We start from the raw sequence: 57,671 nt of genomic DNA, 5'->3' as shown, positions 1-57,671 counted from the left end.
AGCAGTAAATTGGGTGGTACCACGTTGATAAAAAACGTCCCATAGTCTTTTAGGTGAAGGCTATGGGACGTTTTAATTTTAAGGAGGCTTTTCGTATGTTAAATCCAAAGTTTGTTCGTAATAACCCAGAACTTGTTAAGACTAAGCTCCAGACTCGGAAGGTTGATCCGGCTGAGGTTGATGAATACTTACAGTTAGACCAACAAAACCGGGATGCAATTACCAAGGTTGAAGGATTGAAGAAACAGAAAAACCAGTTGACGGAACAAATTGGGCAAAGTGATCCGCAATCGGAAGCGGGCCAAGCCCTCATTCAACAAGTCAAACAGCTGAATGGTGATATTAAGAGTACGGAAGCGGCCCAAACGGAAGTAAACGATCGGCTTCATTACTTAGCGATTCGCTTCCCGAATTTACCTGCCGATGATGTACCAGTCGGTCCTGACGAAGATAGCAATGTTGAGATGCGTAAGCACGGCGATATTCCAACGTTTGATTTTAAACCTAAGGCGCACTGGGAATTGGGCGAAAGCTTAGGAATCTTGGATTTTGACCGGGCAGCAAAAGTCGCGGGCGCGCGCTTTGTTTATTATAAGGATGCGGGTGCACTCTTAGAACGGGCGGTTTACAGCTTTATGCTAGATCTGCACACACAAAAGCAAGGGTACCATGAAATTATTCCGCCATACTTGGTGAACGCTCAGACAATGTATGGAACTGGGCAATTTCCGAAGTTCAAAGAAGACGTCTACACGGTTGAATCTTCAGGAATGACGTTGATCCCGACGGCTGAAGTACCGCTGACCAATTACTATGCGAATGAAATCTTATCTGAAGATCAATTGCCAACGTACTTCACGGCGATGACGCCTTGTTATCGCTCCGAAGCTGGGAGTGCGGGGCGTGATACCCGGGGCTTGATTCGTATGCACCAATTTCACAAAGTCGAGATGGTCAAGTACTGTAAACCTGAGAATTCATACGATGAGCTCGAAAAATTAACGGATAATGCCGAAGAAGTGTTGCGCGAATTAGGGCTTGCATACCATGTTATTAAGCTTTCAACGGGGGATACTGGTTTCTCATCAGCCAAGACCTATGATGTGGAAGTATGGATGCCAGAACAAGGCGTTTATCGGGAAATCAGTTCATGCTCTAACTGCTTGGACTTCCAAGCACGGCGGGCGATGATTCGTTACCGGAAAGCTGATGGGACGGTCGATTACGTCCACACGTTGAATGGTTCTGGACTTGCTGTTGGCCGGACGGTAGCTGCGATTTTGGAAAATTATCAACAAGCCGATGGCACGGTTAAGATTCCTAAGGTGCTCCAACCTTACATGCATGGTATGACAGAGATAAAATAAAATTATTATGAGAATAAATTATTATTCAAATAATTCATTTGAATGTTAAACTTAATATCACTAGGATTGAGATGGATACAGGCTAGGACTGTTATGGTAATCTCAGTCCTTTTTAATTTGGTGTTAAAAATGCTTAATTTTTATAATTGAAATCACATGAACGGTAATTGTCACCATGATAATATTTTATCATGAAGAAAAGGTTTTCACGGCACTAAAGTGATGTTTATCACAAAGTGGCGTTTTACAACGAGTCGAGACGTTAAATCTAATGGGAGGGTTATTCATGCAGGTTATGTTAGCACATTCTCTGGTGTGACCAGAACAACGTTATAAAAAGGAGATTTAAAAATGACAAATATATTTAAGGGTTGGAGAAAAAATGATACTTTTTGGATGCTAAGTTTGTTCGGAACCGCGATTGGGGCCGGCGTGCTATTCTTACCGATTGGAGTTGGCACGGCAGGTATTCTTGGTATCATCATGATACTTATTTTGGCTTTGCCAACCACATTTTTTGCTCACAGGGGCCTGAGTAGGTTTGTCTTGTCGGCTAAAAATGATGGTGATGACATTACTGATGTTGTTGAACAACATTTTGGCTTTAAGATTGGATTGCTTTTTACCATTATTTATTTCTTCTCCATTTATCCAATCTTATTAGTTTATTCTGTTTCTATTACGAATACTGTATCGAAATTTATTACCGACCAAATGCACATGCAAACACCACCTCGTTGGCTGTTGTCGCTAGTACTTGTTGGGATTCTCATTGGAATTGCTCGCTTTGGTACCTCTTTGATTACCAAAGTTATGAGTGGCCTGGCCTTTCCATTTATTATTGTAATCGTTCTGTTTTCCTTTTATCTTATTCCACATTGGAACGGCGCAATCCTCTCAACATTTTCCAGTTCCGTATCTGGGGGACATTTGGTTGGCACTTTAGGAAACTTGTGGTTACTTATTCCCGTTATGATCTTTTCGTTTAACCATTCTCCGATTATCTCTTCATTTTCCGTTGCCGAACGTAAAGAATATAGTGGAGAAGGTAAGGACAAAGTCGATAAAAAGATTTCGACAATTCTATTGTCGGCCGAAACGTTGATGGTCATTGTCGCAATGTTCTTTGTTATTAGTTGTACATTGGCGTTGACTCCAGACCAAATCCTTGAAGCTAAAAATGAAAATGTTTCAATCCTTGATTACGTTGCGACTGCTTTCAATAATCCAATTATTAAATATGTTTCTCCCGTAATTGCTTTTATTGCAATCGCCAAGTCCTTTTTAGGACATTATCTAGGAACGAGTGAAGGCTTACGTGGGATTATTCGTAAGATGGAAGAAAAATCTAACAAGACGCTTTCAAGTCGAACTGTTTCGACAATTGTTGATCTTGTTCTGCTACTAAGTGCCTGGATAGTTGCCTGGGTCAATCCTTCCATTATGGGAATGATTGAAACCATCATTGGACCAATCATTGCGTTTATCTTGTTCTTGATGCCAATGTATGCCATTCATAAAAGTCCTAAGTTACAGCAATATGCCGGCAAACACAGCAATGTCTTTGTTGTGGTAATTGGATTAATCGCAGTTAGTGGTATCCTGTTCAATATCATCAAATTGTTTATTTAGTAATCTGACTAAAATACGAGATGAATTCACATTGGTTAATATTATTGAAGCCAATTTTTGTCATAAATCTCGTTGCTAGTGTTATTGACGAGATTCGCATGACGGTGTTGGGGTTCGTGAGGGTCGCGAATCGAATGACCATACTGGAGGCTGGATTAATCACAACGGCGGAATTAATTCAGAAATGAAAGCTTTGATGCAACGGCTTTATGTTTTCTGATCAGTACAACTGTGGTGCTTGCTTGTGCCGTAACTTCAAGATTCATAAAGTTTCGAAACGATGTACTGACGATGAATGCGCAAAGAAGCGCTAGTTGCCCGTACCAAAGCTTAATTTAACGTGATGATTCAAATAGGAGGATGACTAAAATGACGGTGAATTACAAGAGTGTTTTTGATATTATTGGCCCGATTATGATTGGACCTTCCAGTTCCCATACTGCGGGGGCGTGTGCGATTGGTCGAGCAGCGAATAGCATTTTTCAGGAGAAACCGACAGATATTGTCATTCATTACTATGAATCATTTGCGCAAACCCACAAGGGCCACGGAACGGACTATGCGATTATCAGTGGCATTCTTGGTTTTGATCCTGATGATAGCCGGGTTCCATATGCCATTGGTTTGGCCCGAGATCAGGGGATAAATATTACCTTTATCGAAGAGCCTGGTGATAGCCCAATCAACCACCCGAACACTGCCATCATTGACTTAAAAAATGATGATAAGCAAGTGACGGTCGCTGGATGTTCAATCGGGGGTGGAACCATCGAAATTCGTGAAATCAAGATGGATGGTTTTGATGTTAAACCCAAAGGGCCACTTCCTATCTTGTTAGTTCAAGGTGGTGAGAATGACCATCAGCACGTAACCAAACAGTTGGCTGATCTGACTAAAGTAAACGACCAGCAGCAGTACAAGACGGCTCGGGGCAATTTATATGAATATGATTTGGATCGCCGCCTCAAACAGGATGAAATCAAAAAATTAGCGCAGGGACACGCAAATTTAGTTTACTTATAATCAGGGAGGTCAGTTATGATGTACATGAGCGTAGCAGAACTGGTAACAGCGGCCAAGGAGACCAAGAAGCCGATCTACGAATTAATGATTGAACAAGAGATGGAAACATCGCAAACGAGTCGTGAAGAAATCTGGCACACGATGGGCCGGAATCTAGACGTCATGGAAGCAGCTGTTAATAAAGGGGCTGCAGGCGACGGGGTCTATTCAACAACTGGTTTAACTGGTGGTGAAGCTGTTCTCTTGAAAAAGTATCGTCAAAAAGGGCACACTTTATCCGGCGATACGATGATGCAAGCTGTTCAGAACGCAATCTCAACCAATGAAGTTAATGCTTCGATGGGAGTCGTTTGTGCGACACCAACGGCTGGATCGACGGGGACACTACCTGGTGTGATTTTCACGCTGAAGGACCGAATGAACCTCAACCGTGACCAGATGATCCAATTTCTATTTACCGCTGGCGCTTTTGGGATGGTCATAGCTAATAATGCTGGGATTGCTGGTGCGACTGGCGGTTGCCAAGCTGAAGTTGGTAGCGCTTCTGCGATGGGCGCTGCGGCCGCGGTTGAAGTTGCTGGTGGGACGCCTGAACAAAGTGCTGAGGCTTTGGCGATGGCAATCAGTAACTTGATGGGATTAGTGTGTGATCCCGTTGCTGGGTTAGTTGAACTACCGTGTGTTAAACGGAATGCGATTGGGGTCGGTAATGCGTTGATTGCGGCTGACATGGCTTTGGCTGGCTGCACGAACAAGATTCCAGCGGATGAAGTCATTGCAGCGATGGATAAAGTCGGTAAGGGCTTGCCAAAGGCACTTCGGGAAACTGGACTGGGTGGCTTAGCGGCGACGCCAACCGGTATTCGGATGAAGGAAAAGATTTTTGGACGATCGACTAATTCACAAGTTCATGCATAAAAAATGTCGCAGAAAGATGATGAGCTGACTAAAGGCGGTATCATCTTTTTTAATTAGATGTTTATATCGTTACATGTATTAACATTTTATCAGTGTGATAAAATAATATTAAGTCATAACGTTGTAAAAAAATAGTGAGGTGAGTGCCGTTATGCAAAAACCATTAACAGCTGAGCAAGAATACGTGCGCGAGTTTATTCCGTTTGTTGATTTTTTAGCAGATATCTTAGGCCCCAGTAGTGAAGTTGTCCTGAACGACTTGTTGGATTTAAACCACTCCGTTGTGGCAATTCGTAATTCCCACATATCACATCGACAAGTTGGCGATCCTGCAACTGACTTAGCGTTGCGAACGATGAAGGCCGGTAAAACTGAAAAGCGTGATTATCTAGCCAACTACAAGGGTGTTTCGCAAGGGAAGCACTCACTACGATCATCAACTTATTTTTTGCGATTAGATGGTGAAATCGTCGGGATGATTTGTATTAATACGGATGATAGTGCCCTAGACGATCTGCAGGAACAAGTGTTGAAGGTAATGGCGAGTTACAAACATTTGAACTCACCAACGATTCATCAACTCAAAGGAACACCAGCTAACGAGAAGGCCCATGACACGCCGGTCGCGCCGGAACATCTAACCACTTCTATCACTGATTTAGCTCGGGAAGTGACCCAGGCTGTCTGTGCTAAGTATGGCGTCTCTGTTGAATATTTAAAGCAAAATGAAAAATTAGAAATCGTTCGTAGCTTATACCACCAAGGTTACTTCCTATTGAAGGATTCAGTTAGTGAAGCCGCCAAAGTGCTCAAAGTCTCTGATCCGAGTGTTTATCGTTATTTGCAGACCGTCAAAGATGAGGATCTCCAGCAGGATTAAACGATGTAATTGTAAGCGATTAACGTCATGAAACCCTGTCAAAATTTAGTGCAGCCATAGTGGCGAAACTGTGAGGAAGCTACTCTGAGTTCCCGGACAGGTAAGAATCATGGTCACCACCGTAAAAATGCGGCAGCCAACACAACAAGTTTGTGTAAGGGCTGCCGCATTTTAAGTTTTAAACTGAGCAATCAAATATCCCGTTGTTCAGTGATGGCCGGTCGCAATTATTGTGGATGTTAGTGCCAGGGTAGCGTGTGTTTTTATGGGATTCGGGTTGGAACGCAGCCGATTTTTATGATAATTTGTTTAGAATGATATTATTGAGGATGACAGCGGGGATTTTCTATGTCTTATCAAAACGGGGGTATTAATGATTTTATTAATTTAGTTATCAACTGATTATCATCATGATAAATCTCATGCAATTCTCATTAGCTGACATCAAGCTAAAAGGCTGATGTAGCAGGGGGTAATTGCTATTATTATCAATTATCAAAGATTATCAAATCGTATCATAGACCGTTGATCATTATATTATATGGTATTATGGTGAATAATAAATGGAGGTGATGCCAATGTTGACACCAAACGAAATTCGACGTCGGTTACGACGCGATTTGGTTACTATTGCCGAAGCTTATCAAATTGGTTTTGAGAGCCGTCTATACACAGAAGCTGAGTATGAAAACTTAAAGCAGACGTTATTGCAGTTGCGTGAACTTAATATGAACCCCCAACATATGGAACAGCTACTTGCGATTAACGGGTAACGGAATGTTACTAAATTAAATAAGGAAGTGATTAGTCATGAATGCTGATAGTCCATCAGGTTCAATTCAGTCCAGAGAGTGCTAATGCCAGTGAAATTTATCACGCGCATTAGCACTCTTCTATTTTTCTAGCGGGCGGTGTGTTAATAATCATTTAGGACTTGAGTAGGATTAAAATAGGTCGCTTAGTTGAATTATTATTCGGTATCACGTCGCTCCCAATCATCGTATGGAGTACATAGTATGACAGTAGTAAAATCGGTGGACAATCGTGGCGTTAATTACGTGACAATGTTAACTGTTGATGTCAGAATGAATTGTACAGCATCGCACGTCTTGGTGGCACCTTAAATTACGCAGATTTAGCTTAATTATCTTACAAAATCGTTCATGAAAGCGTTTGAATTAGTCGAGTTAATGATTTTATTGCGTAAAAAGATTACAGTTTCCTGATATTGGTTGTATTTTTGACGGACATTCTTTATTATGGTTAATGATTGTATGATACAGTGTGACACTTATTTAGCGAGGAAAGTTATGTTATGAAAAAAATGATAATCCATGGCGGAAAACGACTTTCTGGGGAATTAACGATCGGTGGCGCAAAAAATAGTACCGTCGCACTGATTCCTGCTGCGATTCTTGCAGACACTCCGGTCCAATTCGATACGGTTCCGCACATCTTAGACGTTCACAACTTACGGCTCATCTTAGAGTCGATGAACGTCCATTCCACTTTTGAAAACGATGTTCTAACAATTGATCCAACAAATATTGAAGAATCTGAATTACCAAGTCATGCCATTAAAAGCTTGCGAGCTTCTTACTACTTTATGGGGGCCTTACTCGGTCGTTTTAACCGTGCAACGGTGACTTTCCCTGGTGGTGATAATATTGGTCCACGACCAATTGATCAGCATATCAAGGGTTTTAAGGCGCTCGGCGCTAACGTCGTTGAAGAGAATGACTCTGTCTTTATCTCAACGGGCACAGAGGGCCTTCACGGAGCGCGCATCTTTTTAGACGTGGTTTCCGTTGGGGCGACGATCAACATTATTTTGGCTGCCGTCAAAGCTCATGGTACGACCACGATTGAAAATGCGGCTAAAGAGCCTGAAATCATTGATTTAGCGACTTTTTTGAATAATATGGGCGCTAAAATTCGGGGTGCTGGTACCGACGTAATTCGAATCGAAGGCGTTCCGGCACTGCATTCGCGGGCAACCCATACGATTATTCCTGATCGGATTGAGACGGGAACGTATCTATCCCTGGCTGCTTCGATTGGGGACGGTATTTTGCTAAAGAATGTGATCCCTGAACATATGGAGTCATTCACGGCAAAACTAGTCGAAATGGGTGTCGATTTACAGATTAATGAAGATAGTATTTACGTCCCACGGTCCAATGATTTGGACCCAATTCGGGTTAAAACAATGACTTACCCAGGCTTTGCCACTGATTTGCAACAACCAATCACCCCATTATTATTGCGTGCTAACGGTAGTAGCGTGGTGATTGATACGATTTATCCGCAACGCACGCAACACGTTGAACAGTTACGTAAGATGGGGGCGGACATTCGCGTTCAAGATAACTTGATTGTCGTGGGTCATTCTTCCCACTTACAAGGTGCACATGTCGAGGCCGGTGAGATTCGGTCTGGGGCGGCACTAATGATTGCTGGTCTCGCGGCTAGTGGCGTTACGGAAATTAGTCGCGCTGACAATATTCTACGTGGCTATGATCGGGTCATCGATAAATTGCATACACTTGGTGCGGATGTGGAAATTGCAGCCGACGAAGAAGTTCCCGAAAACTAACGATGTACAGCTAAGAAAGAACAGTGGTTATGGAAAAAATTTTAACAATGCACGATCTCGAGCAGAAAACGTTAAAAGAAATTTATAACTATGCTCGTGAGTATAAAATTTCTTATTATTCGCAAATGAATAAAAAGGAACTCTCATTAGCCGTTCTCCGTGAGCAGGATAAAAAGCGGGGCTTTGTACAAATGGAAGGCGTCTTGGAAATTATTAGCCAAGAGGGCTATGGCTTTTTGCGGCCAATTAATTATGGGCCTTCGCAGGAAGATATTTATATTTCTCAGTCGCAGATTCATCGCTTTGGTCTTCGTAACGGAGACTATGTGGCTGGTCAAGCCCGGCCACCGCGACCTAACGAACGGTATTACGGTTTAATGCGGGTAGGGACGGTTAACGGTAAGGATCCTAATGAGGCCAAGCAACGGCCCCATTTTCCAGCGTTAACACCACTTTATCCACAAAAACAAATTAAGTTATCGACAACGGCCGCCGTTTTAGCGACCCGTTTGATTGATACTTTTGTCCCGATTGGCTTCGGTCAACGGGGCTTAATTGTCGCACCTCCTAAAGCCGGTAAGACGACGCTGTTAAAGAATATTGCAAATGGCATCGTCGCCAATTATCCAGACGCTAAGCTGATTATGTTACTGATTGATGAACGGCCCGAAGAAGTGACTGATTTAGAGCGGTCAATCAAGGGAGAAGTGGTGAGTTCGACTTTTGATCAACAACCACAAAATCACGTGCGTGTTGCGGAATTGGTGCTTGAACGTGCGCGGCGCCTAGTTGAAGACAAACAGGATGTGATTATCTTATTGGATTCGATTACCCGGCTTACGCGGGCATATAATTTGGTCATCCCGTCTAGCGGGCGGACGTTGTCTGGTGGGGTCGATCCCACGGCGTTTTACAAGCCCAAGCGATTCTTCGGTTCCGCGCGCAATATCGAGGAAGGTGGTAGCCTAACGATTTTAGGCACCGCGTTAGTCGATACGGGTAGCCGGATGGACGACATGATTTATGAAGAATTCAAAGGAACTGGCAACTCAGAATTACAGCTATCCCGCGAGTTAGCTGAACGGCGGGTCTTCCCGGCGCTAGACTTGAAGCAATCTAGTACGCGTAAAGAGGAATTGTTGGTTAGTCGTAAGAATTTGGAGCCAGTCTGGCAGATTCGGCGATCAATGACTGGCAACGCGTTAGAGTACACCGAACAGCTTTTACAATTTTTAAAACACACGAAGACCAACACTGAGTTTGTTCGTGATCTAGCTAGCTTAAAGTTCACTGGTCAATCAACCCGGCGGTCGCGTCGTTAATACTGGCAGGCAGGCTACTTTGTAGGTTGACGGGAAGCTGTGATTCGTGATAACATGTTTATCGTTGGTTAAAACTATGATAATCTCTGTTTCAGCAAATGATTCAGGGCAAAGGAGCGAAATACAATGCAAAAAGGAATTCATCCAGATTACCATTTAGTTGTGTTCCAAGACTCAACTACTGGTTTTAAGTTCATCTCTGGTTCAACAGCAACTTCAGCAGAAACTGTTGAATGGGAAGATGGTAATACTTACCCATTGATCCGTGTTGAAATTACGTCAGATTCACATCCATTCTACACTGGTAAGCAAAAGTTTACCAAGGCCGATGGTGCGGTCGATCGTTTCAACAAGAAATACGGTCTCAAATAAGCAGACAATTAAACGGCGTTCCGGCTTCGGCTGGGGCGTCTTTTTTGTATGTGCAAATCATCGACACTCACAAACAAAGCCGCACCAGTTCGAGTAATGAACTGATGCGGCTTTGTCTCACTTACGATATGATTAGTAGCGCATAATCGCGAGAGCAGCGGTTTCTACGGGCATCCGGTCTGCGGGGATGATTCGGATTTGCCCGTTCATGGCAATCACGACATCGACCAGGTCGTCAATTAAATTATCAGGAGCAGCAATTGGATCATTTAATTGAACATCGGCCGCTGGTAAGGAGCCGGCAACATTCGCGTCTGCGGCGACAATCAAGGTGTCGATCCGCCCACTTAGTGCTGGCTTGATCATGTCAAAAGGATCGGCCAATGCTAACTGGCGGGACTTAGCCTGATCATAACGTTCTAGTAAAATGTCGGCTAATTGGGTATGCCACATCGTCTGAACGGGTTCTGTGGCTGTTTGCATTGCGCCCACCGTTAAGTTTTTCGGTGACTTATTGATCATGAGGTGTTGTGACAAGTACGGATTCTTGTTGACGGCACGGAAGACTGCCTGGTTATGTGGTAGTCCCATTAAGATCAATGGCCGTCGCGTCTTTTGTGAATGGGCCTGAACGTACTGCGCCACTTGTTGGTAATAATTTCGTTGGTCAATATCGCGTTCTTCGGCCTTCGCATTATGACCATGATAGTTGGCACCGTGAACGGGGCTGGCGTTGAAATTCAGGTCACCGCCACGTTTTTCAGTGCCCAATGCTTCTGTCAGGGTGCGGGGGGCCTCAGCTGGCAAATCAAGTTCGACGAAACTGCCATCACGTTGGGCGTAGAGCGCCATGCTATCTTCATTGAGTGCTAGCAAGTCGAAGTCGAATTGATGCTGGCGGTCGGCTAGTACTGGGCGAATAGCTGGCATGCTATTGACGCTGACATGGTTGTCAGTGGGATATTGTAAGTCGAAAATGTGTAGGTCACGACTGTTAGTGATGATGCCTGTCTGAGGGCCAGTGTGCTGTAACCAGAAGGCGTTGTCATTAATTAATTGCTCTAGTTGCGTCGCGTATGGCGCAAATTCGGTTTTCGGAAAGTGGTGGGCCATCTGGGTTTCAGCTTCATTAACTAATTGTTTGAATTGTAAGCGGCGGCGATTGAGGTCGTTGAGCACAACGGCCGTGTTGAGGTAAATTGCAATGTATGGGCCATCCTCACGTTGTTGCATTAGTTGATTGAGATCGTTTTTTACCATCGTTTCCATAGGTCCAACCTGCTTTCTGTTTTTGATACAATTAGCATAACAAGAATCTGATTACGGACGCAAATATAATGATTATGATAAGCTATAGATAATTCTAACGAACTAAACGAATTCGGGGCTTTATTATGCGAACTAATTAAGGTATATTTACCGTAGAACCTTTGATAAAGGGCGTAAACAAATTAGGAGGCGGGATTAATGAAGTCCAAGCAACATCCCGGGTTAAAGTGGTTAGGTCGGGGCGTTTTTGTCCTGCTGGTGCTAGTATCATTGGCATTAATTTTCAATGAACAGATCAAGAGCTGGTTAGTGAGTTCATACTCGCCGACCGTTACGGCTAAGACGGTTAAGCAGAATACGAAGAAGAAGAGCGATTTTAACTTCTCAAAGGTCAAGTCACTTGACTTTCAGACCGTTGCCAAGGCCCGCATGAATAAGAATGCAATCAACGTGATTGGCTCGATTGCGATTCCGTCCGTTGATTTGTACCTGCCAATCGGTAATGGTGTCAGCAATGAAACGTTAGCATTGGCGGCTGGCACGATGAAAGCTAATCAGAAGATGGGGCAGGGTAACTACGCGTTGGCTGGTCACCATATGATCAAGCATGGCGCACTATTCAGTCCGTTGTACTATAAGAGCAAGGTTGGCCAAATGATTTATGTGAGTGATGCCAAAAAGATTTATGCGTATAAGACGAGTCAGCGAACATTCATTAAAGCAACTGATGTCCAAGTAATTGATGATGTTCCTGGTCAGAAGCTGATTACCCTAATTACCTGTGATAAGACCGGGGCGGGTCGCTTAATGATTCGCGGTAAGTACGAACAGCAATGGTCGTTTAAGTCGGCGCCAACTCAGGTTCAGAAGGCCTTTACAAGTCATTTTAATAACAAATATTAACAATTATTACATTCTAGGGGTATCGATATCTTCTAACGGAATTTCACGGTACAATATAACTTAAGGTCACATGTCTCAGATAAGACATAATTTAGAGGGGGTCTATTGATGATAGCTTTAATTATCGTTGCGGTCGTATTGGTTTTGATCGCAATTTACGTGGTAATTTATAACGGTTTAGTTAAGTCACGGATGTATACGCAGGAAGCGTGGAGCCAAATCGATGTTCAGCTAAAACGGCGGACTGATTTGATTCCTAATCTGGTCAATACGGTCAAAGGTTACGCGAAACATGAAAAGAGTACCTTAGCGGAAGTGATTTCATTACGGAATCAATTAACGCAAGTGCCGAGCGGTGATCACCAACAGGCTATGGCAGTTTCTGATCAATTGACAAATTCGTTGAAGAGCATTTTTGCGTTAGCTGAAAGCTACCCTGATTTGAAGGCTAATCAAGAATTCGGTAAGCTGATGGAAGAGTTGACCAATACAGAAAACAAGATTGCTTATTCACGGCAACTGTTCAACTCTAGCGCTGCCAGCTATAACATGAAGTTACAACAATTCCCGTCAAATATTATTGCTGGCATTCATCACTTCAAGAACGTTGAATTCTTAACTGTTCCTGAAGCAGAAAAAGCAGCACCCACGGTTTCATTTGAAGATTAGAGGTTATGCCCATGTTATTTGAGCAAATTGCCCGCAACAAGCGGCACACGTTATACGTGATGGCCGCTTTTGTCATATTACTTGCAGTGATTGGTTTAGCAGTTGGCTACGTGTTTTTTAATAGTGCGATTGCAGGGTTACTAGTAGCCTTGATTGCAGCGGTATTTTATATGGTATTAATGATTAGTCAGTCGACTGACATTGTCATGAGCATGAATCATGGACGTGAGCTGCATCAAGCTGACGATGATCCAGAGCTCTGGCACATTGTGGAAGACATGGCGTTGGTTGCTAAAGTACCGATGCCACGTGTCTTTATTATTGATGATGAGAGCCCCAATGCGTTTGCGACAGGAAATGACCCTGAGCATGCGGCAGTTGCAGTGACAACTGGTATTCAGGCACGATTAACGCGTGAAGAGATGGAAGGCGTCATTGGTCACGAGATGAGTCATGTGCGTAACTATGATATTCGGTTACAGACCATTGCCTTGGCTCTGACAGCGGCCATCAGTTTGTTAGTCAATTGGGGTATGAACGCCTTTTGGTGGGGCGGTGGCCGGCGCAGTCGGGATAATGATCGTGACGGCAACGGTGCCCAGGTCTTACTAATGATCCTAGCGATTGTTGTCATTATTTTAGCGCCGCTAGCAGCTAGTTTAGTGCAGATGGCGCTATCTCGTAATCGCGAATACTTAGCGGATGCCGGCAGTGTGGAACTGACTCGTAATCCGTTGGGCTTAATCAGTGCCCTTGAAAAAATCGATGACAGCCAACCCATGCAAGCGGCGGATCCTAGTAGCGCGGCCCTCTATATTTCTGATCCGTTTAAGGCGAAGAAATCATGGACGCACTTATTCGATACCCACCCACCGATGGCTGATCGCATCACTCGTTTAAAAAACATGTAATAAAAAAATGCGTTTAGGTTAATAACGGATTATAATGAAAACAAATAGAAAGTTGAAAGAGTGAGACGGTTGCAACGCAAATATATTTACGCCAATTTGGAAAAACTGGATAACCTTGTCTTTGCTTACGGGATCGACCAGAGCGACTTTGTGCATGGTATCAAACGCTTGCCAGCTAACTTGGTCTCGTTAGTCGGTGTTGATGATAACGAGCATGCGGTAAATGCTCACACGGGTCTGAACGTCATTAATGATGAAAATGAAATTCGGCGATATTTGTTACAGAGTCACGCGTTACCCGTTAAGTGGCTTGATTATGATGAAGTTGGCGATTTGGATTTTCTAACCGCGACTGAGATTGCCGAGCTATTGTATCTCGGACATATGGATCGTCCAATTCGATCACCGTTTAATTACAAACTGCGCAACCACTACGTTTTCTTGGAACAACGCAATGGTGGTATCAAAGTGTACTTCTATTATATTTCCGCATTTAGCCATATTTTAAGTGCTGCCATTGTGCGGCACACTTTGGCAGCTTACCGTGGCCGGCGTATGTTTATGCGTTCACTGAGTGTTCCACGAGTACCTGAAGCGATTCTCAAGCAACTCGTTCAATTGATGCCAGATGGTTTGTTCATTTACTTTGATCAGTCAATGGTTCGGCAACGCCAATTATTGGTGCCGGTGCACACGGAGACGACAGGCAATGAAATCGAAGTTTTTGATCCCGCTCGTGGTGGAGAGAATCGGCGAACCCACCATGTCGCGACCCTTACTTTTAACTTGAATTCAGGCGTGTGGGACTTGCAAGTGCAGGACCAGGCTGCGTTCGAAGAACATTTATAGTATTATCATCTTAACGCTTGGCTGATCATTCAGCGGGCGTTTTTAAGTCGTTTGGGGCGGGATTTAGGGGCTAAATTGGTCTAGCCATAGAGTCCCTGGGGTCAAAGTGGTATAATTTTTATGCGCGTAGCTTGAATTGGGCTACGATTCGAGAAAGTGGAACCTTAGTCAGAACTTGGCTGACCGACAAGTGGTCGCCATGAATGGAGAGTTTAATCGATATGAAGATGCAAGTTGCCGAAATTGCTAAGGCCGTTCAAGCGGTCAATGCCGAACAGGCGTGGCCCGATGTTAATGTAACGGGTGTGGCGTTTGATAGCCGAAAGCTCCAAGCAGGGGATCTATTTATTCCGCTGATGGGCGCTAATGATGGTCATCAATATATTCAAAGTGCAATCGAGCACGGGGCAGTTGCTACCTTATGGGCCAGCGACCATGCCGACGACGTTCCAGAAGACTTACCTGTCATTATGGTTGCTGATACATTGACGGCACTACAGCAGCTGGGGCAATACTATTTACAAAAAATTAATCCGAAAGTCGTGGCTGTTACGGGTAGTAATGGTAAAACAACGACGAAGGATATGATTGCGAGTGTTTTGGGCACTCAGTTTAACGTGACAAAGACGCACGCCAACTTTAACAATCAGATTGGTGTGCCAGTGACGTTACTCAGTATGGAACCGAATACAGAAGTGGTCGTCGTTGAAATGGGGATGGACCATTTTGGCGAGTTGGATTTCTTGAGCCGTCTCGTTCAGCCGGACGTTGCGGTGATTACCATGATTGGGGAAGCCCACATTGAGTTCTTTGGTACACGGGATCGAATTGCCGATGCCAAAATGGAAATTGTCCACGGCTTAAAAGAAGATGGCACGTTCATTTTTAATGGTGATGAACCACTGCTACAAGAACGTGCTAAGGAAGTCAGTCAGCATCAACGGACGTTTGGGTTGGATGATACGAACACCTTAGCAGGCAGTGATATCACGACTAGTCGGGCTCAAACGCAATTTAAGACGAGTCTGTGGCCGGACAACACGTACACAATTCCGATGATGGGTGCGTACAATGTCAATAATGCATTGGCGGCGCTCTTGGTAGCTGATACTTTTCACATTCGACCAGCCGCTGCGCAACAAGCAATCGCCAGTTTTGTGCCGACGGAGAACCGGACAGAATGGTTAACTGGTTACCGTGGAGAAGCCATCTTAAGTGATGTTTATAACTCTAATCCAACGGCAGCTCGACGGGTCCTAGCCGCTTTTGCGGCGGTACCTACTAAGGGTCAGCGAATCGCTGTACTCGGTGATATGCTTGAGTTGGGTGACCAGTCGGATGCACTACACATGAGTTTAGCCAGTGAATTGGATCCAGCCACGATTGCCAGCGTCTATTTGAATGGTGAACATATGCGAGCGTTGGCAGAAGTGCTACAAGAAAAGTACCCAGCCGGTGCAGTCCACTATTATCAAACGGATCAACAACCCCAATTGATTGCCGACTTAACGGCGACGGTTAGTGCGGATGATCAGGTCTTATTGAAGGGGAGTCACGGGATTCACCTTGAAAAGGTTCTGACGGCGCTGGAAGCTGCTCCTGAAAAATAAAATTTAAGTGATTCGATTAAGCAGGCCCCTCGCAATGACTGGGTAATGGTGACGCTAACATTAGACTGATAATGTTGTTTCCCTTCCGGTATTGCTAGGGGCTTTGCTTGCTTATTTAGAATAACCGGTGTATGATAATTCAGTTGTACCATATGAAAGTCAGACCGTTGGCTTACATGACAGCGTCTTACGGGAAACGGATTTTTTCCTAGCTGGCAGTAATCCCATGGTGTCATCCTTAGGAGGAAACATATTTGAAGTTTACAGAACTAGGCTTATCCGATAGCCTACTTAAAGCAGTTAATCGGGCCGGATACGAAGAAGCGACCCCGATTCAAGCCGAAACCATTCCAATGGTTCTAGAAGGCAAAGATGTGATTGGTCAAGCACAAACCGGTACTGGGAAGACCGCCGCGTTTGCATTACCAATCTTACAACGCTTGGATTTTGACAACCATAACATTCAAGCATTAGTTGTTTCACCAACGCGTGAATTAGCAATCCAAACTCAGGAAGAAATCTTCCGCTTAGGTAAAGACGAACGGGCGAAAGTCCAAGTCGTTTACGGTGGTGCTGATATTCGGCGCCAAATCAGAAATCTGAAGCAAAACCCACAAGTAATCGTCGGAACTCCTGGCCGGTTGCTTGACCACATTCGCCGGGGCACGGTCAAGTTAGACCACGTCAAGATGTTAGTTCTTGATGAAGCTGACGAAATGTTAAACATGGGTTTCTTGGAAGATATCGAATCAATTATCAAACAAGTGCCGGATGAACGCCAAACTATGTTGTTCTCCGCAACGATGCCACCTGAAATCAAACGCATTGGTGTGCAGTTCATGAAGGAACCGCATCACGTTAAGATCAAATCAAAAGAAATGACTGCTGATACGGTCGATCAATATTACGTTAAAGCCAAAGAATTTGAAAAGTTCGATATTATGACCCGGTTGTTTGATGTTCAGGCACCTGAACTCACAATCGTGTTTGGTCGAACGAAACGTCGAGTTGACGAATTATCAAAGGGTCTCGAAGCACGTGGTTATAATGCCGCTGGGATTCATGGTGATTTGAGCCAACAACGTCGGACGCAAATCATGCGTCAATTCAAGGCTGGTAAATTGGATATTCTGGTTGCAACCGATGTGGCTGCTCGGGGACTTGATGTTTCTGGTGTGACCCACGTTTACAATTACGATATTCCACAGGATCCGGACAGTTATGTTCACCGGATTGGCCGTACTGGCCGTGCCGGACACAAGGGTGTTTCATTAACTTTTGTAACACCAAACGAAATGGAATATTTGCGGGTCATCGAAAAGTTGACCAAGAAGCGGATGTTACCATTGAAGCCACCAACTGAATCTGAAGCTTTTGCTGGCCAATTAGCTGCTGCAGAAGCGAATGTTGATTCGTTAGTTGTTAAGACTTCGACTGAAAAGTATGCTGATCAAGCTGCTGAATTATTACAAAAATACGATGCTACTGATCTAGTTGCTGCCTTGTTAAATGACTTAACTAAGGACGACGCCTCAGCCGTACCCGTTAAGATTACGCCAGAACGCCCATTACCTCGTCACAAAGGTGGCGGCGGTAACAACCGGCGTGGCGGATATCGTGGCGGTAATCGCAACCGCAATAACAGTCATGGCAATGGTCGTGGCGGTTATTCTCACAATGGTCGCAATCGCGACCGTGATCGTAACGGTGGCCGTGGCGATCGGAAGAGCAATGGTTATAAAGGTCGCAGTCGCGATGATAACCGGAGCAGCAACCGCAACCATGATGAAGGTCGCAAGCAAAGCAGCAAGCGGAGCTATACGATCCGCACCAATGATTAAAGTCAACGCACAAATTAAGTTGAATTAAATTAACTTTGCACAAAAGCCGAGCGCATGCTCGGCTTTTTTTATGCCCTACAATGTTAGAATACAAGTAGTCGGCAGATGTTCGTATGAATTATTGTTAAAACGTTCCAATTTAATTGGTTTGTTGTTCGTCAGCACTTGTGCGTCCTATGTCGACCTCCGGGGCTGGGTGCCAATTGCTGGAACGTAGCCGACGTCGATTTGAGCTAACGCCCAACCCGCGTCATCTCAAATACGAGTCTTATTCTAAGCCGGAAGCAACCCACTTCCGCCTAAGAATAACTTGGCTACTGAGCATTGTCACCCAGCCCCTCCAGTCTCAAGCCTGTGAGGGGCCACGGGTTGAAGCCGAGCATTGCCTAGCCAACGGATTAATACGGCTTTGGCATTAGTCCGTTGGCGTAGCAAGCACAGGCTTTAGCGGTACCGAACACGTTTCAGGAACCCGCTCGAATGGCAGATGAACGGCCACTTAACTCGGCACAATTGGTCGCTGACTATTTTGACACCGGAACCTTAAACGAAACGTTAGGGTGACATTAACCGCCTTGTTGAGACGTTCGATTATTATAGTGATTCGGGAATAGTGAGCTATCACAATGTCATTTTCTGCCTGACAGTTGATTGACAAAATTATGGTTTATGAAAAACAATGACGAATTTACTAAAAGTTGGGTACACACATGTCCGCCATTCGAACACTGTCCCGACTGGAAGGCGTTTCGGCCAATGCTCAGCGGTGAAATTCCACTTAGCAAGCGTCCTTTGCTTGGTTAGTGGAAGACCAGTATTTAAGACGTGGTCTTCGGCTTAAATCTGTGTCCACCGCGTTCCAGCAATTGGCCGAAATGCCTGGAGGTCGGTGTTAGGACGCACTAACCAAACATATTTACGCTCACTCGACTTTTTTCCAGCGGCCTAAGCTGGCCGACTTTGACTTGACGCGTTTGGAACGTTTTAACAATAATTCATGCTGACATGAAAAGATTGCGTGTATGGGCCCTTTTATCGCGGCGGTAGCTGTGGTAAATTGGAAACATCAGCCTAAGTTGACGTGATAATAATGAGATAGAGGGGGTCACAGCGTGATTTATGGTACCGGCATTGATTTAACTGAGCTTAGTCGGATTGAAGCGATTCTAGCGAAGGGACTGAGATTGCCTGAAAAGATCTTAACACCGGCTGAGTTGGCGGTGTTTTCACGTTACCCGGTTAAACGCCAGATCGAGTTTATGGCAGGGCGTTTTTCAGCTAAGGAAGCATATAGTAAGGCATATGGCACGGGAATTGGTGCGGCAGTTGGATTTCAAGATATCGAAATTTTAGACAACGCCCAGGGTAAACCGGAAGTTACGCGCCACCCGTTTGATGGTCCAGCGTGGATTTCAATTTCACACACGGATACGTTAGTAATGACACAAGTTATATTGGAAAGAGGCAATTTGTGATGGTTGTAATTGGGGAGCACCGCCACACACAAGTCACAGTCGACTTGCAGGCAATTAAGACAAATATTAGTAATGAAATGGCGCAAAAGGATGAGTTGACCGAGTTATGGGCAGTCGTTAAAGCGAATGGTTATGGACATGGAATTATCCAAGTTGCTCAGGCTGCCAAAGAAGCCGGGGCGACCGGCTTTTGTGTTGCAATCCTGGATGAGGCATTAGCGTTGCGGGCCGCTGGCTTTGCGGAACCCATCCTAGTACTTGGAATTACGGAACCGGAATACGCCCCGCTGGTAGCTGAAAAGGATATTTCACTAGCTGTTGGAACGCAAGATTGGCTGACTACGGCCGCAGCAATTTTAGCGGCTAACCAAGTGACGACACCACTTCACGTTCATCTTGCATTAGATACGGGTATGGGACGAATCGGGTTTCAGACGCCCGAAGAATTGGTAACGGCGGTTACGACTTTGCGTCAACCGCAGTCACCATTTGACTTTGAAGGGATTTTTACGCATTTTGCAACGGCTGACCAGGCAGATGATACGTATTTTACTCATCAATTAAATAATTGGAAACACTTGATTGCAGTGGTGGATGAGCTACCACGCTATGTCCACGTGTCCAATTCGGCCACCAGTCTCTGGCATCAAGCTTGCAATGGCAACATGGTGCGCTTTGGGGTTGCACTCTATGGTCTAAATCCTTCTGGTCGCGAACTCAGCGCACCATACCCCTTGCAACCCGCGTTGTCGCTAACGGCACGCTTGACGTTTGTTAAACGCTTGGCTCGGGGCAAATCGGTCAGCTATGGTGCCACGTATACGGCCGCACAGGATGAATGGATTGGCACGGTGCCGATTGGGTATGCGGACGGCTATGAACGCCGATTACAAGGCTTCCATGTACTTGTTGATGGTGAGTTTTGCGAAATCGTCGGACGGGTCTGCATGGACCAGCTGATGGTTCGTCTGCCACATGAAGTACCGGTTGGAGCTAAGGTAACTTTGGTTGGCACGGACGGTGCTCGTACCATTTCGTTGCAAGATATTGCTGACTATTGTGGGACAATTCATTATGAGATTGCTTGTGGGTTAGCACCACGAGTGCCGAGAGTTTATATAGATTAAGTTTTATCAGACGATAGGTTTGCGAAGATTGTCTCGTACAGGCTATGGTTACATGGTTGGTTATTGAGATTAAGCCAATAAAATGAGTGCCAGAGAAATTCTGGCGCTCATTTTTTAGAGTCTCCTATTTTATTGATGAGGGCTGTTAAGTTTATTTCAGTGATTCGAGTGATTTATCGGCATCTAATTATAAGTTCGTTTATTTTTAAACATTGATGAAATCATCATTGGGCAGTCTTAATTAATCGGTCTGAAGTATTAGTTTTAACGGTGCTTAGCGATTAGTTCTTTGGATTAAATTGGTAAACGGTTGCTAAAAGTGAATGGTTCATGCTATTATGAGTAGCAAGATGGTTATATTGGGGTACTATCAGATACATTGGGTATCGAATAAAGGGAGATGAGGCGATGGCCGCAGCTGACATTAAGCGTGGTGACATCTTTTATGCAGATTTATCACCAGTCGTAGGCTCCGAACAAGGAGGCATGCGTCCAGTACTAATCGTGCAAAATAATGTCGGTAACCATTACAGTCCCACAGTGATTGTCGCGGCAATCACTGCTAAGGTTCAAAAAGCGAAGATGCCAACACATGTTAACATCAACGCTGCCCATACGGGGATTGAAAAAAATTCGGTTGTGTTGTTGGAGCAGATACGAACGATTGATAAGCAACGGCTTAAAGATCGCGTCACTCATTTGGATGATCAGACGATGCGCCGAGTTGATAATGCGTTACAGATTAGTATTGGGTTAGCTGATCGAACACGACGTCGGACACAACGCACGTTTCAATCATAGTCAATCGATGGGGATTAATTATTTACATAATTGAACTATTTCGGTGCGATGACCGAGTATGGATAATCAGCGGGTTTCAATTCAGTTAATGACTGGATTGAAACCCGCTTTTAGTTTCTAAATTGGCTACCGGTAAATGTTACAGGGCCTGTTGGAGCATTTAGTGATGAGCTAACGTTATTGTGCATTATGATTGCCTTTCTGATGACGATTAGGTAAGCTAGTTGAACCCATTATAACGAGGGACGATTGGCTGTAACTCGTGAATATCGGTGAAAGGATGGGGGCATAATGAGTAAACAGGCTCAGTTCAATAAGCATCGGGTGGCAGGATTGTTAGTCGCGATGGGCGTTGTATATGGTGATATTGGAACCAGTCCGTTATACGTGATGAAGGCCATCATTACCGGTCAAGGTGGGATGCAGGCCGTTGATGAGAAGTTTATGTTGGGGGCCGTCTCGCTAGTTTTTTGGACAATGACGTTGCTCACGACCGTTAAGTACGTTCTGATTGCGTTAAACGCGGATAATCGTGGCGAAGGCGGTATCTTTTCATTATTCGCATTGGTGCGTCATCGTGCTCGCTGGTTAGTCATTCCGGCCATGATTGGTGGGGCTGCGTTACTGGCGGATGGGGCGCTAACTCCCGCAGTGACAGTTACGACTGCCATCGAAGGCTTACGCGATGTACCAGCATACGTTCAACTGTTTGGTGCCAGCCAAAATACGATTATACTGATTACACTTGGAATTATCACCCTATTATTTATGCTGCAACGTTTTGGAACGAACACGATTGGCAAGTTATTTGGCCCCATCATGTTGGGCTGGTTCACGTTTTTGGGAGTCAGTGGCTTCGTTAATCTGGTGCAGGATTGGACGATCCTACGTGCACTGAATCCCTATTATGCGTGGTTACTCTTGATCAGCCCGGCGAACAAAGTGGGAATTTTGATTCTAGGGAGCGTCTTTCTGGCAACGACCGGTGCTGAGGCTCTATACAGTGACCTGGGGCACGTCGGCAAAACGAATATTCGGTTGAGCTGGCCGTATGTCAAAGCTTGCCTACTACTCAGCTATTTCGGTCAGGCCGCATGGATTTTAGGTCCCGGCCAAGCGATTCAGGGCCATGTGAATCCCTTTTTTGCAATGTTACCTGCTAGCCTGACGATGGCGGCAGTGATTTTTGCGACGCTCGCGGCCATTATCGCGTCACAGTCGCTGATCAGTGGGTCGTTTACGTTAGTTAGTGAAGCGATTCGACTGAAACTGTTCCCCCGATTACTGACTACTTACCCCGGTAAAGCAGTGGGCCAAATGTATTTACCGGTCGTTAACTGGGGGCTGTGGGGCGTGACGAGTATGCTGGTGATTTTCTTTCAAACTAGTGAAAGAATGGAAGCTGCATACGGGTTAGCCATCACACTGACAATGCTGATGACGACCACTTTGATCTACGCGTTTTTACGGCAAAAGCGCTTACCATTAATCGGTGCGGGACTACTGACCGGTTTCTTCGCGACCATCGAAGTAATTTTCCTGATTGCCAGCGCAGCCAAGTTCTGGCACGGCGGCTACGTAGCGGTCGGACTTGCTTTACTAATTTTCCTAGTGATGGCTGTGTGGTATCGTGGCGAACAAATTGTCAGACAACATAACCTCCCGCTTAGTTTACGACAATATCAGGACCAGCTTGCTAAGTTACGTAACGATCAGACGGTGGACAAGTTCCAGACGAACGTGGTCTTCCTAACAAGCCGAATGGATGGCGACCAAGTGGAGCGAAAGGTATTATATTCGATTTTAGACAAGTGGCCGAAACGTGCCGACGTCTACTGGTTTGTTAATGTGACAATCACGGATGAACCGTATACCGCGGAGTATACTGTCGACACGTTAGCAACGGACTATTTGGTAACTGTTAAGTTATACCTGGGCTTTCGTGTCCGCCAAGATATTAACCGCTATTTACGGACGATTGTCCGCGACTTAATGGCTACTGGACGTTTAGCGGCGCAAAAGCAGACATATTCAGTCACTTCTGGCCGCGATGTCGGTGACTTCCGCTTCGTTATCATCGAGGAGAAGTTAGAAAATGGTAGTCGGTTATCCCGCTTGGATCGATTAGTGATCGAGACGAAATTAATGATTAAAAAATACGCGACAACGCCTGCCAAATGGTTCGGCCTAGAATTCTCCGAGGTGACTCTTGAAACCGTTCCAATTCTATTCAACGAGATCCCGGCGTTACCGATCACTGAAAGACAGTAATGCCATGCAGATTTCTGGGGGTCAGAATCAGCCAGCTTAGATTTGCTTGAAAAAGTTCAGCGTAGTGTAAACACGCTCTACGACATCTAATTGTAAGGCGCTTCACGTCGGCTACGTTCCAGCAATTGGCAACTAGCCCCGAAATCCGGAATAGGACGAACAAGTGCTGAAAAATAGAAAACTAACTGTCGGCTTGCTTAACAACTCATCTAATTTTAATTTTTGCTTGAGCAACTGATAACTCAAAACTAATTTCAATAGCTGATAATGGACGCAAAACGTTGATTTGACAACGATAAAAGAACGACTGAATTCAAATCAAAAATTAGAAACATTAAATTTTGTGTTGACAAGTGTGAACTTAGAACTATAATCTAATTATATTCTAATTATTCAAATGCGGTGATGAGATAAGTAAATCAATCGTGGGTTTTTCAGAGAGCCGGGTCAGGTGCAAGCCGGTATTCCCGCATGGTTGAAAATGGTCTTGGAGCATTCAGTGCCGAATGATTAAGCGCTGACGGTGGTCCCCGATAAACGGACAAAGGTATCTCAATTCAGTGAGATTGACGTACCTGCTGAGGACTATTTTGCGAAAAATAGTCGAATTAAAGGTGGTAACACGAGTCATCGTCCTTCTGTCATAACGACAGTGGGGCGATTTTTTATTATATATTTTTGGGGAGGCTTCGCGTATGCGAAAAAAGGAAATTATTTTTGGGTTATTAAGTTTTATTGCACTGGGAACAGTATTAGCTGGCTGCGGCAGTAGCAGTGCTAGTAGTAAGGATACATCTAAAACCTATAAGTATGGTGAAGTAACGATACCAGCTAAGGACGGTTCTATTTGTAATGCGCCAAATTATATCGCGTATGAGAAGGGGTTCTTTAAGAAAAATGGTATCAAGGCCAAACTAGTAGCGAACCCGCGGGATATCAGTGACCTAGAAGCGGGTTTTGCTAGTGGCAAATATGACGCGCAAAATGGTGATTTTCAATACTTACCTGCGATTCAAAACGGGGCGCAAATCAAAGCTGTTGGTGGAATCCACCAAGGCTGTATCAAGTTGCTGGTTCCGAAAAACTCAAGCATTAAGAGTGTTAAGGACTTAAAAGGCAAGACGATTGGAATTCCGGCTCAGGGTTCAACACCACAATACGTGACGTCCATTGCACTTCAACATGCGGGTATTGATCCGAAGACGGGAGTAACGTGGAAGGTTTACAGCACTGATCTATTGGCAAAGGCGGCTGAAAAGGGGCAGGTCGATGCAATTGGGACGGTCGATCCGTATGCTTACCAAGCACAAAAGGAATCTGGGTTTAAGACCATTATTGATAATAATAACAATAGTGGCAATGCTAAGATGGCTGCAATGGGAATGAAATCAAAGGGTGCTTGCTGTTACTTGTACGTTTCGAGCAAGTTAGTCAAAGAGAATCCAGCGAAGGCTAAGGCCATTGTCCGTTCATACAAACAAGCCGCTGCTTGGATCAATAACCATCCTGAAGAGACAGCAAAGATTGAATTAAATAAGGGGTATGTCTCCAAGACGAAGTTTATCAATGTGAAGAATGTGACCCAGATCTTGAAAGATGAACATTTTGAACTAAATCTTAAGACAGGTAAAGAAGATTTAAGTTATTATATCAAGCAATTGAAGCAAGCAGGATATTTGAAGAAGAATACGAATAACAAGCAATTGTTGAAGCAAGCTTATTGGTATCCAGATTTATCTAAGAACTAAGTTCAAGGAGGTAGAATAGTATGCAAATAACAGCAGTCCAATTGAGTCGAAAAAAAGTTGTGCAGGCAGCTAAGACAACTGGCCGTTATTGGAAGCCCTGGCACTTGACCTGGAACATTGTTAGTTTAGTCGTATTAGCAATTGCGTATTTTGAAAACCAATTGGTTGTATCACAGGAAACCGTTAATAATCAGACGTATCATTGGTTTTTAGGTGGGTACTTTGCTTATTTATTGATTGTTACGCTGATTGGCGCAGTTACAAATGGTCGAATTCGCCGGTATAATGGACATTTTGCCCAGTTGAACGTTTCGTTAGTTGGCTTGCTGATCGTGCAGGATCTTCTGACCGAAAAGTTTGCCGTTCTAGAACAGCCTTTCTTCGTGAGCTTTGCACAAATCTTGGACCAGATGCGCGAAAATGCCGGCTTGCTCTGGGCTTCGACGTTGTCATCATTAGCGCTTTGGTTGATTAGTTTTGTGATTGGGACCATTCTTGGAATCTTACTTGGTTTGGGCATGGGACGCTATCGTGAGTTTAACTACTGGGCATTCCCCTACTTGAAGGTCATCGGGATTATCCCTGCGGCTGCATGGATGCCGCTGACGATGGTCATCTTTCCGACTAGTTACATGGCCGAAGTCTTCTTGATTGCCTTCTCGGTTTGGTTTCCAGTGGCCTTCATGACGATTGGTGGCGTTCAAGGGATTAGCAAGGAATACTTCGAATCAGCAAAGACCTTAGGATTTAGTGAGTGGCAGATTATCCGCAAAATCGTCCTTCCCGGAGCGTTGCCAAGTATCTTTACTGGCGTTTATACGGCAATGGGATTGTCGTTTACAATGCTGGTAATTTCCGAGATGATTGGTGCTAAGGTCGGACTGGGCTGGTTTATCAACTGGGCAAAGGGTACCGGGAATTATACACAAGTCTATGCGGCAATTGTGATTATGGCGATTCTGTTTTCAGTGTTATTTGCGGTGTTTACCAAAGTTCAAGATTACTGCCTACGTTGGCGCGATGGTGCTCACTAGAAAGGAGCTTATAAGATGGGATTACTTGCAGTTCAACATGTTAATCAGCGGCTTCAAGACAATGATGGTCATCAGATCGACGTGCTAGATGATATTGATTTCACCGTCAATCCGGGTGAGTTCGTAGCAATCATTGGGCCGTCTGGTTGTGGTAAGACCACGTTACTACGCCTGATTTCTGGATTAGACCATCCCGCTAGCGGTCAGCTAACGATCGATAATCAGCAGATTAAGCGACCAGATAATTCTCGCGGTTATGTTTTCCAACATGGCAGCCTTTTTCCATGGTCAACAATCAAGGAGAATATTAGTGTCGGCCTGAAAGTGACGCGTGGTCGGCATTATGACCACCAATTGGTCGACCATTATATTGAATTGATGGGGCTAAAAGGCTTTGAAAATGCTTATCCGCATCAGGTTTCTGGTGGGATGGCCCAACGAGCTGCCCTCGCGCGGTCAATTATCATGAACCCGCAGCTCCTACTTTTGGATGAGCCGATGGGGGCTCTTGATGCGTTTACACGTGCGGATATTCAGAATGTCATCGAACAGGTTTGGCAGCAGACACAGACGACGATGATTTTAGTTACTCATGATATCGATGAGGCAGTCTACTTGAGTGACCGAATTATTGTGATGACGCCTCGTCCTGGGAGAATCAAAGAAATTGTGACAAATCCATTACCACATCCACGGTCACGGTTGAGTGTCGATTTTGCTGAATTTCGGCATCGGATTCAAGATAAATTAAACTTTGGCGCTCATGATGGACAGGTTGCTGGGTGATGACTAAAAAATGCTTATCAAGATGATTGGCGAGATACCAGTCTTGATAAGCATTTTTGCTGTGAAAAAACAGGATCGCATGGTGGTGAGCTTGATATGGCCATCCAGGGGACTTCGTTAGTTGGACTAAGTACGAAGAAGCAGGCTTATTCGCTTACCATCGTTGTCGTACTGGCCAATAGGGTCTTAAGCGTATCAATCGCCGTAATCAATGGTTGTCCATGATTCAATGCAGCGATAGCCACGGGATTATCAGGTTGGTCATTAAGCGTGAAACCCACTGCTTTAGTCTTTGCAGGCCAATCAGTCGTGTTAGCGATTGTTGTGACGGTGAGGTGGTTAGCCGCGAACAGTTCCTGGACCGCGGGTTGCGCCACAGTGGCAATATCGGTGATGAGACCATCCACGGTTTGCCAAGTCTCTAAGTGATAACTATCAGCCATGGCGGCATGCCAAGCGGTCGTGAAAGTCGGGCCGATACCAAGAGTCTCACCAGTTGATTTCATCTCAGGACTTAAAACGACTGGTGATTGTGGCAATTTATTGAAAGAGAAGACTGGGGCCTTTATAGCAATTTGTTGTGGAGCGGGTGTCAAGAGTCCGGGGACTAGGCCAAGGGTTGCTAAACTTTGACCGAGAATTAGCCGGGTTGCCAATTGTGCCAGTGGCAAGTGAGTAACCTTGCTCATGTAAGGAACTGTTCGACTTGCCCGCGGATTAACGTCGATTACGTAGACATCATCGGTGACGACGAACTGAATGTTCATCATACCGACACAGTGGAGGTGTTGTGCTAATTTGGTGGCAATGGTGACGATCTTATCTTGAACAGCAGGGCTGAGGTGCTGTGGTGGATAGACTGTAATGGAATCGCCAGAATGAACGCCAGCACCTTCAATATGTTCCATGATTCCTGGAATGAAGCACGACGTTCCGTCGGAGAGAACGTCAACTTCACACTCGGTTCCCGCCAAGTATTGGTCCATTAAGATAGGCGCACCATGGCCAGCTGCCACCGCTGATTTAATAACTGGCGTGAGCTCATGATCGTTATGAACGATTGCCATGGCCCGGCCGCCGAGTACAAAGCTTGGCCGTACGAGTAAGGGGTAACCGATTGCGTGAGCTGCTTGACGGGCACCGGATAACTCAGTTACGGTCGTTCCAGCGGCTTGGGCAATCTTTAGTAGACGTAAACAGTCCGCAAAAGATTGCCGGTCTTCGGTCAAATCGGTAGCGGACACACTGGTTCCTAGGACGGTGACTCCTAATTTAGTTAGCTGATGGGCAAGGTTGATCGCAGTTTGGCCCCCAAATTGAACGATGACGCCCGCGGGTTGCTCCAACGCAATGATTGGCATCAAACGTTCGATTGTTAGTGGCTCGAAATAAAGCTTATCCGAGGTAGAAAAGTCGGTGGAGACCGTCTCGGGGTTGTTATTGACGACGATTGCATGGTAGCCAGCTTGTTGAATGGCCTTGACACAGTGAACGGTGGTGTAGTCGAATTCGATGCCTTGTCCGATTCGAATGGGGCCTGATCCGAGTACTAAAATACTGTGTCCTAGTGGGTGACTCTCGTTAGTTTGTCCAAAAGCAGTGCTGTAAAAATATGGTGTAACACTGGCAAATTCACCAGCACACGTATCGACCATTTTATAAACGAAGGGTAAATCAGCAGTCATGGCAGCAATGGTCGCTACCGAAGTTTGGGCATAATGCGCCATGGTCGCCAGACTCACACCGTACTTTTTCGCCGATAAGAGGTGTTGGGACGTCGGCACTTGCTTGATATTCCGGATGAGTTGGGCGATGTGCTGTAACTTACTCAAGAAAAATGGCGTGATTTGCGTTAGCGTCGCTAATTTTGCTAACGGCCAACCCGCTTGCAGCGCCGCCAATAGATAGAAGAGCCGCTGATCTGTCGGGTGGGTCAATTGGTCGATATATTCAGTCGTGGTGACGTGGTGGTCAGGGGTCAAGGACGCTTGGGTCTTGGGATCGATTTCAAGCGAAGCAATCGCCTTGAGCGTGGCTTCCTCCAAGGTTGACCCAATCGCCATGACCTCCCCCGTGGCTTTCATCTGTGTTCCCAAGTGAGCGTCGGCCGTTGGAAACTTGTCAAACGCAAACCGGGGGATTTTGGCAACCACATAGTCTAAAGCTGGTTCAAAGGCCGCGTAGGTTGTCTGCGTGACTGGATTCTTGATCTCAGATAAATTTAGACCAATTGCGATATCGGCTGCAATTTTGGCAATTGGATATCCCGTCGCTTTAGAAGCTAGCGCCGATGAACGACTGACCCGCGGGTTCACTTCGATGACGTAGTACTGACGACTATTCGGGTCTTGAGCGAGTTGAACGTTGCACCCACCTCTAATGTCGAGGGCTTCCACAATCGTCAAAGCCGCCGTTCGTAGCTGCTGATATTCAGTGTCAGTCAAAGTCTGAACGGGGGCATACACGATAGAATCGCCAGTGTGAATACCGACCGGATCGAAGTTTTCCATGGAACAGACGATGATCTTGGTACCCTGATTATCACGCATGACTTCGAATTCAATTTCTTTGAAGCCGGCGATACTTTGTTCAATCAAGCACTCGGTGACGGGGGACATGGTCAACCCCCGCTGTAACGTTTGGGTCAATTCGGCGGCATTATTGGCAATGCCGCCACCTGAACCCCCGAGTGTAAAGGCTGGACGAACAATGACCGGATAACCGATTTTTTCAGCAAACGACAATGCACTGGTCACGTGGTGAACAGTGGTACTTGCTGGAATCGGTTGATGGAGCCGCTTCATAAGTGTTTTAAATGCTGCCCGGTCTTCAGCTTGATTGATGGTGGCTAGGGAAGTTCCTAGCAGTTGGATCTTCAACTCATTAAGAACGCCAGCCTGATCTAACGCCATCGCTAGGTTCAATCCGGTTTGTCCACCAAGTGTCGGGAGCAAAGCATCAGGGTGGGCGGCCCGCAGAATTTTAGTGACACTGGTCAAAGTCAGAGGTTCTAAGTAGACTTCGTCGGCGGTGGCCGTGTCAGTCATGATGGTTGCTGGGTTTGAATTGATCAAAATGACATGATAGCCGGCCGCTTTAAGGCTTAGACAAGCCTGAGTACCGGCATAGTCGAACTCAGCGGCTTGACCGATTTTGATTGGACCAGAACCGATGACAGCAATCGAATGAATGGCATTGTTTTTAGGCATTAACAACCGCCTCCTTTTGAATTGTTAGTAAGAAATCATCGAAAAATTGCCCAGCTTCCTGGGGTCCCGGGTGTGCTTCGGGATGGAATTGCACCGACATTACGGCCTGGTGCGGTAGGCGCAAGCCTTCAATGCTGCCGTCATTTAATTCAGTGTGCGTGACGATCAGCGGGGTGCCCTTGATCGATGCCGGATCGACGGAGTAATCATGATTTTGCGAAGTCATGATAATACGACCGTCAGCGCAGGCTTGTACCGGATGGTTTAGCCCGTGGTGACCAAAGGAAAGCTGGTAAGTCCGAGCACCATAGGCGAGTGCAATCAACTGATGACCAAGGCAAATGCCAGCCAGCGGATAACGTTGTGCGAGTTGGCGAATGGTCGCTAAGTAAGTGTGATAGTCAGTCGGATCACCGGGACCGTTGGATAACAAAATTCCGTCAGGGTGATACGCGGCCACGGCCTTGAGACTAGCTGTAGGTGGAAGGACAACAACGTCCGCGCCCCGGGCTTGCAATTCAGCGGTGATAGCTGCTTTTTCACCAAAGTTGAGAATCGCGACGCGTGGACGGATGGTGGTCGTCGCTACTGGGAGGGGGGTAGCCGTTAGTACTTGGGGTGCGAATGTGGCGAGTTGCGCTTCAAAATCAGTGATGGGATGATTGCTCAAGATTGCCATCTGGGCTCCCGTTTGGCGAATGTGAATCGTTAGGTCACGAGTATCGACGCCTTCAATGCCGGCTACATGGTGGATTGTCAGAAAACTTGCCAGTGATTGGCGACTAGTATAGTGATCATTAAAAGTGGCCAGCTCGTGAACGATGATGGCTTGTGCGCCAATTGTTGGTGCCTGGGCCACGGTCGGATCGATACCATAATTACCAATTAATGGGTAAGTGAAGGCAATCATTTGATTTAGGTAGGATGGATCAGTCAATGTTTCCTGATAACCCGTCATTCCCGTATTGAAGACGATGCGCCCCGCAGCCTCTAGCTGGCAATCCCCAATTGCCGTTCCAATCCACTGTGTGCCGTCTGCTAAAGTTAAGTATTTGTTCATCCCAATCGCACCCTTTCTGATAATTTGGTTAAAATTTCATTTTGGTTAATGGGATAAGTAAACATCATTTTATTGTGGATGTCAATTAAAAATACATATTAAATGCATAAATCACTGAATAAAGCTAAAAATATGCAATTAATAGAATAAAAATGAATATTTTTTCAATAAAGCTTGCAATTTAAAAGCGATGAGAATATAGTGTGAATCATACTTTCTGCATGAACATGCAGCTAATACACTATTTTTGAATATTTGAGGTGATTATATGCAAGTCGCGCTAGTTGGCGTTACGGGGTACAGTGGCACGGTGTTGTACCGGCTCTTGAAACAACATCCCGAGATTGATCGCATCCAATTATACGGGCACGTGGGAGCAACTACGGTGGCATTAAAGACGGTGGCAGCCATGTACCAGAAAGAAACGGCGGTTATTCGACCATTCGATGCGACGGCAATCATGCGCGATAACGCGATTGTGTTCTTTGCGACATCAGCGGGTATCACGCGACAATTGGCATTACCATTCATCGCTGCTCATTTTCCAGTCATCGATTTATCTGGTGACTTCCGCTTGCATGATCCAGAGCAATATCAGCGGTGGTACCAACGTGATCCAGCATCGGCGACCGCTTTGGCGCAGGCTAGCTACGGCTTAGCTGATATGCCGGCGCCGTTGTCCACCTACATTGCGAATCCCGGCTGCTATGCGACTGCTACGTTATTAGGACTAGCGCCACTTGCTCAGCAGCAGTTGGTCGAACCGACTTCGATTGTTGTGGATGCTAAGTCCGGCTTATCTGGTGCTGGCAAACGAGCGACAGCTGCGAGTCATTACGTCGCTGTGAATGATAATTTGAGTTTATATAAGTTGAATCAACATCAACATATCCCTGAAATGATGCAACAGTTACAGCAGTGGTGGTCCGCGATTTCTGCGATTGAATTTACTACCACTTTGATTCCAGTAACGCGTGGGATTATGACGACTATTTATGCCAAAGCGAAGTCAGCATTGACAACGACGCAGGTCCGCGCTGCTTTTACCGCGACCTATCATGAGCAGCCGTTCGTGCAAGTGCTACCAACGGGGATGCCGACGCTCAAGGACGTTGTTGGGTCTAATAACTGTGCGTTAGGCGTTGATTATAATCCGGTCACGAACACCATCGTGGTTGTGAGCGTCATTGACAATTTGATGAAAGGTGCTGCGGGGCAGGCCGTTCAGAATTTTAATCGCTATTTTGATTTCGCGGTTACGGCCGGATTACCGACGTTACCTGTATTTCCCTGATAAGGTGCAATAAGAGAGGAAGTTATGCAGATGCAAGTTTTAACGAATACGAAGTTTGAAACGGTTGCCTTTCAGTGGCCGGCAGGTTTTTACAGTGATGGCATTCATATTGGTCTTCGTCGTCATAAAAAAGATTTTGGTTGGCTATTTTCAAAAGTGCCTGCCAGTGCGGCTGGAACTTATACGACGAATCAGTTTCAGGCAGCACCAACTAAGTTAACTAAACAGATGATCGACCAGGGCCACCAATTACAGGGACTGCTGCTGAATAGTGCAATCGCCAATTCTTGTACTGGCGAGCAGGGGTGGCGGAATGCGCTGCAAGAACAAGCCTGGTTAGCGAATAAACTAAACGTGGCGCCGAACTTGATTGGCGTTGCTTCAACTGGGCTGATTGGTGCTCAGTTACCCATGGATAAAATCAAAAACGGCTTGCCGCAATTGACACCAACGAAGAGTGACGCGGTGACCTACGCCGTGTTAACGACAGACCAGCATCCAAAAACCGTCTGTGTGCAGTGTGAACTCAGCGGCCAGTTAGTTACCTTGACCGGTTTTGCCAAAGGTTCTGGAATGATTCATCCCAAGATGGCAACCATGCTTGGTTTTGTCACCACCGATGCCCAAATAGACGGGCCAGTTTTACAGGACATGCTAAGTACTAACGTTGATCAGACATTCAATCAAATTACTGTTGACGGTGACACGTCTACTAATGACATGGTGGTCACGTTGGCGAATGGTCTGGCAGATAATCCGAGTTTACAAGCGGGTACCACCGACTATGATATTTTTAATCAGGCGTTGCACTATGTCTTAGGCCAACTTGCCAAGCAAATTGCCGCTGACGGTGAGGGTGCGACCAAGTTAGTCGAATGTAATGTGGTCCACGCCGCTACAACGTTTGATGGTCAGCAAATCGCCAAAGCAATTGTTGGCTCTAACCTCGTTAAGGCGGCCATTTTCGGTGAAGACCCGAATTGGGGGCGAATCATTAGCACGATTGGCGCCACTGATGCAGACATCGATGTGGCGACGGTCGATATTGAAATGAACGGCGTTTTACTTGTTCAACAAAGTCTGGCCGTTGACTTTGATATGGCAGCGGTGCAGGCGACCTTACGTGATAACCAGATTATGATCGATGTTGATTTACATCACGGTACAGCAAGTGGTCAGGCTTGGGGTTGTGACTTGACTTACAACTACGTCAAAATTAACGCGAGCTATCATACTTAAACGGAGGTGGTGAAAATGACAAAATTAATTGTAATTAAGATTGGGGGCCAGGCGATTAGCCAATTGAGCACCACTTTCTTTGACCAAATCGCACAGTGGTACCAACAGCATTATCAGATTCTGATCGTACACGGTGGGGGGCCAATGATCAATCGACTGACGACTCAGCTTGCTTTGCCCGTGCATAAGGTGAACGGGTTGCGGGTGACGGATGCGGCGACCTTAGTGCTCACCAAGTTGGCCCTGCTAGGAGATGCACAACCAGCCTTACTTGCAAAATTAACGCAACATCACCTACCTGTGTTGGGGCTCAATGCGGCGGATAATCAGTTACTAACTGGTGAATTGATTGATTATCGACAGCTAGGGTATGTCGGCCGGCTCACCGCTGTCAATCAAGTGCAATTAATGCAATTGTTGGCTCATCATATCGGTATTTTGGCCCCTTTAGCCTTAACCGAGACGGGACAATGGCTCAATGTCAATGCGGATATGGCAGCGACCGTGCTAGCCCAACAACTACATGCTGAAAAATTGGTTTTGCTAACCGATGTCCCGGGAATTATACATCACGGTAATGTGATGACATCACTATCGCCACAACAAGCTCAGCAATTGATTCGAACAGCTGTGATCACCGCGGGAATGCAACCCAAAGTTCAAGCTGCAATTGCCGCGATTCAGACGGGAGTCAAGCAGGCTATTATTACGAATGCAATCGATCAACCAGGAACCGCAATTATTCAGGAGGTGGCCGTATGACCATGCAACACGTGTTTCCAACCTATCAACGTTTTCCATTTGCCATTACGGATGGTCAGGGCGTTCATCTGACTGATAATCATGGCAAGACGTATTTAGATTTTACAGCGGGAATCGGGGTCTGCAACTTTGGGTATCACCAACCACAAATTCAGGCAGCCGTCACCCAGCAGTTGACGCATATCTGGCATACGTCGAATTTATACGAAAATGAATTACAAGATGCCGTTGCCGGCCTGTTAGCGAATGGTGAAGAGCGACTCGTATACTTTGCAAATTCCGGAACCGAAGCTAATGAAGCTGCATTAAAACTCGCACGGAAGTACACAGGTAAAACCGGCATCTTAGCTTTTCAGCATTCATTTCACGGTCGAACCTATGGCGCTATGTCGATGACGGGCAATCCTCATATTCAGGCTGGCTATGCGCCATTAGTGCCTGGCATCACGTTTGCAACCTATAATGACGACGCGGCTTTGGACAAAATCACACCAGAGTTGGCGGCCGTTATTTTAGAAGTCGTTCAAGGTGAAGGCGGCGTCTTTGCGGGACAAACAGCTTGGTTACAAGCGGTTAATGCGAAATGCCAAGCAACGGGTGTTTTGTTGATTATTGATGAGGTGCAGACGGGAATCGGTCGGACTGGTTACCGGATGGCCTATGAAGGTTACGGCCTGGATCCTGATATCTACACGGTCGCCAAGGGCTTAGCGAATGGCTTGCCAGTGGGGGCAATGGTTGGTCGGCGGCAATTAGCCACTGCCTTTGGTCCGGGCAGCCATGGCTCGACGTTCGCCGGTAATACTGTTGCTATGGCGGCGGCAAAACGTGTCTTGACCCAATTAACACCGGCGCTGTTAACGACGGTTCGGGCCCATGCCGAACTTGTCTGGCAAGCCCTAGCGACTCAAGTCGAACCGATACCGGTAGTTAAACAAATCACGGGGAAGGGCCTAATGATTGGAATCCACTTAGATGAACAAATCCCGGTTAATCAAGTCATTACCCGGCTACAAGTAGAAGGCTTATTGACGTTATCAGCTGGCGATAATACGTTACGTTTGTTACCCCCAATTGTGATGCAACCGGCCGATTTATTAGCTGGGATTGCCTTGATTGCAAAGGTACTGACAACTTTGACAACGGAGGTCACGACGAATGAATAATCAATTTGAAGGTCGGTCATTCTTGAAGGAAATCGACTATACACCAACAGAATTAGCTTACTTAATTGACTTTGCTAGTCACTTGAAGACCCTTAAAGCACACCATATCCCACACCCTTATTTACAAGGAAAAAATATTGCGTTGCTGTTTGAAAAAACGTCAACACGGACACGTTCTGCGTTTACTGTGGCGGCTAATGATCTGGGCGCGAATCCAGAGTTTTTGGGTAAGGACGACATCCAATTCGGGACGAAGGAGTCAGTTGTTGATACGGCGAAAGTACTGGGGTCCATGTATGATGGTATTGAATTTCGGGGCTTTAAACAAAGCACGGTCGAAGACTTAGCGACCTATAGTGGTGTGCCAGTCTGGAACGGATTGACCGATGAGTGGCACCCGACGCAGATTTTAGCGGATTTTTTAACATTAAAGGAACATTTTGGTCATTTAAAAGGGTTGACGTTAGCGTACGTTGGTGATGGTCGCAATAATATGGCTAATAGTTTACTTGTGGCGGGAGCGATGCTCGGCATCAATATCGCTATCGGGGCCCCGGTAGCGTTACAGCCAGCCCCAGCAGTGGTCGCGTTGGCCCAACAGTATGCGCAGGCAGCTGGGAGCACGGTCGTGATTACGGCTGATCCGCAACAAGCCGTTACTCAGGCTGATGCGCTTTATACGGATGTCTGGGTCTCAATGGGCGAGCAGGTCGACTATGGTGAGCGGATCAAGCAACTATTGCCGTTTCAAATTAATACTGCGTTACTCGCAGCTACTGGCAAGTCATCGACGATTGTCATGCATTGCTTACCAGCACTACACGATCTAAAGACGCAGCTGGGAGCCAAATTAGGCGAACAGTACGGAATGACGGCGTTTGAAATTACGGATGATGTCTTCCAGAGTAAGCAGGCGGTCGTCTTTGAAGAGGCCGGCAACCGGATGCCAGCAATTAAGGCGGTAATGGCGGCTACATTAGGTAACTTATTTATTCCTACCAGCATTTTCAATTAGCAAGCTTGCGGGAACTACTAGAGCGTGCTACGATTATATTCGCTTTGTTTCAATCAATACGTGGTTCGTAACCATCCCACGTTAAAAAAACTAGGAGGAATTAAGCGAATGACACAATCAAAAATTCGACCATGGATTATCAACGCCCTAGTCGCTGCAATGTATGTTGTATTATGCCTAGGCCCCGCAGCTTTTAGCTTGGCATCGGGCGCAATTCAATTCCGCGTTTCTGAAGGGTTGAACCACTTAGCCGTGTTCAATCGCAAGTATATTTGGGGAATTGTTGCTGGCGTTATTTTGTTTGACGCTTTTGGTCCCGGTGCGAGTCTCCTCAACGTTCTCTTTGGTGGCGGCCAATCATTATTAGCCCTGCTGGTATTGACGTGGTTGGCCCCTAAGTTGAAGACGGTTTGGCAACGGATGTTACTGAATATCGCGCTATTCACCGTTTCGATGTTTATGATCGCACTGATGATTACCATGATGAGTAGTGGTGTCGCTTTTTGGCCGACGTATCTAACAACTGCTTTATCAGAGTTGATTATCATGAGTATCACTGCGCCAATTATGTACAGCTTGGATCGGGTCTTGCACTTTAGTGACCGGATTCAGTAGGGTGTGACTGAATTTAATATTAAGAACGACCGGCGTAGTATGTGAAGATGGTTTTTCGCATATTACGCCGGTCTCTTATTTATTCATTTAATGAAATGTGGTTAATTTGATTTTTGGTTGATTATTTTGAAATGGTCAACGCGTTTTGGATTGTTAACTGCTCGGTAGCAATGATCGTCCTAATTCGAACTGTTTTCAGCAGTCTTAAGCTGGTCGCTTTTGAACTGAAAATTCATCTCATAAAAAAAGCCCCAAGGTAACCTCGGGGCAACTGTGATTATTCAGCTTGTAAATCTTCCACTTCGATGACTTTAAATTGTTTGCGATTCAAGTTGTCGATAATTCGTTTGAGCTTTTCACTGTCGACATTTTCTGGCAAGGTAAAGAGCGTCCGATAACCGAGTGTCCCGTTTTGGACGTCTAAGGTCAGGCAGCCGGCGATTGAAGTATATTTCGTGATAATCTTAGCCATGGCTGCAAGGTCGCCGCGTTCACCAACGGAGACAACTGTTAAAACATAGCTACCAACATTAACGTTCCAAGATTGTGAGAGCATGTCGAGCAGACGCGTATGAGTGAGAATGCCATAGAAATAGCCGTGTTCATCGAGCACCGCAATGTATGGCAAATCTTTGATGGAGAAGAAGATGTTGTAGAAGGCGGAGTCGACTTGAATCGTTTTCGTGGCATTTTTAAGCAGGGTCGTCACGGGAAGCGACATGTCGCCGCCCCGTGACTTGTGCCGATAGATGTGCATCTTATAGATGTTGCCGCGGAAGATATGACCGGTTTCATCTAAGATTGGAATACAGCGGAAGCCGGAATCCTCCAAGACTTTTAAGGCGTCCTCTAAGGTCGCGTCCGCCGTAATGGTGACGAGGCGTTCTTTAGGCTTTACGAGTGTTTTTAATAGCATAGCAGTTGGTCCCCCAGATTTATTAGTTTGTTTTAATAAATAATACCATAAAACGACCGCTTACACGTATCATTATGACATCAAACGACGGCTAAAAGGGATGAAAAAGCCGGCCTGATAACATTCAGACCGGCTTGGTTAAATTAGATTTAAATTAGAAAACAATGACTGGTGTTCCGACTGGCACGGCAGCAAAAACTTTTTTCATGACAGAAGGTGGGGTGTTCACACAACCATGCGAGCCGTGCTTCTTGTACCAAGTACCACCATATTGAGTTTGCCATGAAGAATCGTGAATTCCTTCGCCAGTGTCATCGAACGGCATCCAATAAGAAACTGGTTGGGAATAACTTGAGCCATCGTCATTATCACCTTTAAGGGTCGCGTTCTTTTCCTTATTCCAGATGTACCAAACACCCGTTGTTGTAGCGTGTTTACCGGGCTTTCCAGTAACGATGTCCGTTGAAACTTTGAGCTTCCCATCAACGTAGACGTACATATGCTGATTTTCTTTATCAACTTCGACGTAGGTGTTGCCGATGTCGGTGCCCTTGTTGTTATATCCGGAACCACTGGTGATTGGTGAGCGGGTAAAGTCCTTGCCTTTCAAAATTTCAGTAGCAAGGGCTTTGGCCTCTGCTTCGGTCTTAATGGTCCAGCCATAAAACCCACCGCTGACGGATACGGTCCCACGCGCCGTACTCTTGAACTGACGCGTCGTATGATAGGTATGATACTTATCATTCAATTGCTTCACGTAAGTCAGAACAGCGTTTTGGTCTAAACTCACTTTGCCTTGCTTATCGACTTTAATCCAACTGAGAATTAGGTCGTGAGGAATCGTGAATTTATGACCGTTGATATTATAGGTGGCCTTTTCGGTAGCGTATTTCGCTGATTTTACTTTGGCCGTCTTTAAACTAGCACTCGTGCTGGTAACGGTCGGAGTGACGTAGGCGTCTTTAAGGGTGATATGACTGTCACCATTACTAATTGCTTTGGTGACGACCGTCTTAAGTTTAGCTTGATCTAATTCGGTTCCTTGAACTTCTTTCTTAATCTCAACTTGGTTATGTTGATAAACTAACTTGGCGTTTTCAGTTTTTGTTCGTTTGGTTTGATTGGCAGTCGTGGTGATTTTTTGTAGTAGGGTTTTCAAATCAGTGTGATTGATGGTTAGTTGTCCAACCGCTGAGCTATCATCAGCCTGAGCCGATTGCAATAGTGCAAGGGGCCAACGCCAGTAGTTTTGTTTGGTCACTAATTTGGTTAAATCTTTTTTAGTATTGATTGTAATACCGGCTGATTTGCTGGTAAATGAGTACTTTGTTTGGCCGTTTTCAATAATTCGATAAGTGCGATGTTCTAAAGCGCGATTAACTTTCGGTGCTGCTTGAGCGGCGGTTTTACCACTGACGTCAACACCAGCGACCGACGTATTACTGAGGAACGTTTGTTGATGTTGCCAGATTAAGCTCGTGGCAACATATCCGATGACGAGGAGACCGAGGATACTGCCCCCAATCATAAGTCCACGTTTATGTTTCATAATTAAGTTGGTCCTCCATATATTCGTAATATTCTCACCTTATAACAGAAGTGAGATGAGTGCAAACTTCAAGGCCGGTAATCGTGATAAGAAAGTTTTAAAAATAGCCTTTAGTGCGTGTTGCGCTTTAATGAATCGCTAAGGTACCCTCAAGCAAACAAAAAAACGCCCGTCTGCTATAGACGAGCGTTCATCATACATTTAATCGTATGAAATGATTATTTATTTTCTAATTCAGCTAAACCGTCGTTAAGCACTTTTTTCAAAGTTGCGGCGGAATCTTGCATCTTCTTGAGTTCGTCAGCTGAAAGTGGTGATTCGATGATTTGTTTCAAACCAGTTCCACCAATCACAGCCGGAGTCCCGATATAAATGTCGTTTAAGCCGTATTGGCCGTCCATGTAGGCACCTACTGGTAAAACGGCATTTTCATCACGTAAAATGGCTTTGGAAATCCGCATTAAAGCAGTCCCGATACCGTAGAACGTGGCACCCTTCAAGTTGATGATGTCGTAAGCTTTGTTACGAACACCATCTTCTAACTTGGCTAAATCTTCGTCAGAAACGCCTTGTTCCTTAGCGACATCGCGAACTGGACGTGTCCCGATGGTTGCAGTTGAGTAAGCAGCAAATTCAGAATCACCGTGTTCACCCATGATGTAAGCATCAACGGAACGAGGATCAACATTGAATTGTTTGCCTAACGCAACGCGTAAACGTGAAGAGTCTAAGGAAGTCCCTGAACCAATGACACGATCCTTTGGGAAACCTGAGAATTTCCAAGTAGCGTAAGTTAAGATGTCAACAGGGTTAGCAGCAACTAAGAAGATGCCGTCAAAGCCGGAGTCAACAACTGGTTTGACAATGGATGATAGGATATTTAAATTCTTGTTAACTAAGTCTAAACGTGATTCACCAGGCTTTTGAGGCGCACCGGCTGTAATAACAACTAAGTCAGCGTCCTTACAATCTGAATATTCGCCTGAGTAAATCTTCTTGGGAGCGGTGAATGCTTGGGCGTCTTCAAGATCAAGGGCGTCACCCTTTGTCCGATCTTTAACAACATCGACAATTACAAATTCTTCAGCAATTCCTTGTTGTGCCATGGCAAAAGCGTAACTAGAACCAACAGCGCCGTCGCCGACTAACACAACTTTTTGATGATTTGGCATGCTTGACAAAATAAGTCATCCTCTCGTAGTGAAAATTTAGTTTTTACGGTTAAAGTATACCATGTTTGTGCAAAATAAGTGTTAGATTGAGCATGCTTTTAATACAATTATTAACAATGTCCGCAAAACCCTTTGGCGGGCGTCAATAAGCCCTTTGTGGTATACTTATCGCACTTAATAAACGCTAACTTTTGAACACTTGACTGGCGGGCGCGTCGGTCACGGTGTGAGTAGTGGTGCCAATACGACTTAGGTGGTATCGTTACTCAGAGTTGCCGAATCGGGTCGATTACCGGTTCGGCCTGTTTTGGTATGCAAAGTAATAGGAGAAGATAAAATTATGAAAATGATCGTTGGGTTAGGCAACATTGGGCGGCAATATGCCCAGACACGTCATAATGTTGGTTTTATGATTGTGGACGAATTAGCTAGCAAACTAAACGTTACGTTTCAAACGAGTAAATTTGAAGCACAGGTGGCAACGGCTTTTCAAGACGGTAAGAAGATTTTACTGGTGAAACCCGCCACTTATATGAATGATTCTGGACGAGCGGTGGGACCGTTGATGAGCTATTACAATGTTGATCCTGCTGATTTGCTCGTTATACATGATGATTTAGATTTACCATTAGGAAAAGTACGCCTCAAGCAAAAGGGATCGGCGGGTGGTCATAATGGCATCAAGAGCATTATTAGTCATGTTGGTGATCAGCACTTCAAGCGCGTTAAAGTTGGTATTGACCATCCTCAGAAGATGAGTGTTGTTGATTACGTGTTGGGGAAATTTACGCCAGCCGAAGTGGCAAAGTTTGACGATGCTAAGATTACGGCGCTAGCGGCGGTCGAAGCTTGGTTAGCAAATGATGATTTTGCGGCAGTTATGAATCAATATAACTAGCCCGGGAGGAAACGACAGAATGGATATTGAAACGATTGTTGAGCAAACGCCCGACTTTCAAACAATTTTAGCAGGTATCAGCCCGCGTAGTCGGCAACTAATCACCGGATTGAACGGTTCGGCACGAACGGTTTATTTAAGCGCGCTATTTCACCAATTAACGCATTCATTACTGATCGTGACCGATAACGGTTTTCACGCGAGTCAGCTAGTGGATGATTTAACGAGTCTCTTAGATGAAGACCAAGTTTTTTTATTCCCAGCTGAAGAAATGATTGCGACGGAGGTTGCGACAAGTTCACCAGAGTCACGAGCGCAACGGGTCCAGGCTTTAAACGCCTTATTGCGTGACAGTCCGGCAGTGGTCGTGACCTCGGTTGCAGGTGCCCGGCGGTTCTTGCCGCCCGTCGCACAATTTCAAGCAGCCACGTTACCGGTAGCCGTTGGTCAAGATATTGATTTGGAAGACTTGCAGCGGCAACTACACGACATGGGTTACGTTAAGGAAAAGTTAGTCGCACGCCCAGGAGATTTTGCGGTACGGGGCTCAATCGTGGATATTTACCCGTTAGATGCGGACTACCCTTTACGACTGGACTTCTTTGATACTGAAGTTGATACACTGAAGTATTTTGACCCGGAAACGCAACGTTCGGTGGAAAACTTGGATGAGTATACGATTTTACCAGCTACCGACTTTATCCTAACATCAGCTATGCTGCAGGCCGGGGCACAGCGTCTTAAAACGGCGATTGCGGCTGAAAATAAGAAACTCAAGCCAGCCGAACGCCAGACTTTGGCCGATAATTTAGCACAACCTTTAGCTGACATGGAAAAAGGAATTATCGGAAACGATTTATTATTATATGGCGATTATTTATACGACCGGAAAACGAGTATTTTTGACTATGTGGCCGCTGACGGGCTCGTTATCTTCGAAGAATATTCGCGTTTGCTTGATAGTGAGCAGCAGTTATTAACGCAAGAAGCTGACTGGGTTACGGACCAATTGGCACATCACCGGGTGCTGGCAACTGCGAGTTACGGCAATGATATTCGGGATTTGCTCCGGGATGACCAACATGCACAACTCTTGATTTCGCTGTTTCAAAAGGGCATCGGCAACGTCAAACTAGCGCAAGTAACTAACGTGCGCACACGCCCGATGCAGGAATTTTTTGGGCAGCTCCCAGCGTTGAAGACCGAACTGGATCGGTGGCATAAGCTTAAACAGACGGTGGTCTTGATGGTATCAGAGGCTGAGCGTCTGACAAAGGTCAGTGATACGCTTGATGATTTTGAAATCGAAGCGGTTATGACTAAGGCCACTAATTTACAACCGGGTGCGGTTCAAATCGTGCAAGGTAGCTTGCAAAATGGATTTGAGTTTCCGGATGGTAAATTAGTCATCGTAACCGAGCAAGAAATGTTCAAGAAGGTGGCTAAGAAGCGTCCACGTCGTCAGACCTTGGCTAATGCCGAACGGTTGAAGAGTTATACGGATCTCAAACCCGGCGATTACGTCGTGCACGTCAATCACGGGATCGGAAAGTACGTTGGTATGGAGACGCTGGAAGTTGATGGTGTCCATCAAGACTACATTACGATTGCGTATCAAAATAATGCGAAGATCTTTATTCCCGTGACCCAGTTAAACCTAGTTCAAAAGTACGTTTCGTCAGAATCAAAGACGCCACGCATCAATAAGTTGGGTGGTACCGAATGGACGAAAGCGAAGCGCAAAGTCGCGGCGAAAATTGAAGATATCGCGGATGAACTAGTCGACCTGTATGCCAAGCGAGAGGCAGAGAAAGGTTACGCCTTTCCACCGGACGATAGTTATCAAGATGATTTCGATAACGATTTTCCGTACCCAGAGACGCCGGATCAAATTCGTAGTATTAATGAAATCAAGCATGATATGGAACGACCGAAACCGATGGACCGCCTATTGGTCGGCGATGTTGGTTATGGGAAGACGGAAGTCGCGTTACGGGCCGCGTTTAAGGCGATTGAGGCCGGCAAACAAGTGGCCTTTCTAGTGCCAACGACCATTTTAGCTCAGCAACATTATGAAACGATGCTGAATCGGTTTGAAGGCTACCCGATTAACGTTGGCATGCTGTCACGATTCAGAACAACTAAGGAAATGAAAGAGACGGTCCAACAGTTAAAGAGTGGTGAAATTGACATCGTGGTTGGTACGCACCGCTTACTGTCTAAGGACGTCGCGTTTGCTGATCTGGGCCTGCTCATTATTGATGAGGAACAACGGTTTGGGGTCAAGCATAAGGAACGACTGAAGGCCTTGAAGGCTAGTGTGGATGTCTTGACGTTAACGGCAACGCCGATTCCGCGAACATTACACATGTCGATGCTCGGTGTACGGGACTTATCAGTGATTGAGACGCCGCCAACGAACCGTTATCCGATCCAAACGTACGTCATGGAACAGAATTTTGGCGTCATTAAAGAGGGAATTGAACGAGAAATGCAACGTAATGGGCAGGTTTTTTATTTGCATAACCGGGTTCATGATATTGATAAAGTCGTTGCACAGATCAAAGACTTGGTTCCTGACGCGGCGGTGGCCCATATTGATGGTCAGATGCCTGAGTCACAACTCGAAGGGATTCTCTACGATTTCATTCGGGGTGAGTACGATGTGTTAGTGACAACGACGATCATTGAGACCGGGGTTGATATTCCAAACGTCAACACCTTATTTGTGGAAAATGCTGACCGGATGGGACTGTCACAGCTATACCAGTTGCGTGGCCGGATTGGTCGGAGTAGTCGGGTCGCCTATGCTTACTTTACTTATCAGCAAAATAAAGTTTTGACAGAAGTTGGTGAGAAACGGTTACAGGCCATCAAGGACTTTACGGAACTTGGATCTGGCTTTAAAATCGCGATGCGCGACTTGTCGATTCGGGGTGCTGGTAACTTGTTAGGTAAGCAACAGCACGGCTTTATTGACTCAGTTGGTTATGACCTCTATACCCAGATGTTGTCAGAAGCAGTGGCGAAGAAGCGTGGTCAGGCGGCTAAAGTTAAGACCGATGCCACGGTCGAACTTGGAATCGAAGCCTACTTGCCGACCAGCTATATTGAAGATGAACGGCAAAAGATCGAAATTTATAAACGGATTCGCCAGCTGGAGAATAATGATCAGTACATGGAAGTTCAGGATGATTTAATGGATCGGTTTGGTGATTATCCGGTAGAAGTCGCTGGACTATTAGCAGTAGGTAAGCTGAAGTTACTGGCGGATGACGCGCTGATTGAGAAGATTCAGCGTGACGATAGTGAGCTACACCTAACGTTATCCAAACAAGGGACGGCTAAGCTAGATACTAAAGATATTTTTAAGGCCTTGGCAAAAACAAAATTAAAAGCGACAGTTGGAATTGATGATGATAAAATGAAGGTTAAATTAGTCATTCAGCCAAAGATGCAACAGGATGAGTGGCTGGCGCAATTAACACAGTTTGTCGAACAACTGAGTTTGATCTTAGCCGAAGACGATGTCGCTAGTGCGTCTTAGCTCGGTAGTTGTTGTTATGAAGCATGGTTGCACGGGGTGGGTTAAGCGCTATCGAGTGGAACCAATGGCAAATAGCAGGAATTATCGTCTGATGGGGCGTTGTCCTGGCTAGTCAGGGCGCGGCTCAAATGAATTAGTATGAGACACCGAGTTGCTCGGTAGAAGGGATTTGTTATGCCAAAGGATCACTTGAACACCGTGTTCAAAGGTGCGTTAATTTTATCGATATCATCATTAGTCGCTAAGATTTTAAGCGCGGTATACCGGATTCCTTTACAGAACATGGTTGGTAATACGGGATTTTACGTTTATCAGCAGATTTATCCGCTGTACGGCATTGGCATGACCTTTGCATTAAATGGATTTCCAAATTTTATTTCTAAGTTAGTGGCAGAACAGCCAGACGAAACGAGTAAGTCGCTGATTGCACGGCGGGCGTTTCATATCTTATCCGGATTATCGTTGGTCGTCTTTTTCGGCTTGCAGCTTGGTGCAACGTGGATTGCGGCCCACATGGGTGACGTTAATCTAGCACCAATCATTAGTGCCGTGGCTTGGATGTTTGTCTTTATGCCATGGTTAGCAACCGGCCGTGGTTACTATCAAGGAAAATTTTTGATGGGACCGACCGCAGTGTCCCAACTGATCGAACAGGTCGTACGGGTCGCAATTATCATCATGGCTGCATATTTCAGTGTCCGTCTCGGTTGGGATAATTATCGGATGGGAACGTGGGCAATGAGTTCAGCGCCACTAGCTGCAATCTGTTCATCACTGATTTTTACTGCTTTTGGTCTACGCTATTTATTGGCGCCCGCACCCGCACCGACCCACCCGTTACCTAGTTATCGCAAATTAACCAAAAGATTTGTAATTGAAGGTGGGACGCTGTGTCTTGTCGCCGCTGTCGTTATCTTACTGCAATTAGTGGATTCATTTACGGTTATGCGGGGCTTGGTGCATCAAGGTCAGTTACCAGAAGTAGCCAAGGCACTAAAAGGGGTCTACGATCGTGGTCAACCTTTGGTTCAGTTAGGGTTGGTGGTGGCGACGGCCTTTTCAGCAACGTTATTGCCTGCTTTGACGGATGCGTTAGCCAAGCGTCAACCGATTGAATTCAAGCGCCAGACACAGGCGATGGTTCACGTTAGTTTAGCATTATCAATGGCAGCGACGGTCGGTCTAGTTGCGTTGATGCCACAAATCAATCGCTTGTTATTTGGTTCATTAGAAGGAACAACGGCATTGCGAATCTATATTATTAGTATTTTATTTGCAGCGTTGATTACGACGTATACAAGTGTGTTACAGAGTTTGAACGAATATACGGCAATGATCATTGGCATCATTGCTGGATTAGCAACAAAAGTGCTGGCTAATTACATCTTCGTGGTCCACTATGGCATCAACGGTGCCAGTGCGGTGACCGTATTGAGCTTGGCCGTGATGTTTGCGGTCATGTGGTTAGGTTCGCCGGAAGACTTGCAGCAGGTGCTATTAGAGAGTGGTTATTTGATAAAATTGCTCGCATTAAGTGCCGTAATGGGTATCGTGGTGATCCTTAGTTGTCATCAAATCACCGCCTTAGTAGGTCCGATACTAGCGAATACGCGTGGAATGGCTGGAATTATAACGGTGATTGGGGTGCTAATCGGTGTGCTGGTGTTTGTTGCCGGGGCCGTCTATGCCCGATTATTCACGATTCGCGAGTGGTTAGTGTTGCCATATGGAAAGCGGCTAATTAAGGCCGTTGCAAAAGGAAAGGAACATCATTCATGAGTATGCGTTTAGATAAGTTTTTAAAGGTTTCACGAATCATCAAGCGGCGCTCTGTTGCTAAAGAAATCGCCGATAAGGGGCGGATTCAAATTAACGGTAAGGTAGCGAAATCTTCCAGTAATGTTAGCGTTGATGATGAACTAATTATTAGTTTTGGAAATAAGACATTAACAGTCAAAGTGACGCAGTTATTGGAAACAACTAAGAAAAATGATGCCGAGCTGATGTATGACATCATCAGCGAAGACTACAAAACGGATTATCGCCAACCATTTAGTGATTAGGTCGGTGTATCCGTTCATCGAAATGGTCGTAAACGTTGACTTAATCAGCATGATGTCGTTTACACCGGCCGATGAAGTTGTTATAATTTAGGCAACCCAATTTGAAAGGACTGGACCAACATGACGAACGGGTCACGTAACAAAATCAAGCAGTTAGATAATGATTATATTCGTCAAGTTGCCACCGACGAGCATGGGCAAGCCCAGCGTGTTGCACAAGTACGGCGGCGACGGTTTATTTTGATTGTTGCGGTGTTCGGAGCATTGATACTATTCTTTGGTTTTCAGTTGATTAATACGCGGTCCAATCTGCACCAGGTAAACCGTCAAGTTGCGACCAGTCAAGTTAAATTAAAAAAGGTGCAGCAAAAAAATAATCAACTTGAGAGTCAGATCAAACAGTTGAATAATAAGGATTACTTACAAAAGTTATTACGTTCAAAGTATGATTATACGAAGAGTGGCGAAACGGTCTACAGCTTACCAAATGATAATGCTGCCGATGTAACTGCCAACTAATCGGGGTTGTGGTCTGCTTTATATGAGTAGACCACTTTTTATTAATTGCTTAAATGTATAACTCAACGTTTCACAAAGTATGCTATACTAAAACCATTATTTCATAGGAGGAACAACTTTTTTTATGGCAATTGAAGTAGGTACAAAAGTCACTGGTAAGGTATCTGGGATTACTAATTTTGGTGCATTTGTAAACTTGGGTAATAATCAAACGGGGCTAGTACACATCAGTGAGGTTTCCGATGGCTTTGTAAAGGACATTCATGATGTCTTGAGCGTGGGCGACGATGTTACAGTCAAAGTGTTATCCGTTGGTGATGACGGTAAGATTGGCTTGTCAATTCGTAAAGCGGTTGACAAGCCTCAAGGTGAACATGAACATCATGGCAACCATCAGGGTGGCAACCGGCCAAACAATCATCAAGGTAACAACCATGGTCATGGTGAACGTCAAAGCAATGGCAATCATCACGATCGGTCAAATAATTTCCATAGTCGTGGGGGAAATGGCGGCGGTCGTTACCAATCACGACAACATGAACCTAAGAAGCAGGACTTTGATTCATTGATGTCTGGCTTCTTAAAAGATAGCGAGGATCGGCTAGCAACCTTAAAGCGTAATACTGAAGGTAAGCGTGGTGGCCGTGGTGGTCGTCGTAGCTAAACTTAGTGACTTGCCATTAATCTAGTTAAATTTTGAAGCACGGTGCGGCTATTTAGAGTCACGACCGTGCTTTTTTTATTGAAAATTGCCGATTGTTCAAGGTCAGTCAGTGAGACACGTTGGAAACAGTGTGAGTTACCGTAAACTTGCTTGGCTAGTTCATCTTATGCTATCCAGTCGGAATAATGTTCAAATAGGTGACAAACGACCAGCCAACTAATCGGCAAGTTTTAACAATAAATAAATCCAATGTATTTATAATGAAGTTAGATGGGAGGTTAAGATGACACCAATTCAAAAGTTCAATCGGCAATTAGCTGCAGCCAAACTGTTATCACCACAGCAAACAGTGGTGGTAGCGGTGTCGACTGGGGTCGATTCAATGGTATTGTTGCATTTGTTGCAACGATTGCCAGCAGCGGAACGGCCACGGGTAGTGGTGGCTCATGTTAATCATCATTTACGCGAACAAAGTCAAATGGAAGCGGACTACTTGCGACAATATTGCCAGCAGCAAAACTTGCAGCTAGTCATGGCCGATTGGCTACCCACGGCACATCCCAAGAGTGGTATTGAAGCAGCTGGGCGTCAGTTTCGGTACCATGTTTTTGCTAAGGTGATGCGGGAAAATCGTGCAACGGCAGTTTTGACTGCGCACCACGCCAATGATCAAGTCGAAACGTATCTGATGAAGCTTGCGCGTGGTGGCGACATCTCACAATTGACAGGAATCGCAACTAGTCGGCCCTTTGCAACGGGCCGATTAATTCGGCCGTTGTTGACGTGGTCGAAAGATCAGCTACGAAACTATGCTGCCGAGCAGCATGTCGTTTATTTTGAAGACGTTACTAATCAAGATGTGGCCTTGACCCGTAATCGGATTCGGCACCGTGTCGTGCCAGAACTTATGACGGTTAATCCCCAGTTATTAAAGCATGTGGCCGATTACCAGCAACAGTTGACAACGCTGTTGACGGCTAAAAAGCAAATGGTCACGGTACTACTGTCGCAGGTCGTAACGGCCACAGGGGCGTTGGTTGTTGATCAGTGGGGCGCACTCCCGAGCCAGTGGCAGTTAGCCGTTTTTGCGACGTGGCTCGAGCAGCAGACGCAACAACTATTCACCGAATCGAAGTTACAACCGCTGGTCTCGTGGGGACAACGGACGCGGCCTGCCACGAGTAGATTAACGGTAAACGCGGCCTGGGAGTTGTACCGTAACGCTGGTATCATTGAAGCTTTGCCAATAAAAAAAAGGGGTAAAAAGTTAATGCCCCGTGAAAAAATTATGGTAGACTTAAACCAATGGCAGAAAATTACTGCAACCCAAACGGTGGGAATCTTTACGCGGGTGCCAAATGTTGTCAGTCAGCCATTTTGGTTAACAGAAGCCGATTGGCCGCTAGTGTGGCGGCCGTGGCAAGCTGGTGATCGAATCGTTCTCAAGGGCGGTGGTCATCAGCTGGTACGTCGACTGCTGATTGATCGAAAAGTTCCGGCTGAACGGCGTGAACAGGTGCAAGTGTTAGTGAATGCTCAAGGGAACGTTCTGTGGGTGGTCGGTCATAAGTTTAGCTATCGTACGACTGGTACCCAGACAGTATTTTTAGCCTTAAAACACGAGAGTTGAAAGGAGTACATCTGAAACGATGAACAACGACATTGAACGAGTACTTTATAGTCGCGAGGATATCCATCAGGTTGCACAAAAATTAGGAAAAGAACTCACAACTGCATATGCTGGTAAGAACCCATTAATTATTTGCGTACTCAAGGGTGCCGTTTTATTTACCACGGACATTATTCGTGAAATGGATATTTACGCGGATCTTGATTTTATTAATTTATCAAGTTACGGTAATGAAACGATCTCTAGTGGTGAGGTTCAACTAACGAAGGACTTAGATGCTGATGTGACGGGTCGTGATGTGTTAGTCATTGAAGACATCATTGATACCGGGCGGACGTTGAAGTTCTTGATCGATTTGTTGAAGCGGCGCGATGTGAACTCAGTTAAGGTCTGCACGTTATTGGATAAACCAGCTGGTCGACTCGTTGATATTAAGGCAGATTATATTGGTTTTGAAGTACCGAATGAGTTTGTGGTCGGTTACGGTCTTGACTATGCAGAACGCTATCGGAACTTGCCGTACGTTGGGATTTTAAAACCTGCGATTTACGAGCATAAATAATTGGTCAATGATAGTCAAATGTGCTATTATTTAGACTATCGAAGTACTGTATATAAAAGTTTCGATGAAGGAGGCACATATGAACAATCGACGCAATGGACTCTTTCGTAATAGCTTATTTTACATTTTGATGTTTCTGAGCTTGATGGGAATTATCTACTTTTTCTTTGGCGGTAATTCCGGCTCACAAACGCAAAATATTCGTTATAGCGAATTTGTCAAACAATTAGATAAGAATAACGTTAAAAACGTTAGTATCCAGCCTAGTGGCGGCGTCTACAAGGTAACTGGTTCATACCGGAAAGCACGGACGACTTCTTCTGCAAACGCCCTTGGTATCAAGAGCGCATCTACAAAGACGACGTCATTTTCAACAACGATGTTGGAAAACAACTCCACGGTTGACCAAGTTTCTAAGTTGGCGGCTAAGCATGACGTCAAGGTTACGGCTAAGGCCGAAGAATCTAGCGGCATCTGGGTCACGTTATTAATGTACATCGCGCCAGTCATCCTGATGTTATTCCTCTTCTATATGATGATGGGACAAGCAGGACAAGGCGGCGGGAACAACCGGGTTATGAACTTTGGTAAGACCAAAGCAAAACCAGCTGATAGTAAGCAAAATAAGGTTCGTTTCTCAGATGTTGCCGGTGAAGAAGAAGAAAAGCAAGAATTGGTCGAAGTTGTCGAATTCTTGAAAGATCCGCGGAAGTTCGTGTCCTTAGGTGCACGGATCCCATCTGGGGTACTCCTCGAGGGGCCTCCTGGTACTGGTAAAACGTTGCTTGCTAAAGCGGTTGCCGGTGAAGCTGGTGTCCCATTCTTCTCAATCTCTGGTTCTGACTTCGTCGAAATGTTCGTCGGGGTTGGTGCTAGCCGGGTTCGGGACTTATTCGAACAAGCTAAGAAGAACGCCCCATCTATCATCTTTATTGATGAAATTGATGCGGTTGGTCGGCAACGTGGCAATGGTATGGGCGGCGGTCATGATGAACGTGAACAAACCCTGAACCAATTGTTAGTTGAAATGGATGGTTTTACAGGTAATGAAGGTGTCATCGTCATGGCGGCGACAAACCGTTCTGATGTACTTGATCCTGCCTTACTTCGTCCAGGTCGTTTCGACCGGAAGATCTTAGTTGGTCGTCCAGACGTTAAGGGTCGGGAAGCCATCTTAAAAGTCCATGCTAAGAATAAGCCATTAGCAGCTGACGTTGATTTGAAGGAAATTGCCAAGCAAACACCTGGATTCGTGGGTGCCGATTTGGAAAACTTATTGAACGAAGCGGCCTTGTTAGCTGCCCGTCGTAATAAGAAGCAAGTTGACGCTGCGGATCTCGATGAAGCAGAAGATCGGGTCATTGCCGGACCTGCTAAGCATGATCGCGTTGTGAATAAGCATGAACGGGAAACCGTGGCTTATCACGAAGCTGGTCATACGATTGTTGGATTGGTCTTGAATGATGCACGGGTCGTTCATAAAGTAACGATCGTGCCACGGGGTCGTGCTGGCGGTTATGCCATCATGTTACCACGTGAAGATCAGATGTTGATGTCGAAACGTGATGCGAAGGAACAAATGGCTGGTTTAATGGGTGGTCGTGCTGCTGAAGAAATTATCTTTGGGGCGCAATCATCAGGTGCTTCTAATGACTTTGAACAGGCAACGCAAATTGCCCGGGCAATGGTTACTCAATATGGGATGAGTGAAAAGCTTGGTCCTGTTGAGTTAGAAAATGCCAACCAACAAGCAGCTTACCAACAGGGTATGGGTGCGAGTGCCTTTTCACAACATACGGCACAATTGATCGATGATGAAGTCCGGCGTTTGAGCCAAGAAGCGCATCAAACTGCTACGGATATTATCGAGTCACACCGTGAACAGCATAAGTTAATTGCGGAAGCCTTATTGAAGTACGAAACATTGGATGAAAAGCAAATTCTCAGTCTGTTTAAGACTGGTAAGATGCCTGAAAAGGATAGTAATGAATTTCCAAGTGAGAAAGCAGCTACCTTCGAAGAATCCAAACGTGAATTGGAACGTCGCGAAGCTGAAAAGCACGCGCAAAACCAAAGTTCGGATGATAAGCAAGCAGACTCAGCTGACACTACGACTAATGTGAGTGTTGCTGAACCAAGTTTCCCAAGTGAATCGGATGCTAGTTCAGAAGTTAGTGCTGACAGTAGTGTCAATTCAACAGCTAATTCAGCCACTGAATCAGCTACCGACAGTGATGTCGCAACTTCAGCCACCGGTTTACCAAATGCTGAAAGTGCCACACCATCATCGCAGGATGATACTAATTCGCAAGCATAGTATTGAATAAAGTAAAATGAAGGAGCTGGGACTTTGTCTCGGCTCCTTTTATGCGTTATGATATTTCAGGAAAATAAATCAATTGCGTTAATTCGGTTATGAGCGTCGGGTCGCAATTAAAGACGGATTGAGATAGGAGTATGATTAAATGGCAGATTATTTAGTAAAAAGCGTCGCGGGTAATGAGATGTTTCGAGCGTACGCAGTTAGCGCAACGGGCGTGGTTGCTGAAGCCCAACGCCGACATGATACCTGGAGTGCAGCATCAGCAGCGTTAGGCCGCAGCTTGGTTGGTACGTTATTATTAGCATCATCGGTTTTAAAGGGTGAAGAACAAATGACCGTTAAAATCAACGGGAACGGTCCTGTTGGTGGTATCGTTGTTGATGGCAATGCTAAAGGTACGGTCAAGGGGTATTTACAGCACCCCCATGTGCACTTGCCTTTGAATGATAAGCATAAGATCGATGTGAAGGCGGCTGTTGGAACTGATGGCTTTTTATCTGTGACTAAGGATCAGGGGGTTGGGGATCCATTCACCGGAACGGTTGCGTTAGTTTCTGGTGAATTAGGCGAAGACTTTACGTATTACTTAGCACAGTCCGAACAGATTCCATCAGCTGTTGGCTTGTCGGTGTTTGTAAATGACGACAATTCGATTGGAGTTGCCGGTGGCTTTTTGGTGCAAGTATTGCCAAATGCGACGGATGAAGCCATCAGCTCGCTAGAAAACAAGCTCAAAGACATGCCATTAGTCTCCCAATTGATGCGTGATGGTAAGTCACCAGAAGATATTTTGGATTTATTATTTGATGGTGACGTTAAGGTATTAGATAAAATGCCAGTTAAGTTTGAATGCGATTGTTCTAAAGAACGATTTGCCGAAGCACTAATGGCTTTGCCCAAGCATGAGGTTCAAGCAATGATTGATGAAGATCATGGTGCCACGGCAGTTTGTCATTTTTGTGGGGACCAGTATCAGTTCAGTGAACGCGAACTAGAAGCAGTGCTCTCACGGTCCAAGGGTGACGCTTAATGAATCAAGAGTGGCAGATCGGTGATGTGACGATTCCCAATCGTGTCGTAGTGGCACCGATGGCCGGCGTGACTAACGCGGCCTTTCGAGTAATCTGCAAGGATTTTGGTGCGGGGTTAGTCGTTTGTGAGATGATTTCTGATCGCGGGATCATGTATCATAATCGTAAGACCCTGGAAATGATGTTTGTTGATCCAAAAGAACATCCAATGAGTATTCAAATCTTTGGTGGTTCGAAAGCAACACTGGTTCAAGCCGCCCAGTTTGTCGATCAGCAGACCAATGCTGATATTATTGATATTAATATGGGCTGTCCGGTGAATAAAGTGGTTAAGACTGATGCGGGCGCTAAGTGGCTTTTAAGTCCAGATAAAGTCTACGAGATGGTCGCGGCTGTGACTGCTGCGGTTAATAAACCAGTGACGGTCAAGATGCGAACTGGTTGGGACGCAGAGCACGTATATGCCGTCGAGAATGCGCGGGCTGCCGAACGAGCTGGTGCAGCTGCCGTTGCAATGCATGGACGGACTCGTAAGCAGATGTACCAAGGCCATGCTGATTGGGACGTGTTAAAACGGGTGGCGGATGCCCTCACGATTCCATTGATGGGTAATGGTGACGTTCAGACACCTCAAGATGCTGCGCGGATGCTTGATGAAGTCGGGGCCGATGCCGTCATGATTGGCCGGGCGGTAGAAGGTAATCCGTGGATGCTTACCCAGACAGTACACTATTTAGCAACCGGGGAGTTACTAACGCCACCCACACCGATGGCTAAGATGCAAACGGCAATGGAACATTTGCAGCGGTTAGTGGTTTTAAAAGGTGAGCGGGGCGGATGTCATGAATTCCGTGAACAAGCGCCGTACTATCTAAAAGGCATCCCAAGGTCGGCACGGACCAAAGTGGCTTTAATGGAGGCAAGCTCGTTAGCAGAAATGATGCGCATTTTAACGCAGTTTCAGGAGCAGACGGCAACTTATTTGGCTAGTCACGCGGTAAAGTGAATAATTAACTTGCATTTTGGCGGCGTGATTGTCAAAATTAACATGTAGTGATTGTTTAGGTACGGAATAAATCTGTACGCTAACTAGAAATGGAGGAACACTAGTGGCACGACAAGAACAGACGATGAACGACCAACTGAAGGTTCGTCGCGAAAAAATGGATGAACTGCGTGAAGAGGGGATTGATCCCTTTGGTCACCGGTTCGAACGGACTGATTTAGCCCAGGACTTGCAAGACAAGTATGGGGATATGGATAAGGACGAGCTAGACGCTAAACAAGTGGTGGCAACCATTGCTGGACGGATGCTAGCTAAGCGTGGTAAGGGTAAAGTCGGTTTTGCTGATATCTGGGATCGCTCAGGTAAGATGCAGTTATACATTCGTAAAGATGTAGTCGGCGAAGATACTTACCATATCTTCAAGCGTTCTGATATTGGTGATTTCCTTGGAATTACCGGCCAAGTTTTTAAGACGGACTTTGGCGAATTAACGATTAAAGTAACTGGTTTAACGTTCTTATCAAAGGCGTTACGACCATTGCCAGATAAGTTCCATGGGTTACAGAATGTGGAACAGATCTATCGCCAACGGTATTTGGACTTGATCTCTAACCGCGATAGCTTTGATCGTTTCTTGAAGCGGACGAAGATCATTTCAGCGATTCGGCATCATTTAGACGATCAAGGCTTCACAGAAGTTGAGACGCCAATGTTGCATAATCAAGCTGGTGGTGCGGCAGCACGGCCATTTGTGACTCACCACAATGCGTTGAACATTGATCTCTACTTACGAATTGCGTTGGAATTACATTTGAAGCGCCTGATCGTTGGTGGCATGGAAAAGGTTTATGAGATTGGTCGGGTTTTCCGTAATGAAGGGATGGACCGTGAACATAATCCTGAATTTACCATGATGGAAACTTATGTCGCCTATTTCGACTTCCATGATGTAATGGCTGAGACGGAAGGTATTTTTAAAGCCGCAGCGCAAGCCGTAACTGACGATGGCATTGTCACTTATCATGATCAAAAAGTTGATTTCAATCAACCATTTAAGCAAATTCACATGGTCGATGCGATTAAAGAAAAGACTGGGATTGATTTCTGGCAACCAATGTCAATTGAAGATGCACAAAAATTGGCGGATGAACATCACGTGAAGTATGAACCATACTGGAAAGTTGGTCATATCATTAATGCGTTCTTTGAAGAATTTGTTGAAGACACGTTGAATGAACCAACCTTTGTTTATGGTCATCCAGTTGAAATTTCGCCATTAGCTAAGAAGAATGAAGAAGATCCACGGTTTACTGATCGTTTTGAACTCTTCATCTTAGGTAATGAATACGCCAATGCGTTCAGTGAATTGAATGATCCAATTGACCAACGGCAACGTTTCGAAGCTCAGGCTGCGGAACGGACTGCTGGTAACGACGAAGCTGAACATATTGATGAAGACTTTGTCGAGGCGTTGGAATACGGGATGCCGCCTACTGGTGGGTTAGGTATCGGTATTGATCGGTTGGTTATGTTAATGACGGATGCGGATTCGATTCGTGATGTCTTACTTTTCCCAACGATGCGTCCAGAAGAAGATAAATAATTAGATTTAAAACGGCAGTTAGCTTAGGGTTTCCTAAGCTAACTGCCGTTTTTGTTGGGTCAGATTGAGTAACTTTAGTTCAGAAAGCGATTTATTGAAAAAAAGTTAGATTATTTTTACCCGAACATTATTGAGGTGTTTGGGGGTTAAACTTAAGTAAAAGCGAATTTTATTGTGGTGGTAGATAGGGTTTGAAGTCAATTAACATGATTATGGTTTTAAATACCGTATATTGTCAAAGTGGATTGATTAACATGATATTATTGACTGGTTATTTTTGCATTTTAGGGCTTGCAATTTATCAGGATAATTGGTAAATTAGTATACGTTGTTGAGGCGCACAAAGCGGTTAGCCGCTTGCTTCCAACGAAAATTAATTATAAAAAGTTGTTGACAAGATGTTGATAACTTGATATGATGATTA

At 45.4% G+C, this 57,671-nt stretch carries 46 protein-coding genes, 1 riboswitch and 1 other annotated feature; of the genes, 40 read left to right on the top strand and 6 right to left on the bottom strand.

The window, feature by feature from the left end:
• Nucleotides 1–95 precede the first annotated feature (95 nt).
• From serS to ACWQAU_RS00190, 9 genes are all read left to right on the top strand, one after another.
• Entirely contained in the window at nucleotides 96–1,367 is a 1,272-nt protein-coding gene (serS, locus tag ACWQAU_RS00230) for a serine--tRNA ligase (protein ID WP_003646511.1), read from the top strand.
• A gap of 351 nt (nucleotides 1,368–1,718) precedes the next feature.
• On the top strand, nucleotides 1,719–2,999 hold the full coding sequence (locus tag ACWQAU_RS00225; RefSeq protein ID WP_003642044.1) for a serine transporter: 1,281 nt from the start codon (nucleotides 1,719–1,721) through the stop codon (nucleotides 2,997–2,999).
• A gap of 369 nt (nucleotides 3,000–3,368) precedes the next feature.
• Nucleotides 3,369–4,022, top strand: coding sequence for an L-serine ammonia-lyase, iron-sulfur-dependent subunit beta (sdaAB, locus tag ACWQAU_RS00220; RefSeq protein ID WP_003646512.1), 654 nt, complete (start codon nucleotides 3,369–3,371; stop codon nucleotides 4,020–4,022).
• 18 nt (nucleotides 4,023–4,040) lie between these two features.
• Nucleotides 4,041–4,940, top strand: a complete 900-nt coding sequence (gene sdaAA / locus ACWQAU_RS00215) for an L-serine ammonia-lyase, iron-sulfur-dependent, subunit alpha (RefSeq protein WP_003646513.1) — start codon at nucleotides 4,041–4,043, stop codon at nucleotides 4,938–4,940.
• 151 nt (nucleotides 4,941–5,091) lie between these two features.
• Nucleotides 5,092–5,820, top strand: a complete 729-nt coding sequence (locus ACWQAU_RS00210; RefSeq protein WP_027821487.1) for a helix-turn-helix transcriptional regulator — start codon at nucleotides 5,092–5,094, stop codon at nucleotides 5,818–5,820.
• A gap of 578 nt (nucleotides 5,821–6,398) precedes the next feature.
• Nucleotides 6,399–6,593, top strand: a complete 195-nt coding sequence (locus ACWQAU_RS00205) for a hypothetical protein (RefSeq protein WP_011101039.1) — start codon at nucleotides 6,399–6,401, stop codon at nucleotides 6,591–6,593.
• 542 nt (nucleotides 6,594–7,135) lie between these two features.
• Nucleotides 7,136–8,416: a UDP-N-acetylglucosamine 1-carboxyvinyltransferase gene (locus tag ACWQAU_RS00200; protein WP_003642050.1), complete on the top strand. Its 1,281-nt coding sequence runs from the start codon at nucleotides 7,136–7,138 to the stop codon at nucleotides 8,414–8,416.
• A 29-nt stretch (nucleotides 8,417–8,445) separates the two neighbouring features.
• A complete protein-coding gene (gene rho / locus ACWQAU_RS00195) occupies nucleotides 8,446–9,738 on the top strand; it encodes a transcription termination factor Rho (protein ID WP_003642051.1) in 1,293 nt (430 codons plus the stop codon).
• Nucleotides 9,739–9,864: 126 nt separating this feature from the next.
• On the top strand, nucleotides 9,865–10,110 hold the full coding sequence (locus tag ACWQAU_RS00190) for a type B 50S ribosomal protein L31 (protein WP_003637671.1): 246 nt from the start codon (nucleotides 9,865–9,867) through the stop codon (nucleotides 10,108–10,110).
• A 132-nt stretch (nucleotides 10,111–10,242) separates the two neighbouring features.
• Here the strand turns inward: ACWQAU_RS00190 and ACWQAU_RS00185 are convergent, their stop codons facing one another.
• Nucleotides 10,243–11,379 carry a baeRF6 domain-containing protein gene (locus ACWQAU_RS00185; RefSeq protein ID WP_003646515.1) on the bottom strand — a complete coding sequence of 379 codons (1,137 nt, stop codon included), beginning with the start codon at nucleotides 11,377–11,379 and terminating at the stop codon, nucleotides 10,243–10,245.
• A 198-nt stretch (nucleotides 11,380–11,577) separates the two neighbouring features.
• Here ACWQAU_RS00185 and ACWQAU_RS00180 point away from each other — a divergent pair, with 198 nt between their 5' ends.
• From ACWQAU_RS00180 to ACWQAU_RS00120, 13 genes are all read left to right on the top strand, one after another.
• Nucleotides 11,578–12,282 (top strand): class A sortase, encoded by a 705-nt coding sequence (locus ACWQAU_RS00180; protein WP_003642053.1) that lies wholly within the window; start codon nucleotides 11,578–11,580, stop codon nucleotides 12,280–12,282.
• 108 nt (nucleotides 12,283–12,390) lie between these two features.
• Nucleotides 12,391–12,951: a LemA family protein gene (locus tag ACWQAU_RS00175; RefSeq protein WP_003642054.1), complete on the top strand. Its 561-nt coding sequence runs from the start codon at nucleotides 12,391–12,393 to the stop codon at nucleotides 12,949–12,951.
• A gap of 11 nt (nucleotides 12,952–12,962) precedes the next feature.
• The gene (gene htpX / locus ACWQAU_RS00170; RefSeq protein WP_011101040.1) at nucleotides 12,963–13,862 is read left to right on the top strand and encodes a zinc metalloprotease HtpX; all 900 of its coding nucleotides are present in this window, start codon (nucleotides 12,963–12,965) and stop codon (nucleotides 13,860–13,862) included.
• Nucleotides 13,863–13,922: 60 nt separating this feature from the next.
• Nucleotides 13,923–14,711 (top strand): hypothetical protein, encoded by a 789-nt coding sequence (locus ACWQAU_RS00165; protein ID WP_003642056.1) that lies wholly within the window; start codon nucleotides 13,923–13,925, stop codon nucleotides 14,709–14,711.
• A 221-nt stretch (nucleotides 14,712–14,932) separates the two neighbouring features.
• Entirely contained in the window at nucleotides 14,933–16,321 is a 1,389-nt protein-coding gene (locus ACWQAU_RS00160) for a UDP-N-acetylmuramoyl-tripeptide--D-alanyl-D-alanine ligase (RefSeq protein WP_013355193.1), read from the top strand.
• Nucleotides 16,322–16,575: 254 nt separating this feature from the next.
• Nucleotides 16,576–18,162, top strand: a complete 1,587-nt coding sequence (locus ACWQAU_RS00155) for a DEAD/DEAH box helicase (protein ID WP_027821486.1) — start codon at nucleotides 16,576–16,578, stop codon at nucleotides 18,160–18,162.
• A gap of 1,112 nt (nucleotides 18,163–19,274) precedes the next feature.
• On the top strand, nucleotides 19,275–19,637 hold the full coding sequence (acpS, locus tag ACWQAU_RS00150) for a holo-ACP synthase (RefSeq protein WP_003642061.1): 363 nt from the start codon (nucleotides 19,275–19,277) through the stop codon (nucleotides 19,635–19,637).
• A complete protein-coding gene (gene alr / locus ACWQAU_RS00145; RefSeq protein ID WP_053339253.1) occupies nucleotides 19,637–20,764 on the top strand; it encodes an alanine racemase in 1,128 nt (375 codons plus the stop codon). Before acpS ends, alr begins: the two co-directional genes overlap by 1 nt.
• A gap of 408 nt (nucleotides 20,765–21,172) precedes the next feature.
• On the top strand, nucleotides 21,173–21,565 hold the full coding sequence (locus tag ACWQAU_RS00140) for a type II toxin-antitoxin system PemK/MazF family toxin (protein ID WP_027821484.1): 393 nt from the start codon (nucleotides 21,173–21,175) through the stop codon (nucleotides 21,563–21,565).
• Nucleotides 21,566–21,856: 291 nt separating this feature from the next.
• Nucleotides 21,857–23,836, top strand: coding sequence for a KUP/HAK/KT family potassium transporter (locus ACWQAU_RS00135; RefSeq protein ID WP_033608010.1), 1,980 nt, complete (start codon nucleotides 21,857–21,859; stop codon nucleotides 23,834–23,836).
• Nucleotides 23,837–24,229: 393 nt separating this feature from the next.
• Nucleotides 24,230–24,477, top strand: a binding site (T-box leader).
• Nucleotides 24,478–24,531: 54 nt separating this feature from the next.
• Nucleotides 24,532–25,584: an ABC transporter substrate-binding protein gene (locus ACWQAU_RS00130; protein ID WP_003642064.1), complete on the top strand. Its 1,053-nt coding sequence runs from the start codon at nucleotides 24,532–24,534 to the stop codon at nucleotides 25,582–25,584.
• 20 nt (nucleotides 25,585–25,604) lie between these two features.
• A complete protein-coding gene (locus tag ACWQAU_RS00125) occupies nucleotides 25,605–26,618 on the top strand; it encodes an ABC transporter permease (RefSeq protein ID WP_003646522.1) in 1,014 nt (337 codons plus the stop codon).
• Nucleotides 26,619–26,633: 15 nt separating this feature from the next.
• Nucleotides 26,634–27,404 (top strand): ABC transporter ATP-binding protein, encoded by a 771-nt coding sequence (locus tag ACWQAU_RS00120; protein WP_003642066.1) that lies wholly within the window; start codon nucleotides 26,634–26,636, stop codon nucleotides 27,402–27,404.
• Between the two features lie 146 nt (nucleotides 27,405–27,550).
• On the opposite strand, the gene carB is transcribed toward ACWQAU_RS00120, so the two are convergent.
• A complete protein-coding gene (carB, locus tag ACWQAU_RS00115; RefSeq protein ID WP_027821482.1) occupies nucleotides 27,551–30,613 on the bottom strand; it encodes a carbamoyl-phosphate synthase large subunit in 3,063 nt (1,020 codons plus the stop codon).
• Nucleotides 30,606–31,673, bottom strand: coding sequence for a carbamoyl phosphate synthase small subunit (locus ACWQAU_RS00110; RefSeq protein ID WP_027821481.1), 1,068 nt, complete (start codon nucleotides 31,671–31,673; stop codon nucleotides 30,606–30,608). Before ACWQAU_RS00110 ends, carB begins: the two co-directional genes overlap by 8 nt.
• Before the next feature lie 268 nt (nucleotides 31,674–31,941).
• On the opposite strand from ACWQAU_RS00110, the gene argC reads away from it, so the two are divergent.
• From argC to ACWQAU_RS00080, 6 genes are all read left to right on the top strand, one after another.
• Nucleotides 31,942–32,967, top strand: a complete 1,026-nt coding sequence (gene argC, locus ACWQAU_RS00105; protein ID WP_027821480.1) for an N-acetyl-gamma-glutamyl-phosphate reductase — start codon at nucleotides 31,942–31,944, stop codon at nucleotides 32,965–32,967.
• Nucleotides 32,968–32,997: 30 nt separating this feature from the next.
• Complete coding sequence (argJ, locus tag ACWQAU_RS00100) at nucleotides 32,998–34,206, top strand: bifunctional glutamate N-acetyltransferase/amino-acid acetyltransferase ArgJ (protein WP_079111769.1); 1,209 nt, start codon at nucleotides 32,998–33,000, stop codon at nucleotides 34,204–34,206.
• A gap of 15 nt (nucleotides 34,207–34,221) precedes the next feature.
• Nucleotides 34,222–34,968 carry an acetylglutamate kinase gene (gene argB / locus ACWQAU_RS00095; RefSeq protein WP_003642071.1) on the top strand — a complete coding sequence of 249 codons (747 nt, stop codon included), beginning with the start codon at nucleotides 34,222–34,224 and terminating at the stop codon, nucleotides 34,966–34,968.
• The gene (locus ACWQAU_RS00090; protein ID WP_027821478.1) at nucleotides 34,965–36,134 is read left to right on the top strand and encodes an acetylornithine transaminase; all 1,170 of its coding nucleotides are present in this window, start codon (nucleotides 34,965–34,967) and stop codon (nucleotides 36,132–36,134) included. Before argB ends, ACWQAU_RS00090 begins: the two co-directional genes overlap by 4 nt.
• Entirely contained in the window at nucleotides 36,127–37,149 is a 1,023-nt protein-coding gene (gene argF / locus ACWQAU_RS00085; protein ID WP_021356429.1) for an ornithine carbamoyltransferase, read from the top strand. Before ACWQAU_RS00090 ends, argF begins: the two co-directional genes overlap by 8 nt.
• A gap of 54 nt (nucleotides 37,150–37,203) precedes the next feature.
• Nucleotides 37,204–37,249: riboswitch (PreQ1 riboswitch) on the top strand.
• An 8-nt stretch (nucleotides 37,250–37,257) separates the two neighbouring features.
• Entirely contained in the window at nucleotides 37,258–37,764 is a 507-nt protein-coding gene (locus ACWQAU_RS00080; RefSeq protein ID WP_003642074.1) for a QueT transporter family protein, read from the top strand.
• 277 nt (nucleotides 37,765–38,041) lie between these two features.
• Here the strand turns inward: ACWQAU_RS00080 and cbpA are convergent, their stop codons facing one another.
• From cbpA to ACWQAU_RS00065, 3 genes are all read right to left on the bottom strand, one after another.
• Nucleotides 38,042–38,680, bottom strand: a complete 639-nt coding sequence (gene cbpA / locus ACWQAU_RS00075) for a cyclic di-AMP binding protein CbpA (protein WP_003643849.1) — start codon at nucleotides 38,678–38,680, stop codon at nucleotides 38,042–38,044.
• A 154-nt stretch (nucleotides 38,681–38,834) separates the two neighbouring features.
• Nucleotides 38,835–40,229 (bottom strand): L,D-transpeptidase family protein, encoded by a 1,395-nt coding sequence (locus ACWQAU_RS00070; protein ID WP_022638510.1) that lies wholly within the window; start codon nucleotides 40,227–40,229, stop codon nucleotides 38,835–38,837.
• Nucleotides 40,230–40,447: 218 nt separating this feature from the next.
• Nucleotides 40,448–41,410, bottom strand: coding sequence for an L-lactate dehydrogenase (locus tag ACWQAU_RS00065; protein WP_003642078.1), 963 nt, complete (start codon nucleotides 41,408–41,410; stop codon nucleotides 40,448–40,450).
• A 331-nt stretch (nucleotides 41,411–41,741) separates the two neighbouring features.
• Between ACWQAU_RS00065 and pth the strand changes: the two genes are divergently transcribed.
• The 12 genes from pth to lysS all read left to right on the top strand — a co-directional run bounded on the left by pth (nucleotide 41,742) and on the right by lysS (nucleotide 57,247).
• A complete protein-coding gene (gene pth / locus ACWQAU_RS00060) occupies nucleotides 41,742–42,299 on the top strand; it encodes an aminoacyl-tRNA hydrolase (protein ID WP_021356688.1) in 558 nt (185 codons plus the stop codon).
• Between the two features lie 19 nt (nucleotides 42,300–42,318).
• Complete coding sequence (gene mfd, locus ACWQAU_RS00055) at nucleotides 42,319–45,846, top strand: transcription-repair coupling factor (protein WP_011101049.1); 3,528 nt, start codon at nucleotides 42,319–42,321, stop codon at nucleotides 45,844–45,846.
• Nucleotides 45,847–46,020: 174 nt separating this feature from the next.
• Nucleotides 46,021–47,625 (top strand): putative polysaccharide biosynthesis protein, encoded by a 1,605-nt coding sequence (locus ACWQAU_RS00050; protein ID WP_003642081.1) that lies wholly within the window; start codon nucleotides 46,021–46,023, stop codon nucleotides 47,623–47,625.
• A gap of 2 nt (nucleotides 47,626–47,627) precedes the next feature.
• Nucleotides 47,628–47,909, top strand: coding sequence for an RNA-binding S4 domain-containing protein (locus tag ACWQAU_RS00045; RefSeq protein WP_024272511.1), 282 nt, complete (start codon nucleotides 47,628–47,630; stop codon nucleotides 47,907–47,909).
• 120 nt (nucleotides 47,910–48,029) lie between these two features.
• Nucleotides 48,030–48,428: an FtsB family cell division protein gene (locus ACWQAU_RS00040; RefSeq protein ID WP_003642083.1), complete on the top strand. Its 399-nt coding sequence runs from the start codon at nucleotides 48,030–48,032 to the stop codon at nucleotides 48,426–48,428.
• Nucleotides 48,429–48,552: 124 nt separating this feature from the next.
• Nucleotides 48,553–49,092, top strand: coding sequence for a S1 domain-containing RNA-binding protein (locus ACWQAU_RS00035; protein ID WP_003642084.1), 540 nt, complete (start codon nucleotides 48,553–48,555; stop codon nucleotides 49,090–49,092).
• A gap of 283 nt (nucleotides 49,093–49,375) precedes the next feature.
• Nucleotides 49,376–50,722 (top strand): tRNA lysidine(34) synthetase TilS, encoded by a 1,347-nt coding sequence (gene tilS / locus ACWQAU_RS00030; RefSeq protein ID WP_027821476.1) that lies wholly within the window; start codon nucleotides 49,376–49,378, stop codon nucleotides 50,720–50,722.
• Nucleotides 50,723–50,741: 19 nt separating this feature from the next.
• A complete protein-coding gene (gene hpt, locus ACWQAU_RS00025) occupies nucleotides 50,742–51,284 on the top strand; it encodes a hypoxanthine phosphoribosyltransferase (RefSeq protein WP_003642086.1) in 543 nt (180 codons plus the stop codon).
• Nucleotides 51,285–51,363: 79 nt separating this feature from the next.
• Nucleotides 51,364–53,601 carry an ATP-dependent zinc metalloprotease FtsH gene (gene ftsH / locus ACWQAU_RS00020; protein WP_027821475.1) on the top strand — a complete coding sequence of 746 codons (2,238 nt, stop codon included), beginning with the start codon at nucleotides 51,364–51,366 and terminating at the stop codon, nucleotides 53,599–53,601.
• A gap of 148 nt (nucleotides 53,602–53,749) precedes the next feature.
• The gene (gene hslO, locus ACWQAU_RS00015; RefSeq protein ID WP_003642088.1) at nucleotides 53,750–54,637 is read left to right on the top strand and encodes an Hsp33 family molecular chaperone HslO; all 888 of its coding nucleotides are present in this window, start codon (nucleotides 53,750–53,752) and stop codon (nucleotides 54,635–54,637) included.
• On the top strand, nucleotides 54,637–55,644 hold the full coding sequence (gene dusB, locus ACWQAU_RS00010) for a tRNA dihydrouridine synthase DusB (protein WP_003642089.1): 1,008 nt from the start codon (nucleotides 54,637–54,639) through the stop codon (nucleotides 55,642–55,644). The genes hslO and dusB overlap by 1 nt, the downstream gene beginning before the upstream one ends.
• A 103-nt stretch (nucleotides 55,645–55,747) precedes the next feature.
• Nucleotides 55,748–57,247 carry a lysine--tRNA ligase gene (lysS, locus tag ACWQAU_RS00005; protein WP_003642090.1) on the top strand — a complete coding sequence of 500 codons (1,500 nt, stop codon included), beginning with the start codon at nucleotides 55,748–55,750 and terminating at the stop codon, nucleotides 57,245–57,247.
• Nucleotides 57,248–57,671 lie beyond the last annotated feature (424 nt).

The organism is Lactiplantibacillus sp. 3062 (genome assembly GCF_055413545.1).
The sequence above is the reverse complement of the archived record's forward strand: the minus strand, read 5'-3'. Positions and strand labels throughout refer to the sequence as shown.

Coding starts and splice junctions, on each gene's coding strand:
- ACWQAU_RS00125 (WP_003646522.1), top strand. CDS start 25,605: ATGCAAATAACAGCAGTCCAATTGAGTCGAAAAAAAGTTGTGCAGGCA.
- hslO (WP_003642088.1), top strand. CDS start 53,750: ATGGCAGATTATTTAGTAAAAAGCGTCGCGGGTAATGAGATGTTTCGA.
- argF (WP_021356429.1), top strand. CDS start 36,127: ATGAATAATCAATTTGAAGGTCGGTCATTCTTGAAGGAAATCGACTAT.
- argC (WP_027821480.1), top strand. CDS start 31,942: ATGCAAGTCGCGCTAGTTGGCGTTACGGGGTACAGTGGCACGGTGTTG.
- sdaAB (WP_003646512.1), top strand. CDS start 3,369: ATGACGGTGAATTACAAGAGTGTTTTTGATATTATTGGCCCGATTATG.
- ACWQAU_RS00050 (WP_003642081.1), top strand. CDS start 46,021: ATGCCAAAGGATCACTTGAACACCGTGTTCAAAGGTGCGTTAATTTTA.
- pth (WP_021356688.1), top strand. CDS start 41,742: ATGAAAATGATCGTTGGGTTAGGCAACATTGGGCGGCAATATGCCCAG.
- dusB (WP_003642089.1), top strand. CDS start 54,637: ATGAATCAAGAGTGGCAGATCGGTGATGTGACGATTCCCAATCGTGTC.
- sdaAA (WP_003646513.1), top strand. CDS start 4,041: ATGTACATGAGCGTAGCAGAACTGGTAACAGCGGCCAAGGAGACCAAG.
- argJ (WP_079111769.1), top strand. CDS start 32,998: ATGCAAGTTTTAACGAATACGAAGTTTGAAACGGTTGCCTTTCAGTGG.
- ACWQAU_RS00200 (WP_003642050.1), top strand. CDS start 7,136: ATGAAAAAAATGATAATCCATGGCGGAAAACGACTTTCTGGGGAATTA.
- carB (WP_027821482.1), bottom strand. CDS start 30,613: ATGCCTAAAAACAATGCCATTCATTCGATTGCTGTCATCGGTTCTGGT.
- ACWQAU_RS00080 (WP_003642074.1), top strand. CDS start 37,258: ATGACACAATCAAAAATTCGACCATGGATTATCAACGCCCTAGTCGCT.
- rho (WP_003642051.1), top strand. CDS start 8,446: ATGGAAAAAATTTTAACAATGCACGATCTCGAGCAGAAAACGTTAAAA.
- ACWQAU_RS00180 (WP_003642053.1), top strand. CDS start 11,578: ATGAAGTCCAAGCAACATCCCGGGTTAAAGTGGTTAGGTCGGGGCGTT.
- argB (WP_003642071.1), top strand. CDS start 34,222: ATGACAAAATTAATTGTAATTAAGATTGGGGGCCAGGCGATTAGCCAA.
- ftsH (WP_027821475.1), top strand. CDS start 51,364: ATGAACAATCGACGCAATGGACTCTTTCGTAATAGCTTATTTTACATT.
- ACWQAU_RS00040 (WP_003642083.1), top strand. CDS start 48,030: ATGACGAACGGGTCACGTAACAAAATCAAGCAGTTAGATAATGATTAT.
- mfd (WP_011101049.1), top strand. CDS start 42,319: ATGGATATTGAAACGATTGTTGAGCAAACGCCCGACTTTCAAACAATT.
- ACWQAU_RS00205 (WP_011101039.1), top strand. CDS start 6,399: ATGTTGACACCAAACGAAATTCGACGTCGGTTACGACGCGATTTGGTT.
- ACWQAU_RS00090 (WP_027821478.1), top strand. CDS start 34,965: ATGACCATGCAACACGTGTTTCCAACCTATCAACGTTTTCCATTTGCC.
- ACWQAU_RS00130 (WP_003642064.1), top strand. CDS start 24,532: ATGCGAAAAAAGGAAATTATTTTTGGGTTATTAAGTTTTATTGCACTG.
- serS (WP_003646511.1), top strand. CDS start 96: ATGTTAAATCCAAAGTTTGTTCGTAATAACCCAGAACTTGTTAAGACT.
- ACWQAU_RS00160 (WP_013355193.1), top strand. CDS start 14,933: ATGAAGATGCAAGTTGCCGAAATTGCTAAGGCCGTTCAAGCGGTCAAT.
- ACWQAU_RS00185 (WP_003646515.1), bottom strand. CDS start 11,379: ATGGAAACGATGGTAAAAAACGATCTCAATCAACTAATGCAACAACGT.
- ACWQAU_RS00210 (WP_027821487.1), top strand. CDS start 5,092: ATGCAAAAACCATTAACAGCTGAGCAAGAATACGTGCGCGAGTTTATT.
- ACWQAU_RS00070 (WP_022638510.1), bottom strand. CDS start 40,229: ATGAAACATAAACGTGGACTTATGATTGGGGGCAGTATCCTCGGTCTC.
- hpt (WP_003642086.1), top strand. CDS start 50,742: ATGAACAACGACATTGAACGAGTACTTTATAGTCGCGAGGATATCCAT.
- htpX (WP_011101040.1), top strand. CDS start 12,963: ATGTTATTTGAGCAAATTGCCCGCAACAAGCGGCACACGTTATACGTG.
- cbpA (WP_003643849.1), bottom strand. CDS start 38,680: ATGCTATTAAAAACACTCGTAAAGCCTAAAGAACGCCTCGTCACCATT.
- ACWQAU_RS00135 (WP_033608010.1), top strand. CDS start 21,857: ATGAGTAAACAGGCTCAGTTCAATAAGCATCGGGTGGCAGGATTGTTA.
- ACWQAU_RS00140 (WP_027821484.1), top strand. CDS start 21,173: ATGGCCGCAGCTGACATTAAGCGTGGTGACATCTTTTATGCAGATTTA.
- tilS (WP_027821476.1), top strand. CDS start 49,376: ATGACACCAATTCAAAAGTTCAATCGGCAATTAGCTGCAGCCAAACTG.
- ACWQAU_RS00110 (WP_027821481.1), bottom strand. CDS start 31,673: ATGAACAAATACTTAACTTTAGCAGACGGCACACAGTGGATTGGAACG.
- ACWQAU_RS00120 (WP_003642066.1), top strand. CDS start 26,634: ATGGGATTACTTGCAGTTCAACATGTTAATCAGCGGCTTCAAGACAAT.
- ACWQAU_RS00035 (WP_003642084.1), top strand. CDS start 48,553: ATGGCAATTGAAGTAGGTACAAAAGTCACTGGTAAGGTATCTGGGATT.
- ACWQAU_RS00175 (WP_003642054.1), top strand. CDS start 12,391: ATGATAGCTTTAATTATCGTTGCGGTCGTATTGGTTTTGATCGCAATT.
- ACWQAU_RS00190 (WP_003637671.1), top strand. CDS start 9,865: ATGCAAAAAGGAATTCATCCAGATTACCATTTAGTTGTGTTCCAAGAC.
- ACWQAU_RS00045 (WP_024272511.1), top strand. CDS start 47,628: ATGCGTTTAGATAAGTTTTTAAAGGTTTCACGAATCATCAAGCGGCGC.
- ACWQAU_RS00225 (WP_003642044.1), top strand. CDS start 1,719: ATGACAAATATATTTAAGGGTTGGAGAAAAAATGATACTTTTTGGATG.
- alr (WP_053339253.1), top strand. CDS start 19,637: ATGGTTGTAATTGGGGAGCACCGCCACACACAAGTCACAGTCGACTTG.